The following is a 57,671-nucleotide window of genomic DNA, read 5'->3' as shown; positions in this document are numbered from 1 at the left end:
CCGTTTGATTCATAATGCACACGCACTAAAAAAGCAAGTCGCGGATTCGATATCCACGACTTGCTTTTTCTTATACGTGTCGCAAAAGAAGAGCCGACACAGCTTCTACTTGAATAGTTCCCGACAACGTCGTTGCATTTAACAGACTTTCATACGTTCCCTCAAGCGAAAGAGATTGTGCCTCTTCACTTACGTTGACCACGAGCAAGTAAATCTGTTCACCCTGACGTCGCTCGACGACAAATGTCTGTTTTGTATCATCGATCCTTTGGAAATGATACGTTCCGGCATTTGCTAAAACCGGATGCTGTTTTCGAAGAGCGATCAACTGTGCAACGTGATCGAACAACTCACGGTTCTGCTTCGTCTCATCCCATTCCATACACGCACGGTTTGCCGGGTCTTGCCCCCCAGTCATTCCAATCTCATCGCCATAGTAGATGACGGGTGAACCCGGAAACGTCAACAGTGTAGTGAAGAGTAACTTCATTCGATCGATATTCCCTTTCGCACGCGTTAGAGCACGCGGCGTATCATGCGAGTCAATCAAATTGAACATGACCTCGTTGACATTTTGAGAATGCCAGTTTAAATTCCGGCTGACTGCATGTGAGAAATCACGAACGCTCGTCTCGCCCGTCGCAAAACAAGTCAAAAAGCTCTCTGTCAAACCGTAATTCATGACGGCATCAAATTGATCGCCGAGGAGCCATGGTTGCGAATCCGTCCAGCATTCGCCGACGATATAACATGTTCCGTTCGCAGCCCGGACTTCCTTTCGAAACTCACGCCAAAACGCATGATCGACTTCACTCGCGACATCCAGACGCCAGCCGTCAATTCCGAATTCCTCGACCCAGTAACGTCCGACGTGAAGCAAATAGTCTTTGACGTCCGGATGGGCAGTATTCAACTTCGGCATGTTTCGTTCAAATGCAAACACTTCATAGTTTGGAATCGATGGATCGACCGGGAAGGAATCAATCGTAAACCAGTTGGCGTATTTTGAGTCTTGTCCCTTTTCTAAGACATCTTGAAATGCTGGGTGCTCTTCACTAATATGATTAAAGACGGCATCGAGTAATACGCGGATACCGTTCTCATGTAGCACATCGATCATCTTGCGGAACGTTTTCTCGTCACCGAACGCAGGATCAAGCTTCAAGTAATCAAGCGTATCGTATTTATGATTGGATGGTGCTTCAAAGACTGGGCAGAAGTAGACACCCGTGACGCCGAGACGTTGTAAATGATCGACGTGATCAATGACCCCTTGAAAATCTCCACCGAAGAAATTCTGAAAAGCCGGTGCTTCACTTCCCCACTCCTTCGTTCCCGCTGGATCATTCGTCGTGTCGCCATTCGCAAATCGTTCCGGGAAAATTTGATACCAGACCGTATCCTTCACCCAATCCGGTGTATCAAAGACATCCGTCGCATGAACATATGGCACAGAAAAATAATAGCCTGGATGATCGAGTGGTGCTTCGTCATACCAGCCGCGCTCGGTTAAAACGGCTATCTTATCGCCATGAACCTCAAACCCATACCGTACCCGCTTCCGTTCTGGACGGATTGCAATGAACCAATAGTCATACGTCGCATCACTTCCATTGTGTTGCATCGGCGTCCGTTTCACTTTCCATGATTTTTCTTTCTCCGGATCAAAATTCCAATCTCGGTCTTCTTCTTTTTCCGCTTCCCATTCATACGGATCACCATATATCAATTCAACTTTTTCAATATCTCCTTTAGCCGTCATAAGTCGGACATGGACGGTTTCTTGATCATAGGCATAAACGAACGGTGATAATGCGCGATGAACTACTCCAGCCTGATTCAAATTCTGCCACTCTCCCTTAAATTGATATTTCTCTATCGGTAAAGTTCCTTTCTTCCGCATCGCTTAAACGTATTTAGTAGAAATTCAACTGTTCCACCGACATTTTAGTTCAGTCTGTCAGGTAGTTTAAGGTATACTGATAACGCATAGGAAATCACGGATTTCTGACATTACGGAAAGAGAGTGGATACGAAATGGGTCGTAAATGGAATAACATCAAGGAAAAAAAAGCATCAAAAGACAAAAATACGAGTCGGATTTACGCAAAGTTCGGTCGTGAGATTTATGTAGCGGCTAAACAAGGTGAACCCGATCCAGAATCAAACCAAGCATTAAAGGTCGTTCTCGAACGAGCGAAGACATACAACGTGCCACGTGCCATCGTCGATCGGGCGATTGAAAAAGCAAAAGGTGGAGCGGAAGAAAACTACGATGTCTTGCGTTATGAAGGGTTCGGTCCAAGCGGTTCAATGGTCATCGTCGAAACGTTGACGAACAACGTTAACCGGACGGCTTCTGACGTTCGTGCTGCGTTCGGAAAAAATGGCGGAAACATGGGCGTGAGCGGATCCGTCGCTTATATGTTCGATGCGACGGCAATCTTTGCCTTTGAAGGTAAAACTGCAGATGACGTTCTCGAATTGATGATGGAAGCGGATATTGATGTGCGCGATATCCTCGAAGAAGACGAATCTGTCATCATCTACGCTGAGCCGGAACAATTCCATGCTGTACAAGAAGCGTTGAAAGCTGCAGGCATTACTGAGTTCTCACTTGCCGAACTCGTCATGCTCGCCCAAAACGAAGTCGCGTTGTCTGAAGACGACGTCGCCCAATTCGAAAAAATGATCGATGCACTGGAAGATCTTGAGGATGTGCAACAGGTCTACCACAACGTAGAACTATAATCAAAAAGACAAGGGGATGGTCACGACCATCCCCTTGTCTTTTTGATTATAGTTTCTGTATCGGTTAACGCCCAGAATCGGTCACGCACCGTCTGTATTCATCATAAAGTATGAAACGCGTTTCATAACAAGAACTAAAAAAGATTCATTTATGATGTTTATTTCTTGAATTTAATGGGAATAGTAATATTCGGAGTCGATTATAACTTATTTTGCTTTGAAGAAATAAAAGGAGGAACGAACGATGACATATTCTTTAATTGAAACATTCAAACACATCGTAAGCGAGGCAACTAGCTTTAAGCGCGTTGATTTCGGAGGATACGATATTTATATGCAGACAACAGATGGACGAACGATTACGGCACACATCCGCTATGATGGTGGTGGAACAGACTTCAATGAAGCTTATTTAATGCTAGAATCGAGTACCGGTCAACGTCGCACAGCGACCTTAACGCTTTATCAATTCGAACATCTTTCTTCTTATACTGCACACAGTGAACGGACACGTGCCCTAGTCACAACAAGTGCTTAATGACTATAAAACACGCCTCTCATTCGAGAGACGTGTTTTTTTAATTTTCTTCTCGCTCGAGGCGTTCGAGTTCTGCGTGCGTTTGTGGGAATCCATTCGCTTGCCAATCTGCCCGATGAATGGAATCAAGTTGTGTCAGTCCGACTTCAGCCGGATCGCGTTTCGCGTCGACACTTGGACGATGGTCAATATCGTCTGAAGTCGTTTTTCGTTGTTGGTATTGTTGATAGGCGATTGTCGCAATCGCCGCTAAACCACCTAAAATGACACCTGTCTTGAATGTTGCTCGCATGAAAGTTCCCCCTCTAAGGTCATTAGTTGTGCTCTAGGTAGATGTACCCGAGTTACTTGAATTTGAATCATTCTTCTCATGGATCAACGTGTTATTTGAAAAAAATCAAAAAAAATTTCAGCCTATTTCTGCCGTGTTCCTACATATTTAATAATCAAGAGAGAAAATGGCTCTATCCCTTATGCTTCAACGCTTCACGTCATGCAAGAAGGAAAAAAGTACGCTATACTTGATTCAGAAACATCTTCGACGAACAAAATGAATCGTGTCTTCTACTGGACAGTTCCGAGCTTCAACAGCTTGCGTTCGCGTCCCTTTTTCATTTTTGGTCGTCGATGTCACAAAGGAGGGAATTTCGTGTCCGTGATGCACGGGGCTATTTTACTGCCCATATTGATCAGTCTTTTCATTCCGCTTCTAGCGAAACGCCTTCCGAACATTCATACCGGTTGGTTTGTACTTGTCGTACCTGTACTGCTCGTTTCGTATTTCAGCCGCTTTCTCGCTGGTACGATGTCAGGTGAGACCTTTACGGCACGCATGCCGTGGATACCATCGCTCGGTATCGATTTCGTCACGTATCTCGACGGACTCGGCTTATTGTTCGCACTATTGATCACAGGAATCGGCTCACTCGTCGTTCTTTATTCGATTTTTTATTTAGATGCGAAAAAAGAATCACTCGGAACATTTTATGTTTATCTGTTGATGTTCATGACCGCCATGCTTGGCGTCGTGCTGTCAGATAACATGATCGTCCTCTATCTGTTCTGGGAATTAACGTCGATTTCGTCGTTCTTATTGATCGCCTATTGGTACGAGCGGGAACGTTCTCGTTACGGCGCTCAAAAATCGATGCTGATCACCGTCTTCGGTGGACTAGCGATGCTTGGGGGAATCGCGATTCTCTCAACACTCAGTGGATCGTTAAGTATTCGTGAGACCTATGCGTCGCTTGAATCGATTCAAGGTGAACCCTTCTTTTCGGTCGCCCTCGTTTTATTCTTGCTAGCTGCCTTCACGAAATCGGCTCAATTTCCGTTCCACATCTGGTTACCGGATGCGATGGAAGCACCGACCCCTGTCAGCGCCTACTTGCACTCGGCAACGATGGTCAAGGCAGGGTTGTATCTTGTCGCTCGTTTCAGTCCGATTTTTGCGGATGAGTCGCTCTGGTTCTATCTCGTCTCATCTGTCGGAATATTCACCTTATTCTGGGGTTCACTCAATGCGGTGAAACAACATGATTTGAAAGGAATCCTTGCTTACTCGACGATTTCTCAGCTTGGATTGATCATGTCCTTGCTCGGACTCGGAGCAGCCGCCTTGCACGTCGACGCGTTAGATGACGGATTATATACGATTGCGACAGTCGCTGCGATCTTCCACCTGATCAACCACGCGACGTTTAAAGGCAGTCTCTTCATGATGGCGGGAATCGTCGATCACGAGACTGGTACTCGCGACATTCGGAAGCTCGGTGGTCTTGCGCAACTCATGCCGATTTCGATGACGATTGCGATGATCGGGACCCTTTCGATGGCGGGGATTCCACCATTCAATGGTTTCTTAAGTAAAGAGATGTTCTTGACAGGTGTACTTGAAGTTTCAGGATCTGACTTGTTCCACTTACCGTCTTACGGTTGGATTATTCCTGTACTCGCCGTCGTCGGAAGTATCTTTACATTCGTCTATAGCATCTTGATCGTCCGCAGAACGTTCTTCGGTAAGCGTCAAGACGACAAGTTACCGAAAACACCACACGAGGCACCGATTGGCATGTTGATTCCACCTCTCGTCCTCGTCTCGCTCGTCGTCATCATCGGACTCTTCCCGAATATATTATCGGATACGTTGATTCGACCGGCAGTCGAAGCGATCTTACCGCAAGTCGTTGATGCGGGTGGCAAGATTGATGTGCATATTTCAATGTGGCATGGATTCAATACTGAATTATTCCTGACACTCGTGATCATCAGTGCTGGCGTAATCTTGTATAAAACACTCCCACGTTGGCAATCGCTTTACAACCGGATGCCACGTGCCGTCTCCTTGAATCATCAATATGACGCCTTGTTACGTCGTGGTGAACAGACATCGACAAAGATCCATGATACGGTCATGACCGGATACATGCGGTCGTATCTCGTCTACATCTTCGGATTCATCGTCATCTTGATCTTGACGGCATTATACGGGTTTAATGCCTTCCGCTTCGCGGTTGATCCAATCAGCTCGATTGACGCGTATGAGATCATCCTTGCACTCGTTCTCGTTTCGAGTGCCCTCTCGATCACCTTTGCGCGTTCACGACTGACATCGATCATCTTGCTCGGTGTGACAGGTTATACGGTCGCTCTGTTCTTCGTCTTGTTCCGAGCGCCAGACCTTGCCTTGACGCAACTCGTCATCGAGACAGTATCGGTCGCTCTGTTCCTGCTCGTTTTCTATCGTTTACCGGAAATCAGCCGGAAAGAAGAGCGCATTCCGTTCAAGCTCGGCAACGCCTTGATTTCGGCACTCGTCGGACTGACGGTGACACTCGTCGCACTTGCTTCTCTCAGCCAACGATCGTTTACTTCAATCGCCAAATATTACATCGATAATGTCGCTGATCTTGCCGCTGGCGGTAATATGGTCAACGTCATTCTCGTCGACTTCCGTGGCTTCGATACGTTGTTTGAGATTGCCGTTCTCGCACTTGCCGGAATCGGAATTTACACGATGATTAAATTCAGACGAACAGGAGGGATGGATAAATGAAAAAGCAGACAAAAAAGCATACGAATGACGTCATCTTAGAGTCCGCGACTTCCTTTATCACGTTCATCATCTTCCTGTTTGCTGTCTACTTGTTCTTTGCTGGACACTATACGCCAGGTGGCGGTTTCATTGGTGGTCTTGTGACGGCGTCTGCTCTTGTCTTGATCTTACTTGCTTACGACATCAAGACGTTACGCCGGATTTTGCCATTCGACTACAAATGGATCACGGCTCTTGGCATGTTGATTGCCGTACTGACGGCTTCAGGAGCGCTTGTCTTTAACGTCCCGTTCTTCACACATGCACATGACTATTTCAACCTACCGTTATTCGGTAAGACATCACTTCATACGGCGATGTTGTTTGATCTTGGTGTTTATCTTGTTGTAGTCGGTGTGACGATGACGATTATTCAAACGATTGGGGAGAGTGATTAATATGGAAATCATCATGGCGATCGCCGCAGGCATCCTGACGATGTGTGCCATTTATCTCATTCTTTCGAAAAGTATTCTTCGCATTATCATCGGAACAGGGTTGCTCAGCCACGCTGCCCATCTACTCGTCATGACGATGGGTGGATTAAAACGAGGCGCGGCTCCGGTCTTAAAGGACGGCGTGACTTCCTATACGGATCCACTACCGCAAGCACTCGTCTTGACCGCCATCGTCATCAGCTTTGGTGTCACTGCCTTTTTCTTGGTACTCGCTTATCGTGCCTATCAAGAACTCGGAACCGATAATATCGAAGAGATGAAAGGAACCGATTCGAATGATTAACTTACCGCTACTACCAATCATCATCCCTTTGTTGACGGGTGTCCTCTTGATGTTTTTCCCGAGACACCTCAAAGGACAACGAATCGTTTCCCTCTTTTCGACGATTTTGACTGTCTGTGTCTCCATCTATCTTGTGCTGACTGTCCGGTCGAACGGCATCTTAACAGTCACACTCGGTAGCTGGCCAGCACCTTTTGGTATCACACTCGTCTCTGACATGCTATCCGCTTTACTCGTCACGACGACGAGCATTCTTGTTCTTTGTATCATCTGGTATGCCATTGTCTACTTGAGCGTTTCCTATCAACGATACTACTATTTCATCGCCGTTCAATTCCTGCTCGTTGGTGTCAATGGTGCCTTTACGACAGGTGATATCTTTAACATGTTCGTCTTCTTCGAAGTCTTCCTGATTTCGTCTTATGTCTTGATCGTTCTCGGCGGGAAACCGGCACAATTACGAGAATCGCTGAAGTATCTTTTGATCAACGTCATCTCGTCCGCATTATTCGTCATGACGGTGGCCTTCTTGTACGGAATCATCGGATCACTCAGCATGGCGGATATCAGTCAAAAGATTTCAGAGGTCGGACAGCCGGCAATCCTAAACGTCATCGCCTTGTTATTCCTGATCGTCTTCGGATTAAAAGGTGCGATCTTCCCGCTCTACTTCTGGTTACCTGGTTCTTATCAAGTACCGCCGACGCCTGTTCTTGCTCTGTTCGGTGCCTTGCTGACGAAGGTCGGGGTCTACGGGATTTTACGGACGTATAGTTTGTTCTTCTCAAATGAGATTGGAACGATTCATCAAATCTTAAGTATCCTTGCTCTCAGTACGATCATCATCGGGGTGATCGGTGCGCTTGCGACACGGGATGCGAAGCAAATCATCATCTACAACATCATCGTCGCAGTCGGGGTCATCTTGTACGGGGTTTCGCTCATGACACCGCAAGCACTAGAAGGTGCGATTTTCTATCTTCTTCATGATATGTTGATTAAAGCTGCTTTATTCCTACTCGTTGGAATCATGGTCGGAATTGCTGGTTCGAGTAAACTGAAAGATATGGGCGGGATGATCAAAGCCTATCCTGTATTAGGTTGGACGTTCTTCATCGCGGCGTTATCACTTGCCGGGATTCCACCGCTCAGCGGGTTCATTGGGAAATTCCTGATTGTTCGTGGTGGTATTGAAGCTGGTGAGTTGATTGGACCGATCATCGTCTTACTATCAAGTCTGCTCGTCTTGTATTCCGTCGTTCAATTGTTCATGCGTGCCTTTTGGGGCACACCGAAGACCTACTCAGGTGATAAACAAGCGCTTGTTCCAAAGCTGCTTGTTCCTACGATTGCCTTAGTTGCGCTCAGCGTTCTCTATGGAGTAGGTGCTGAGGCGATGCGTCCACTGATTCAACAAGCCGTCGAACCGTTGACGAATCCAACACTCTATATCGATGCCGTACTAAAAGGAGGTCGTTAATTCATGCCATTTCAAGTCTTGCTCAACTTATTTCTTGCATTCTTGTGGATGTTTCTCTCAAACAATTTCTCGGCCTCCGGTTTCGTCATCGGTTACGCGCTAGGGTTGATTGCGATGTTCGCTTTCCGTCGCGGCTTCAAAGGTCGCTTTTACCTCGGACCTGTCGTTGCACTCGTCCTATTGTTCTTCCGCTTTCTCTACGAGCTAGTCGTCGCAAACATCGATGTCTTGAAAATCATCTTAAAGCCGAGGTTAGATATTCAGCCTGGTATCTTCGCTTATGAGACCGAACTCGATCAACCGTGGCAAATCACGTTGCTGTCGATGCTGATCACATTGACACCTGGAACGCTTGTCGTTGATATCTCGGATGATAATAAGACACTCTACATTCATGCACTCCATATGCCAGAGGTCGATGAAGCAGTCGCTTCGATTCGTGATAGTTTTGAGAAAGCCATTCTGGAGGTGAGTCGGTGATGTTCGATATTTTAATCTATATCGCACTCGGAGGTGTTTTTCTCTCGATGCTTGGTCTATTTTACCGGGTCATCAAAGGACCAAGTGTGGCGGATCGTGTCATCGCGCTTGATTCAATTGGTATCAGCTTGATTTCAATCGTTGGTCTGGTCTCGATCATCTTACGGACGAGCGACTACCTTGAAGTCATCCTGTTGATTGGTATACTCGCCTTCATCGGTACAGTTGCCTTTTCAAAATATATCGAGAAAGGAGAGATCATCGAACGTGATCGCAACCAATGAATTGATCGTCGCGGTCTTCGCCTTGCTCGGTATGGGATTTAGTCTCGTCACCGCGCTTGGTCTGATCCGCTTACCGGATGTCTATACGCGTGCTCACGCTGCATCTAAAAGCGCGACATTAGGTGTCATGTCGATTTTAATCGGCGTCATCATCTATTTCGTCACTGAAGATGGATTCTTCTCCTCTCGTGTCGTTCTCGGCATCCTGTTCGTGCTCATCACAGCACCGATTGGAGGACATCTGATCGCTCGTGCTGCATATTACAGCAATGTTCCGTTGTGGAAATCGTCTGTTCGTGACGACTTGTCCCAGAATAAAGAACATGTGGAACCAAAGAAACGCCAAGATGACGTATAAGTATCGCTATGACAAAACCCTCGCTTCCATTCTCGGAAGCGAGGGTTTTTTGATTAAGAACGCTGTAAAGGTGAGGTAGCAAACAACAGTGCCAACTCATCACGATTATCTAGCAATTCTTCTAATGTATGCTGTTCCAGTTCCCGGATAAAAGCTCGAAGCGCTCGTCCGAGCACACCTTTTAGACGGCATCCTGGTTCGATGACACAATGACCGTTGCTTCCAAAACACTCGACGATATCCATCGGTTCCATCTCCCGAACGACTTTCCCGATGTTGATGTCTTTTGGCTCACGAATCAAACGGAGTCCGCCTGACCGACCTCTTGTTGATTCGACATAGCCAAGTTTCGCTAATTGTTGTGTCACCTTCATTAAATGGTTGGATGAGATGCCATAATGCTTGGCAATCTGCGGCATTGGTGTGATAACATCCCGGTGCACCCCGAGATACATCAACACACGTAGTCCATAATCCGTATACTGTGTAATTCTCACGATCCTCACTCCATTCCTTCCCAAAACTGCACTGTTATCGTACCATGAAAAACGAAACTGACTACATTGTTTTGTCTCATGATTCGAAATTCTGATAAACCTCTATAGGGTTTACGTATGGAATGAAATATTGGATTTAGAATACGAGTTTTAAAAACAAAAAACCATTTCTCCTTTCCTGTTCGATGAACTGAGCCCTACAGTTTGGACAGTTTAATAAAAGCACCCTTAACGTTTTAAGCTGCTATGAGATGGCTTCGGTATTGTACCGGAGTCATCTTTTGTAGTTTCCATTGTCTTCGTTCGCTATTGTAATAATCAATGTAAGCATCGACCATGGCACAGACCTCATCGAGGTCAGATGCTAATTTATAATCGACATAATCTTTCAAGTGCCCAAAGAACGATTCCATCGGGGCATTATCCAGACAGTTTCCTCTACGAGACATGGATTGAAGCATTCCCATCTCACGGATGCGTGTTTGATAAGCAGGATGCGTATAATGGAATCCTTGATCGGAATGTATCATGGCTTCCGGGTGTACATTCCCTTGAAGTCGTTCTGCGAGTTTATTCGCTGTATGAAGGACGAGTTCCATATGGAGGCTTTTAGATACATGATGTGCCATAATTTCACGTGTAGCGATATCCTTCACACAAGAAAGATAAACAGTTTGGCCAGATCCAATACGGAGATAAGTGATATCTGTGACGAATACTTTACCAGGCTCCTGCTGATCGAACCGACGGTTCAAGTGATTTGGTACAGTCTTATGTTCATATGTCGCTTTAGCGATTTTACGGTAGGCGTTCTGCCTACGGATTTTCGTCACGATTCCAAACTTCCTCATGATACGCAAAATACGTTTATGATTCATCGGCCCCCCGATAAGATCAAGCATCTCCATGTAAAGACCACGATAGCCGATTTTTCCCTTATGACGATCATGAACATATTTCAGAAGGAGGTAGTCCGCATAGTCGCGTTCTTCCCGAAGGGAAACACTATCCGTACGTGCGAGCCAGGCGTAATAACCGCTGCGGCTCACTTCAGCGAGCATACATAGATCCGTCACGAACCGACTCGACGATTGTTTTCGTAAGACAATATTGATTGCCTGATAGCGTTCAGATGCCGTTAGTTTCGGTACTTCGCCTCTCTTTCGAGTGCTTCTAGCTTTTTTAGTAATTCATTCTCCGCTGTGAGGTACTTGATTCGTGCTTCAGCTCTCGCAAGTCGTCGTTCGACGGAATCATCTTTTTTCGGTCGACCTCCAAGATTAGATTTTCCACGTCTCTCATTCAAGAGTCCTTCTTCTCCATAAATGCGATATGTCTTCCGCCACCGTTTCAGCGCTTCGTTCGGCGTTTGCTTACCGATCATGTCCAGGTCAAAGCCGCTTTCCTCAAAGATTTGTATCAGTCGCTTACCAGCTAAATTCTCACGTACAGCGTGAATCTTAAATTCTCCTTTGTATTGAATCGTACGATCTGATACAGAGGCTACGTGAAGATTCGCTTCAAGTTGTCTGATTTGATCTGGATTGAAGGTGCGTCTGTTCATGAATAGTTCTCCCGTCTAAATTGAATAGGTACAGTATATCGATATCTTTAAACACAAAAAACCCCGAATGGGGTCTTTTATCAAGTGTCCACCATTCAGGGTTCAGTTCACGAAAGAAGAAATAGTACTGTTTCGTTTTTACTTTATTTTTTGTACAGCCCTTTCACGACATCATTGAAACGGTCGGCATAGTTCGTAAAGACACCTGTAACACCATAATCAAGCATACGTACCATATCCGCTTTTTCATTGACAGTATACGGGTGAAGTAATAAATCATGCGCGCGAATCGCTGAGACGTTCTCACGTGTCAACGCTTTGAAGGAAGGACCGACACCGACTGCATACTGACGGATTGCAGTCAATCGATCATCCGTCAATGCCTTGACTTCGTTCGCTTCCATCAACTGAATAAGCGGTACATTCGGATCCATGGCTTTGACTTTTTGAAGGCTTGCTTCACTGAACGATTGAATTAAGACTTGACCCGGTTTTACACGATCACTCGATAAACCATAAGCTTTTAAGGTATTCAATAACTTCTCTTCCATACCTGGATAAACCTCTGGCGATTTTGTTTCAATATAATAGTTCGCATGCTTTCCATATGTCGAGAAAATTTCTTCAAGTGTCGGCACTTTTAATCCAGCGTACTCTTTTCGAGCAAGTGAAGGGTTTACTTCATTGAACCAGCTTCCTGCATCAAGCTTCTTGATTTCTTCAAGTGTCTTGTCTTTGACAGCACCCGTCCTATCTGTCGTCCGATCAACCGTTTCATCGTGCATCGCAATCAATTGACCATCTTTTGTCATCTGTAAGTCAATCTCGATGTAATCTGCTTTAAATTTCTTATGTCCCATTTCATAAGCTGGCATCGTATGCTCTGGTGCATACCCTGAAGCTCCGCGGTGAGCGACGTTGATGATTCGATTTGGATCGAGCAATGATTTTCCTTTTGATTGTGCACCGACATCTTCTGTCGGAAAACCTGTACTTAATATCGCGCCTGCAGCCATCGTTAACCCAAATTGTTTCAACATAATTGATTCCCCCTTGAAATATTCTTACAATACCTATCCTAAGTCGTATGTATGAAGCTGATATAGAGAAAATGTAAATGTCATTTCGTGATTTGATGACAAAGTGTTATTACGACATAGAAAAAGACCCGTTCGATCAAACGGGTCTTCTTGAAACTTACGCTTCGAAAATCAATGACTCTGGATCTTCAAGCAAATCTTTGATGTGCTTCAGGAACGTAACGGCTTCTTTTCCATCAACGATTCGGTGGTCGTAGGAGAGTGCGACATACATCATCGGACGGTTTTCCATCCGTTCAGCATCAATCGCGACAGGACGCAAGTTGATTGCATGCATCCCTAGAATCGCGACTTGTGGACCGTTTAAGATCGGTGTCGACATGAGTGAACCGAACGTACCACCATTCGTGATCGTGAACGTACCACCCGTCAAGTCAGATAGACCGAGTTTGTTGTCACGCGCTTTGACAGCGAGTTGAATGATATCTTTTTCAATCTCAGCGAAGTTCTTCTTGTCCGCATCACGTACGACAGGAACGACGAGACCGTCCGGTGCTGAGACCGCAATCCCGATATCGTAGAATTTCTTCAGGACGATTTCATCCCCTTGAATCTCAGCATTCAAGTATGGCATCTTCTTCAGTGCTGCGACTGCTGCTTTTGTAAAGAATGACATGAATCCGAGCTTGACTTCGTTTTCCTTCACAAATTTCTCTTGGCGACGTTTACGTAGTGCCATGACCGCTGACATATCGATCTCATTGAATGTCGTCAACATCGCTGCCGTTTGTTGAACTTCAACGAGTCGGTTCGCAATCGTCTTACGACGGCGTGACATCTTGATTCGCTCTTCCGGTTTCCCAGGAGCGGCTGAAGGTGCTGGTGCCGGTGTAGCGGGTTTCGTAGGAGCCGGTTTTGCTTGCTCACGTGGTGCTACTTCAAACGTCGCGACGTCTTGGACGCGGATGCGACCAAGTGGATCTTGCGTCGCCACTTGTGCTAAATCGATTCCTTTTTCACGAGCCAGTTTACGGGCAGCAGGTGAAGCAATCGGACGATCCGCAACAGATGTACTTTCAGTCGCTGCTGCAGCCACCGGTTGTTCCGCTTTTTCTTCTGCTTTTGGTGTCTCTTTTGGCGTTTCTTGTACTGGTTCTGCCGCAGCCGGTTTTGGAGCCTCGCCACCAGCAGAGATGACAGCAATCGTTTCCCCGACGCGAACTGTATCTCCTTCAGCAGCCATCACTTCCGTCAACGTACCTGCTTCATCTGACGGTACTTCGATGTTGACTTTATCTGTCTCGAGCTCAACGATGGCTTCCCCTTTTTCCACGTGATCACCTGGTTGTTTTAACCAAGACGCCACCGTTCCTTCAGTAATTGATTCGGCAAGTTCTGGTACTTTGATTTCCATCGTATTCTCCCCCTATGACTCGATTCTATCTTAAGTTATGATGTGTGATTTGATACGTGTGATGGTGCTGTTGGAGTAGAAACAGTCGCTGTGAGTGCATCATTGATGATACGTGCCTGCTCTACTTTATGACCTGACGGGTCACCTTCTGCTGTACTAGAACGACGACGACGACCGATGTAACGGACGGTTTGGATGCCGTTCGGTGCGACTGTCTCAAGTCGAGGTTCCATGAAGGACCAAGCCCCCATGTTTTTCGGTTCTTCTTGTACCCAGACCATCTCTTCGACGGCTTCATAGCGCGCGATGACTTCTTGTAAGGCTTTCGCCGGGAACGGATACAACTCCTCGACCCGGACGATTTGTAGCCAATCGAGATTCTCATCTGATTTTGAAACGGCTTCTGCTAGATCGATTGCCATCTTACCAGAACAGAACACAAGACGTTTAACACGATCTGGTGCTTCGCCAAGTCCAGCTTGTTCGATGACACGTTGGAAACTACCTTCCGTCAACTCAGAGACATCGGATGTCGCAAGCGGATGACGCAAGAGACTCTTCGGCGTCATGACGACGAGCGGTCGGACTTCCTCTTTCCCGAGAATCGCTGCTTGTCGGCGCAACAGGTGGAAGTACTGGGCAGCACTTGACACGTTCGCGACCGTCCAGTTTTTCTCACCCGATAACGTCAAGAAACGTTCTAAACGACCACTCGAGTGTTCTGGTCCTTGCCCCTCATAACCATGCGGAAGCAACATGACGAGACCTGACGTTTGTCCCCATTTTGCTCGGCTAGCTGAGATGAACTGGTCGAAGATGACTTGACCTGAGTTCGCAAAGTCCCCATATTGCGCTTCCCATAATACAAGTGTTTCCGGAGCGAAGACGTTATAACCGTATTCAAAACCAAGTACACCTGCTTCAGACAACGGACTGTTGTAGACCGAGAATGATGCAGTTGCCGTTGACAAGGCATGGAGTGGCGAGAAGCCTTCTCCTGTTTTCACATCATGAAGATTAATGTTCCGTTGTGCGAACGTTCCCCGTTCAGAATCTTGACCGCTCAAGCGGATGGGTGTTCCATCTGAGAGAATCGAAGCGAACGCCAATGTTTCGGCATGTCCCCAGTCAATTCCGTTCTTCGTTGAGAACGCATCCGTCCGGCGCTTCAGGACCTTCTCAAGTTTATGGAACACTTGGAAGCCGTCCGGCCACTGTAATAATTCTTCATTGTACGCCGTCAATGTTTCAATCGAGACCCCTGTCTCGATGGTCGGAACGCCTTTAAAGACGACGTCCGGCATGACCCCACCATACTCTTTCTCGACGTTTGGTACTTTTTCACGAGCTGCTTTCATCTGGTCATTGATCGATGTTTCAATCGATTGAATTTCGTCAGCTGTCGCATCCCCGTTCGCGACAAGTGTTTTCCCGTACAAGACACGAATTGGATCATGTTTATGAATCAAATCGTATAAGACCGGGTTCGTATTCATCGGTTCATCCATTTCGTTATGACCAAAACGACGATATCCGATCAAATCAATCATGACATCCTTCTTAAACGTTGCCCGATACTCGCTCGCGAGCAACGCGACAGCGAGACAGCTTTCCGGCTCATCCGCATTGACGTGGAAGACTGGGATCTCATATCCTTTGGCAAGATCACTCGAGTAACGCGTCGAACGGGAGTCCGTCGGCTCCGTCGTGAAGCCGATCGTGTTGTTCGCGATGATATGAATCGTTCCGCCGGTGTTATATCCTTTGAGATTCGCTAAGTTCAATGTTTCAGCCACGATTCCTTGACCTGGGAACGCTGCATCACCGTGGATCAGGATCGCAGCAGCAGCCGCTTGCTCTTGGCGTGGTGCTCCTTTTTGTGAGCGATCATCTTGTGCCGCACGTGTGAAGCCTTCGACGACTGGGTCGACGAACTCAAGGTGCGACGGATTGTTCGCAAGCGTCATCCGCACGTTACGTGTCTCTTGCTCAAGTTTTCGGTTTAAACCGAGGTGATACTTCACGTCGCCCGTCCAACCGTACGTGATCCCAATCGAGCCTTCAGATGGTACGAGGTCGTGGTTTGGTGCATGCTGGAACTCAGCAAAGATCATTTCATACGGCTTCCCGAGTACGTGCGCCAAAACGTTCAACCGTCCACGGTGTGCCATTCCGATATTGATCGTCTCCGACCCGTTCGAGATGAGGTGTCCGACGATTGTGTCGAGCAATGGCACCATCGCGTCAAGTCCTTCAATCGAGAAGCGTTTTTGACCGACGTATGTTTTGTGCAAGTATTTTTCGAAGAGGTCCGTTTCAGCTAAGCGTTTGAACAACTGTTTCTTTTGTTCAGCATCTAGCGTCGCTGTCAAAGCACCTTGCTCGATTTTCTGACGGAGCCATTTCTTTTCATCGAGATCGTCGACATGCTGGAACTCAACTGCGGCTGCTCCCGTGTACTGCGCTTTTAAATGTTCGATGCCTTCAAATGCGTCCTGTACACCAGTTGGTGGTTCAGGACAGACGAGTGAGACTGGCATTTTTCGAAGATCTGCTTCTGTCAATCCGTACTGACTCAATTCGAATAATCCTGTTTCTCGCGGATGGTCCTTCAGCGGATAGATATCCGCCGCAAGATGTCCTTTTGCACGAATTTGTTCCGCTAAACGATTCGCCGCAAGATATTTTTCGAAATCTCCTGTCTCGACTTGCATCGGTACAACTGGTTCCGTCACGGGTGCACCATGCTCTTCGAAATAAGCACGTGTCTCCTCATCAACGGATGTTTTGTCTTCTAAAAAACGCTCGTACAATTCAATGATGTAGCCAAGGTTTGGTCCATAGAATGCTTGTTGATCTTGCTCGTAGCCTGCCATGTACGGTTCCCCCCGTTTCTATATTTCTCCCCACACATCCAGTGGATACTCGATGTGTTTCCAGCCCTCTACCTGTTAGCGCTTTCAAAAGGAATTGCATGAATAAAACGCTGAACGTCATGAGAAGGAATGATCGTGTCATTCTTCCATGAAAGTGCCTTCGTTACTATATTACTACTCTTTTCCTGTGTGTGCATTTCGAATTCCCAAATTCTTGCGCTTAAATGTATAAGTTTTTCTTATGAGCGCTTAGCCAGTTATTTATGATTCGTCAAAAAACCGGCGTATCCGCATTTAGATACGCCGGTTCCATCATAAGACTTTACTAAGGAACGATTGCGTCCGTTCGTGTTGTGGAGAATCAAACAATGCTTGTGGCACGTTCTCTTCGACGATATAGCCACCATCCATGAATAAGACGCGATCTCCAACCTCTCGAGCAAATCCCATCTCATGGGTCACGACGACCATCGTCATGCCTTCAAGGGCAAGCTGTTTCATGACGGCAAGCACGTCACCGACCATTTCCGGGTCAAGCGCTGACGTTGGCTCATCAAACAACATGATTTTCGGATTCATCGCAAGCGCGCGGGCAATAGCGACCCGCTGTTTTTGACCTCCAGATAATTCACCTGGATAATTATCCGCTTTTTCACGTAATCCGACTTTATCGAGTAGTTCAAGTGCCCGCTGTTTCGCCTGTTCTTTATCCGATTTACGCACTTTAATCGGTGCGAGCGTGACGTTTTCTAGCACGGTCTTATGTGGGAAGAGATTAAAATGTTGAAAGACCATCCCGACTTCTTCCCGGACCTTGTTGATATCGACCTTTGGACTCGTAATGTCGAAATCATCGACGATGACCGTGCCACCCGTGATCTCTTCCAATCGATTCAAACAGCGTAAAAACGTACTTTTCCCAGATCCCGACGGACCGATGACACAAACGACTTCTTTTTCTGCAATCGAGACGTTGATGTCTTTTAAGACTTCATTCGAACCGAAGGATTTTTTTAAGTTCTTCACTTCAATGATACTCATCGTAATGTAAACCTCCGTTCCAAGAACTTCGCCACTAAGGACAAGAGATAAATGATGACGAAGTACATCAATCCGACGACAGACCAGACGATAAATGGTTCGAACGTCGTCGATTGCTGAACCTGACCTTGTTGCGTCAAGTCAGCGATTCCGATGATCGACAGCAACGATGTATCTTTTAAGCTGATGATCGATTGGTTCGTAATCGTTGGTAACATCCGTCGGAATGCTTGCGGTAAGATGATCTGTACCATCGTTTGACGCCCTGTCATCCCGAGTGAACGCGCAGCTTCTGTTTGTCCTTTATCAATCGACTGGATACCAGCTCGAATGATCTCCGCAAAATAAGCACCGGCATTGATTGCGACCGTCAGTATCCCTGCATACATCCGGTCCATCGATAACCATTCGAGCGAATTGAGTCCAAAATAGATGAAGAATAACTGAACGATGAATGGCGTTCCGCGAATGACATCAATATAGACAATTGCGATCCCGTTTAAGATTTTTGATGGTGATAACCGCATCAATGCGACGACTAAGCCAATCAGAAAGCCGACGATGACCGCGATGATGAAAATATACAATGTGACTTGAAGCCCTTCCAAGAAAAATGGAAATGCGGTTTTGACCACTTCCATTGGCTATCCCACTCCCTTATCGCCTTGCGACTTATTTCAGATACGTGTCAACGATTTTATCGTATTCACCGTTTTCTTTCAGATTCGCAAGCCCTTTGTTGATTTTCTTCATCAGATCCTCGTTCTCACCTTTTAAGACAGCGATTCCGTAGTTGTCCCCGTTGAGACGGTCTCCGACAAGTTTTAATCCAAGGTTTTGTTGTTTGTTTGCATATGAGATGACAGGATAATCTTCAATCAAAGCAGCAGCGTTACCATTCTTCACTTCTTGGAACATCGCTGGACTGTCATTGAACTGTGTGACTGTAAAGCCCAGTTTATCTGCGTTATCCGTTGCATATTTCGCACCCGTCGTTCCCTTTTTGACGGCTACTTTTTTCCCTTTTAAATCGTTGACAGATTTAATACCATTCTCATCTTCTTTGACGACTAGAATAAGACCAGCTTTGAAGTATGGATCCGAGAATGTGACGACTTTCTTCCGTTCTGGCGTAATACTCATACCGGCAATGGCAACGTCCAATTGATTTGCTTGAAGTGCCGGAATGATGCCGCTAAAGTCCATCGCCTCAAATTGAATCTTGAAGTTCTGATCCTTCGCGATTGCTTTCATGAGATCGATGTCGATTCCTTTGTACGTATCCCCGTCTTTATATTCGAATGGTGGATACGTGACGTCAATGCCGACCTTATAAGTCTTTCCTTCAGACGACTCTTCTTCTTTCGAACCGATGCTACATGCACCAAGTACGAGAACACAGCTCATCAAGAGCGCTAGCAAGATACTCCCTTTTTTCATGTTTGTTTCCCCTCTCCTATGTGTTAAAGATTGTCTACTTCACTTAGTACTTTCCCTGAAGAGTACCCTCTTTAAAACGTATTTTACCAGAAAAATTCTAAAAAGATAAATATTTCTGAATTTTTATTCGTTGTAATCGTTTTCTATTCAGCAATAAAAAAAAGGGCAACCCCCTGCTGGGATTGCCTCCTTCAATCATTTATGCCGCCGAGAGGACTTGAACCTCCACGGTGTTGCCACCACTAGATTCTGAGTCTAGCGCGTCTACCAGTTCCGCCACGACGACGTTGATTTATGATATTAATATAGCGGGTAAAGAACGGAGTTGTCAATCATTTCGCAAGATGTTGCGAACGAACTTCTCGACGACATCATCATACAATGCTGGATCCTCAAAATAGGCCATCGCATGAGCGGCATTTGGAATGACGACGAGCTCTTTTTCCGTTGGACAAGCTTCATACAGCTCATACACCATGTCTGTCGGTACGAATGTATCCGCCCCACCATGGATGAACAAAATCGGTACTTGTGCCTTTTTGACCTGTTTCAGCGCAGATGCTTCACGGAACGTATAACCAGCCTTTAGCTTCGTCAATACGCTCGTCATGCCTAAGAACGGAAAGTGTGGTAGACGGTACATCCGCTTCATCTGATACGCAAGGACTGCATTAACGGACGTATAGGCACAATCAGAAATGATTCCTTTGATTTGTGGTGGGAGTTGTTCGCCACTCGTCATCAATACGGTCGCCCCTCCCATCGATACGCCATGCAGGAATAGTTTCGCCTCCTGTCCGATCCGTTCAATCAGATAGTTCGACCAACTGAGACAATCTTCCCGATCATGCCATCCGAATCCGATGTAGTGACCGTCACTCATTCCGTGTCCACGATTATCGGGCATCATGACATGGAAACCGGCCTGATGGTACAGATAGGCGAATCCGGCTAAATCCGTTCCGACGCCTCCGTACCCGTGCACGAGAATGACGATCCGATTTGACGGAACAGGTGACGGAAGAAAATGCCCGCGTAACGTTAAACCGTCTTTCGCTTCAATCTCGATCCGCTCAAGCGGTTGCTCCTTGATCCATGTCTGACCAGGTTGCATCAATCGGACCATCTCGTCACTTAGATCTCGATTATTCGATAAGAATGGCTTTGGATTCGTAGCGATTGCCATCTCGTAAAAATAATAACTCGCTGCTACTAATCCGGATCCGATGACTCCGATTCCAATTTTTGTTCTGCGACGCATCTGCCCCACTCCTTCTTTCCGTTATAACTCGATCTTCAGTTGAGCAGCATGGTCATCCTCTTCATCCTGCAAGACTTGTTGACGTAATCGCTGTTCTTGTTGCTGACGCCGGTAGGCAAATTCTTGGACGAGCTCTGTACCCGTGAATCCATCTTCTACGAGTTCGCTCAATAAATCTGTTTCTGTCTCGACGACCTCCCCCGGACGTCGCATGACGAGAACATCTCCGACTTGTGCAATCAGCAATTCATCTTCTAGACGAAGTGCATCGTAAAATGGTTCCGGTAACGTCATCCGACGTGTCTCCGGATTGATATGGACGCGTTTATAAACGCCTAATGCTTGAAACTTACGACGTGCCATTGCGTGCTCTCCTTTTTAGTTGAACGTCAGATCGATTCGTGAATCTTTTCCTTGAATACGAACCGTACCCGTCGCTCCATTGATTAACGTCACCTGCGGCGGCTGATGACCGATGTCAAGATCGTATAAGACTGGTAAGCCTGTCTCATCCGCTAGATATTGATACACGTTTAGCCATGTCAGGTCTTCTGTAATCCTTGCAGACGTGCGCCCGAATAAAAAGCCAGCCGCATGGTTGAACCAGCCAGCATACGCCATTTGTCGCAGCGTCCGGTGCACCTCTGCCGAATTCGCTTCAGACACCTCAAAGTACCAGAGTATCGGTTCTCCGTTGATCTCTTCACGCTGGAAACGCTGCACATCTCCATACGGTGTCCCAATCAGATGGCGAATCGTCTCTAGGCACCCACCAAGTATACGTCCGGTCACTTCTGTTCGCTCATCAAGTGCTTTCCATTCCGTCGCTTCCGTTAGCTGAAATAACGAACCTGCTGGACGTTCTTCATCAGTCCATTTGGATTGATAACGATCGGAAGCCCACTGTGTAACGGTTCCTCCAGTTGGCGTCGCAAGTACTCGTCGCCAGGCACTTGTCGTCTCGTCCCATTCTTCACTTCGAAGCTCAACGAAATTCGGACCATGTGCTGTTGCAATTCCCGTCTGAAGCGTCAGACTGAGCAATAGCGTACTGATATCGGAATAGCCAAGCAACCATTTTGTTTGGTAAGTAGCTAGCGTCAACTCAGGTAAAAGATCAATGGCGCGTTCCCCGCCAAATGGCGGGATGACGGCATCAATCGTCTCATCCGTCATCATGCGGTTCAATTCTTCGGCCCGTTGTTTAGCCGGTGCACTCTCAGCATGTTGATGCGACCAAATCGTTTCGCCTAAACGGACGTTCATTTGTCGTGCTTGTACCTGTTCAACTGCTCGTTCGACCCATTCCTGTTGCTGTTCACTTAATCCGGAGGAGGGCGCCGTCACTCCGATCGTTTGACCTGTCCAACCTAAAAATGGATATTTCATGGTGACCCCCTATAATGTCATAGTGTGAAACTATCTTCTCGTCAAAATATGAGTTCATTATACCGTTCTTATGCCGCATTACCAACTTTTATCCTGTTCGAACGTCGTGATACGAACAAAAAACACGATTCCGTACGAGCGACCTGAATGAACAAGTCACCTCGACGAAACCGTGTTTGATTCCTTAGCTTGATGCTGATAGTTCAGCGTATTCCTCTTGCGTGAACGCACGGGAGCGTGTCAAAAAACGTTTCCCTTCGACACCTTCAAGAGAGAACATTCCGCCTCGACCATCCACGACATCAATGATGAGTTGCGTATGTTTCCAGTACTCATATTGATCTTCATGAATATAAAACGGACAACCACCGATCTCTCCCAGTTTTTTATCCTGATCTCCCAGGAATAGATCACCCTGCGCAAAACACATCGGGGAACTGCCATCGCAACAACCACCAGATTGATGAAACATCAACGGACCGTGTTTTTCTCTCAACTGGTCGATTAACTCTAGACAAGCTGCTGTCGCCTGAACACGTTCCACCATTTGCATCCACGTCCTTTCCGACTTAGAAGAAACCGAGTTTATTCGGGTTGTAGCTAACGAGTAGGTTTTTCGTCCGTTGGTAATGGTTGAGCATCATCTTATGGTTTTCACGTCCGATCCCTGACATTTTGTAACCACCAAACGCCGCGTGAGCTGGATATTGGTGATAACAGTTCGTCCAGACACGTCCTGCTTCGATTGCACGACCAAACCGGTAAGCACGGTTCATATCGCGTGTCCAGACGCCGGCACCAAGACCATATAACGTATCATTCGCAATTTCGAGTGCTTCTTCTTCCGTCTTGAATGTCGTGACCGATAGAACCGGTCCGAAAATTTCTTCTTGGAAGATTCGCATCTTGTTATGCCCTTTGAAGATCGTTGGTTGGATGTAATATCCTTCGGCAAGATCCCCTTCAAGCATGTTACGCTCTCCACCGATGAGACACTCTGCGCCTTCCGACTTACCGATTTCAAGATATGAAAGGATTTTCTCCATCTGTTCGTTCGAAGCTTGAGCCCCCATCATGACGTCCGAATCAAGAGGATTTCCGATCTTGATGGCTTTGACACGCTCAAGAACACGTTCCATGAACGGCTCGTAAATTGATTCTTGAATCAAGGCACGCGACGGACACGTACAGACTTCTCCTTGGTTCAACGCAAACATCAGTAATCCTTCGATTGCTTTATCGAAGAAAGCATCATCTGCCTGCATGATATCTTCGAAGAAGATGTTCGGTGATTTCCCACCGAGCTCGAGGGTGACCGGAATCAAGTTTTGCGATGCGTACTGCATGATCAAACGTCCTGTCGTTGTCTCACCCGTAAAGGCGATTTTGGCAATCCGTTTGCTCGACGCGAGCGGTTTCCCTGCTTCAAGACCAAAACCGTTGACGATGTTAAGAACACCCGGTGGGAGTAAATCCTCAATGAGCTCAACGAGTACCATGATGCTCGCTGGTGTTTGTTCTGCTGGTTTTAAGACGACACAGTTTCCTGCTGCGAGAGCCGGTGCCAGCTTCCAGACAGCCATCAGGAGAGGGAAGTTCCACGGAATGATTTGACCAACGACGCCAAGTGGCTCATGGAAGTGATACGCTACCGTGTCTTGATCGAGTTCGCCGACCGAACCTTCTTGGGCACGGATGACGCCGGCGAAATAACGGAAGTGATCGATTGCGAGCGGTAGATCGGCGTTGAGTGTCTCACGGACCGCTTTCCCGTTCTCAAGTGTCTCTGCATAAGCGAGCATCTCAAGGTTTTCTTCCATCCGATTCGCGATTTTATTTAAAATGTTTGAGCGTTCCGTTACAGACGTTTTTCCCCATGCTTCTTTTGCCGCGTGTGCTGCATCAAGAGCCAGTTCGATGTCTTCCTTACCGGAACGAGCGACTTGGCACAATACTTTACCAGTGACAGGTGTGACATTATCAAAATATTCTCCCCCGACAGGTGCCGTCCACTTTCCATTGATGTAATTTTCATACCGTTCCTTGTACTGTACTTTTGACCCTTGCTTGTTCGGAATGTCATAAATCATGCGTTATTTCCTCCCTCAACTTAAATGGTCAAGCAGTGAGACGGATGCTTGTATGCGCTTACATTTTAATATAGGCTAAAACAGCCCCCTCGATACCATCGTACCAAAATTATATGAAAAGTCAAAAAATTCCGGTAAATATCTGTGATTTTTTTCTAGAAAAAACATCTCCATTTTCGGGAGATGTTTTGCCGGTCAAGACCGTGTCGGGTCAATTCCGTCTTCTTGGTCAGACGGTGTATCGGAACTACCGAAATCACTTACTTTCGAGAATCCATCCGTATCACCGTCGATGTCTTTCCCGCGGGCTGTAACAGATGGATCCAGTACATCTTCTTCACTTGGTCGCGAATTCGGATCGTTCTCGTTTTGTTCTGCTTCTTCTTTTGCATGCTCGATACATAATAGCGTTTCCGGAATGATATCAAGACGCTCAATCTCAATCTCTTTTCCACAGACCTTACAAATGCCATACGTTCCGTCCTCGATCGCTTTTAGGGCACGATCCACATCAGAGAGCATATCCTCTTGCATGTCCGTGATCGCTTGATCGCGTTCCCGTAAGAATAATTCATCGCCGGAATCGGCAGGATGATTATCGTAACTCGACAATTCACCTTCATCGTAATCGGTATCGCGTTGTTCGATGTTTGATGTCGTCTTTTCTTTTTCCTTTAATAATCGTTGCTTGAATTCTTCCGTCTGTTGTTTAGATAACATGATTGTTCGACTCCCCTTCGTTAGAACCTCTGTTAAGAATGTAGCCTATTCGAAGAAGAGTTAAACCATCACGAACACTTATAAGAACGAATTGATCCATGAAGATCACAGATAACCGTCATGCATTCATTCCCATCGTTAAAACAAATCTGATGTGATCGTCCGTTCTTGGATGTCGTGATGTCATCGATCCACAGTTGCGAAGCATCTGCCGAAGACAGCATCGCGATTTTGTCACGAATCATGAATAAATCAAACGGTAACAGATTCAAGGATTGAATCGTTAACCCATGTTTACGGAAAAGTGGATCAAGCTGGTATTGCGAGAGACTATATAAAGACTTTTCCGTCCCACCAATCAGTAGTTGAATCGAATGTGACGGTTCATGACTGTCGATTCGTTCCTTATGCAGGATGATTCGTCCTCGAACACCAGACTCATTGAATATTCGTTGCGTATCCTCTTGTGACAGTCGTGGTCCACCTTCCTTGACCTTTAAGACGATGTGGGCGAATTCCGCAAAATCCGGTTTTCCGATTTCAAGCGCTGGGATATGACGGACTTCTTCTCGTTCAATGATTTCAATCAAGTCACGCTCTACTTTGACACTGACCGTATCTGTTGAAAAGACACGAACGTCGATCACAAATTGATCAAGTACTGCATTTACTTCGATCGTGTACGTCAAATCAAGGTTTTTTTCTTGTTCAACCAATAGTCGATTCAAGATGAGTTGATGCAATAAATGGACTGGTGTACGTGAAGAAAATTGACTCGAATAAATCAAATGTTTTGGTCCGGTTCCTTTTGTTGCTTTTGGTCGTGCTCCGTTTAATCTATATACGTTCACTTTATAATTCAACATATTATCACCTTCTCTTACCTGAAAAATCGGAATAGAGATGTTCCGTTCATATAGCGTACAATGTATTTTAATCGCTAAATATTCGTTTTCGAATATTCCAAATTGAATATACAAATTGTAATCAAATTGTGATAGAAGATTTGCAAAAACTGATTATTTCGATGACGATGCGCTACGTGTTATTAGATATACAAAACCACCCTTCACGTAACGTGAAAGGTGGTGCGCACACTTATTCTCAAGCAATCGAATTGACTTGTTGTTGCATCGCTTCATAATGTTCGATGATTCGAGATCCAAGTGGATCCGTTGCTGACAGTTTTAGATATGCGTTTAACGCATCTTCAATTCCATGTTTCGTGATATATGCATTTAATTCAGAAGATTCTGAATCATTTGGATCGAAATAGGTCAGTGCTGCTGCGATTCCGCGCGCTAATCCATCTGCTTCAATCCCGCGCTCCATCAATTCCTTCGCTGGTTTGACGAGTCGGTCAGTTGGACTCAGTTTACGAATCGGTGAACGAGCGACACGAATGATTTCATCATGAATTCGCGGGTTTTCAAAGCGTTTCATATTCTTTTGGATATACGCACTATGGTCGACGGGGTTAAAGCCGTACTTTTCAAGTAACAACCACCCTGTTTCGTAAAGTGCTGTCTGGACACCACGACGGATGCGTGGATCCGTTAGACTTTCAGCGATTGTCTCTTTATGAAAGAGTGCTCCGAGGTACGAAGCGATCGCATGTCCCGTATTAACGGTGAACAGTTTCCGCTCGATGAACGGTTCGATGTTTTCGACATAGGTAACACCTTTAATCCGTGGATAGGCTTCCGGTAGTCCAGTCGTCTCAATCACCCATTCGAAGAATTCTTCCACTTCGACGTACAACGGGTCTTCATGATGCTGAAGCGGCACGATCCGGTCAACCGCTGCATTCGGGAAATACCAGTTCTCCGCTACCGTCTGATGTTTCGCTACCTCCGCTTGCAAGTGTTTTGACCCACCGATCATATTCTCACACGCAATGACGTAGACAGGTGTCTGTTGATCACGTTGACGTAACCCTTCCGCGATCAAAGGAGCTACTTTCGACAACAAGCTCGGACCGACAGCTGTCGTAATCACATCTGCATCGCGAATCGCTGCAATGACCTGATCCGGTTCAGACAAACTGTTGAGCGCCGTCACGCCGTCGACCCGTTCACGTCCTCCTTGTTCAGAGGCATAACCGACCTCATAGGTATGTCGTGCTTTTAATGCATCGACGACCGTCGTATTGACATCTACGAAACAGACTTCGTAACCCGTCTTGACGAGTTGTAAGCCGATGAAACCACGTCCAATGTTACCGGCACCAAAATGAATGGCTTTCATGCTTACACCTCCGCTGTCAATAAGGCAATGATTTCTTCTTTTGATTTCGCTGCCACGATACGCTCGACGTTCTCCTCATCGGAGCAAATGACTGCGATATTCGATAACAACTCGAGGTGTTCGTCCCCAACACCAGCGATACCGATGACGAGTCGTGCTTGTTCCGTTCCGAACGCTACGCCTTGCGGTACTTGTAGAATCGATAGCCCCGTTTTCTTGACTTGTGATTTAGCCGACTCTGTTCCGTGGGGAATTGCGACATGGTTGCCGATATAAACCGTTGATAAAGCGTGACGCTCCTGCATTGAATCGATATAACCCGCTTCGACATATCCATGGTCGACGAGGAGTTGACCGGCAGCCGTAATGGCTGCCGTCTCGTCTGCGAATTGTTGATCCAGTAATACGAGTTCCGGTGAAAGGTTCATTGTCGTTGTCATGTTTATTCCTCCTTGAATATCTCTCTCTTTATTTTTAAGAAATCTTATTTCGTGCTGTTTCAATCTCATGAACGAGTTGGTCATAATAACCGGCATTCAAGAAATTATCGACTGATCGGTGTTCTGCCGTTGGAACCTGTTCCTTCGCTCGCTCCGTCAAATCACGATGCGTGATGATCAGTTCGGCGTTTTGCGGCAATTGACTGATTGACGTATTCGTTACCTTGATCGGTAAGCCCGCTTTGTTGATTTTATTGCGAAGGACGGATGCTCCCATCGCACTTGATCCCATACCAGCGTCACAAGCGAAAATGATATGTTCGACTTCCGCAAGTGGTTTAGCATCAGCTGAAACGAGTGTCGAGGCAATCGATTGTTTGCCTTTCATCGCACTGACGTTCGCGCTTGCTTCTTCAAGCGATGTCTCTTTTGCTTTGCTTGTTTTCAATAAGACAGTCGAGACAACGAATGTCACAGACGCTGAAACAAGGACACCGGCGATCAATCCGATGTAAGAGCCGCGGGATGCCATCGCAAGAACCGCAATGATACTACCTGGCGAAGCAGGTGCGACTAAACCGACATCAAATAGGACGAATGTGAGAATTCCACTCATACCACCTGCGATCATCGCAAGCAATAAGACCGGCTTCATCAAGACATACGGGAAGTAAATTTCGTGAATCCCACCGATGAACTGAATGAACGCGGCACCCGGTGCTGTTTTCTTTGCTGCACCAGAACCGAAGAACGAGTACGCGAGTAACAATCCGAGACCCGGACCCGGGTTAGCTTCGAGTAGGAACAGTACCGATTTTCCTGCTTCATTCACTTGATCGAGACCAAGTGGGCTTAAGATACCGTGGTTGATGGCGTTATTTAAGAACAAAATTTTCGCTGGTTCGATGAATAAACTAGCAAGCGGTAATAAGTGCGCACTGACGATTGCACCAACTGCTGCAGCCATGATGTCGTCAAGACCTGTCATGAGTGGTCCGAATAACTTGAACCCACCGAGCATCAACAAACCACCAATGATTCCGACCGAGAAATTGTTGACGAGCATCTCGAGACCCGGTTTGACTTTTCCTTCGATCAACTGATCGAACTTTTTGATGACGTATCCACCAAGTGGTCCCATGATCATGGCACCGAGGAACATCGGAATCTCTGTGCCGACGATGACCCCCATCGTCGCGAGCGTCCCGACGACACCCCCTCTGACGTCATGCATTAATTTCCCGCCTGTGTATCCGATCAGCAACGGTAAGAGATAGGTGATCGTCGGACCGACGAGTTCACCGAGTTCCTTATTTGGTGCCCATCCAGTTGGGATGAACAGTGCCGTGATGATCCCCCAGGCGATGAATGCACCGATGTTCGGCATGACCATACCGCTTAAAAAGCTTCCGAACCGTTGAACTTGTACACGGATGCCCCGTGCTCCATTTTGAGCTGTCGCCATTGTGTTAGCCTCCATTTCGTGTATGAGTTGATAAGATGATTGCTTTGCTATGACCTTATTGTAAGAGTACTGCAAGCGCTTACTCAATCTTTCCTAGTTCAGTCTTTGTCCAAGAAGTTGGACAGACTGGAAAGAAGCCTGCTTGACATAAAAAAATCCCTGTCACTTCAGGAATGGAGTGACAGGGATTTTTTCAAGTGTGACCGAGGAACTGATCAATGACCGTTCGAAACGTTCGATTCAATAGCAGACGAATCGTCTGTTCCTCCCCGAACTCGAATTGATCCATTTGTTCGGGACTCTCGATGATCGCAGCACTGATCGAACTGAGTAATTCAAGCAGTTCGTTCGAGGTCTCTTCCGGTGCGACCAAGACGAGGAGCCGTTCGACGGATTGTAACTGTTGATCCATTCCGAGCAAGTCGATCGGTTCAGGCAATTCAAAGATGAGGAATCCCCCTCGTTGAATCGTCGCATCGCGTCCGTGAAACAGCGCAAGCCGCGTTCCCGGAATACCAAGACCTGACATCTCATGACGACGTAGCAATTGTCCAGAGAGCGAAACAGCTGACTTCGCCAATCCTTGCTCGACCATGCGTGTACTGATCTCAAACAAGAGCGATTCAATCCCATCGCCCACCCGCTCTAACCGTTCCATTCGGAATCCGTCCGATACTTGAATGGACGACGCAACGAGCCGATGCAATTGCTCAAGTTCGAGCCATTCCGTTTTCGTCTTTCGCGGTGCCGGTTGAAAGGATTTAGGCAAGGCGAGAATTAATTTCCGAATCCGTTCGACCTCATCCTGAGGAAGCAATGGGTTGACGAGAAGATGTGGTGGACGAATGTCAGGCAATGGCACAGTCGACAATACAAAGTCGTACGAGTCGATTGGTAACCGTTCGATGCCAAACAGGGACGAGTTATCGATGTGCTCGAGTTCAGCGAATTCTTGCCGTAGCCGATTCATCAACAACTTCGAGGAACCGAGTCCAGCAGAGCAGACGACTAGAACACGATATGGGAGTTTTGGTGTCGGTTTGCTGAGAACGGCACCGAAATGCATGACCCAAAATGCTAAATCTACGTCTTCAAATGTCGCATCGGTGAAGATCGACAGTGCTGTTTGTTTGACCGCATCAAACAAGCGCGGATATTCCCGTTCGATTTGTTTGATGACATAGGACGGATTGACGCTATTTTGACGTGTGTACGATTGAATATGCGAGACGAGTCCGCGTTCTAGCGCGTGATCCTTCGTAAAGTTCGTTCCATATAATAAGGAGACATGCTCAATCAATCGTTTTACACGAAGGCGCGTGACGAGTTCCTCCGTATCTCCTGCGTCCGATTGAAAGAAAGCACGCAATTCTTCTGATAACCATTGGCGTTCAGCAATCGACAACGTGTCAGGTAAACGCTCTTCGACGCGTTCCACCCATTTGAGGATTTCGACCGGATACGCTTTTAACTCGTAACGCATCGGAAACTGATCTTTGCGTAACGCTTGTAACGCTAAGCTGAGTGTCGCACGCATGATTTGTCGGTCATTGAGACGCCCTTCTTTCGTCAATGGCGCTATGACCGCGTACGCTTGATTGATCATCTCAAGCCAGGATGTTCGATTCATGCGTAACAGATGAGGTAATTGCCCGGCGTCGCCTTGTAACAACCGATAGAAAGCGAGAACATCCCATTGCGTAAAGATCAATGAAATCAGTAAACGGCGTTTGTTGATTTCTTCGCCGATGACTTCGGCACCAATACCTTTTTTGCGCTTGATTTCAAGGTCATATTGTAGAAACCATTCATCAATCCGTTCTAAATCCTGGCTAACGGTGCTCGGAGCCACATACATCGCATGGGCGATTGCCTGTAATTTGACCATCCCTTCTTCTTGTAGTAGCCGATACGCTAACTCGACTTGGCGATCTTCAGCGTTCGGTAATTGTTTATGTGACAATAAGAGTTGGTCCCGTAATGCATGTTTGGCTTCGTCCGTTCCCTCAATTAAGAGACCTCTGCCGCGAACATAGGTCAAACGCAAATTATGATCTTCTAAAGACTGGGCAAGACGATCGCGTTCACGTTGAATCGTTCGTTCCGATGTCTCGAGCGTTTCCGCAATCTCTTGTATTTGAACAGGTTCCTCGCGTGATAAGAGGAAAAATAAGATATCATGTTCCCGTGGTGTAAATTCAGTCATGCAGCCTCACTCTTTTCTGCCAAGATTCGAGGATGACGTCATATGCAGTCGGATCAAGAATCCGATCGACTGGATGAACCGAACAATGTGTTTTCCATACGTGTCGATGGACGAGTTGCGTTTCTCCGACGATAAAAGCTGCTTGATCAGGTAGTTCTGCGATCCGACATGTCTTGACGTCTGTCGTAATACCACATTCAAGTAAGCGCTTTCTTAAAATCGTAGCCCCCATGATACTACTCGCCATTCCACTCTCGCATACGAAATAGATGATTTCTGAATTCATCTGTCATACCTCCTCTTCATTTTATAAGAATAGCAGAAATATTTTCGGTGTTTCACCTTGAAACAAAATCAATAGTTATTTTTGAACTGGCAGATTTCTTTGCCAAACACAAAAAAGCCTGGATTTCCGATGATGCCAGAAAATCCAGACGATGTGATTTAGCCTGTTTGTTGCATTGCTTTTAAATATTGTCCAACGGCTTCTGCTACTTCACGACCTTCGCGAATCGCCCAGACGATCAATGATTGACCACGTCTTGCGTCACCTGCGGCAAATACGCCTGGACGGTTCGTCGCGTAACGTGTCGTCTTGATTTTCCCACGTTCCGAGGCGACTGCTAAATGTTCGAGTACGTTCTCTTCGACACCACTGAATCCAATGGCAATCCAGACTTGATCGACTGGGAAGTAACGATCGCTCCCTTCGATCTCCTCAAAGATCACTGTACCCGATTCAGTTTTTGTTTTCGTCGTTTGAATCGTCCAGACACCGGTGACTTGACCCGATTCACTTGTTGTGAATCGCTTGATTGCGATCAAGTATTCACGAGGATCCCGACCGAATTGTTGCAACGCTTCTGCGTACCCATAATCGATGGAGTAGAGTGACGGTGTATCCGGCCACATGTTTCCTGTTGCACGCGTCGTACCCGGTTGTTCATGTTTACCGAATTGGACGACGGAGCGACAGCGTTGACGGAGTGCTGTTGCCACACAGTCCGCTCCGGTATCGCCTCCACCGATGACGAGAATATCTTTATCTTTCGCATCGTGATCAGCAGACAACGGTTCTTGCGAGAGCACGTGACGTGTCACCCCTGTCAAATAATCCATCGCATAACCAACCCCACGCGTTGGCGCATCCGTTAATTTGCGTGGTTCCGTCGCGCCGACACATAAGATAACGGCGTCATACTCCGCTTCAAGTGTCTCGAGAGTGATATCTGCACCGATCGTGACGTTCGTCCGGAAGTGGATCCCTTCTGCTTCAAGCAAATCAACACGGCGCTGTACGACCTCTTTATCAAGTTTCATGGCTGGTATACCGTACGTGAGTAATCCGCCAATCCGATCTTCCCGCTCGTAGACCGTCACTTGGTGACCGGCTTGATTCAGCTGATCGGCAGCCGCAAGACCGGCAGGACCAGATCCAACGATGGCAATCGAACGTGTCGATCGTATTGCTGGAATTCGGGGCACGACCCATCCTTTTTCGAAGCCAATGTCGATGATTGTCCGTTCGATATCTTTGATCGCGACCGCAGGTTCATGAATCGACAACGTACACGATCCTTCACATGGCGCTGGGCAGACACGACCCGTGAATTCCGGGAAATTGTTCGTCTCAAGAAGGCGATCGAGTGCCTCTTGAAAACGTCCTTCTTCTACGAGCAAGTTCCATTCTGGAATCAAGTTATAGACTGGACAACCAATCTTCACTTGATCAAATACTTCCCCTACATGGCAAAACGGGGTGCCACAATCCATACATCGACTTGCTTGTTGACTCGCTTCCGCTTCCGTCAAAGCCGTCTTATATTCCTTAAAATCACCCACCCGTTCGCTTGGATGTCGTTCCGTTCCACCCGAACGAGCAACTGTCATGAATTGATCGCGTCGTTTCATCGTACCCCTCCTGTTCTGCGCCCTAGATGTGTCTCAAATGCGAGCAACATCGCTTCTTCGGTGTTGTGTCCTTGTTTTGCGAAATCAGCCATCAACGTCGTCACTTTCTCATACGTCGAAGGAATGACGCGGATGAACGAATGAATGACATGATCCCAGTTCGCTAGAATCGCATCGCCCTGCTCACTACCGGTCCGTGCGACGTGACGTTCGATGAACGTCTTCAGTCGCGCAATCTCTTCGACATGCGTGACAGGTCCCGTCGAAACGAGTTCGCGGTTGACACGTTGTAAAAATTGTTCAGGATGACGCGGCAAGACATAAGCGACACCACCTGACATACCGGCAGCAAAGTTTTTTCCGACATCGCCAAGGACGACAACGGATCCACCGGTCATATACTCGAGTCCATGGTTACCGATTCCTTCGACGACAGCGACGGCTCCACTGTTTCGAACCGCAAATCGCTCACCTGCCTGACCGTTGACATAGAGTTCTCCACTCGTCGCCCCGTAAAGTGCGACGTTACCAATGATCGACTGATCGGACGAGACGAACGAAATCGAACGTGGAGGATGAACGGCGATGATACCTCCGGACAATCCTTTCCCGACGTAATCATTCGCTTCTCCCGTGACATCAAGCGTTACTCCGCGTGGTAAATACGCACCTAAACTTTGTCCGGCAGATCCATTCAGTTCGAGTTTCAATCGATCCGTTGGCAGACCAAGGGCCCCAAACCGTCTTGTTAGCATGGCACCGGTCTGCGTTCCGATCGCACGGTCTGTATTTTGAATCGTTAAACGTAGTGTCTGAGGCTGACTGAAATCTGCCGCCTCCAAATACGGCGAGATTTCACGCGCGTCAAAGGAACGCTCGACATGATGCTGTTGTTGTTCAGCCGGACCGTGTGTCACGTGAACGAGGAGACGCGAAAAATCAAGACTCTTCGCCTTCCAATGCGTCCGTTGTCGCTCCGATGGTTCGAGTAGGTCCGTCCGCCCTACGAGATCTTGTAGTCGGCTAACTCCGAGCTTCGCTAAATGTTCTCGTACTTCCTCTGCGATGAACGTCATGAAATGGACGACGTCATCGGCAGATCCCGTGAATTTCTTACGGAGCTCTGGATCTTGCGTCGCGACACCAACAGGACACGTATCGAGATGACAAGCACGCATCATGATACATCCGACGGCGATGAGCGGAGCTGTCGCAAACCCATACTCATTCGCTCCGAGCATCGCGGCGAGGATGACGTCGCGACCAGTCAATAGCTTTCCGTCGGTTTCAAGGACGACACGCTCGCGCAACCCGTTTAATGTCAACGTTTGGTGCGTCTCAGCAAGACCAAGCTCCCATGGCAGTCCGGCATGTTGAATACTCGTCTTCGGCGAGGCACCCGTGCCGCCGTCATGACCACTGATGACAATGACGTCCGCAAGCCCCTTCGCAACTCCAGCCGCGATCGTCCCAACGCCACCTTTTGCGACAAGTTTGACGCTAATCCGGGCTTGATCATTGGCACGTTTTAAGTCATGAATTAACTGGGCCAAATCTTCAATCGAATAGATATCATGGTGTGGTGGTGGGGAAATCAATCCAACACCCGGTGTCGATGCACGCACCCGTGCGATCCACGGATAGACTTTTTCACCAGGCAATTGACCACCTTCTCCGGGCTTCGCACCTTGTGCCACCTTGATTTGTAATTCGTCCGCGTGAACGAGGTAATGACTTGTCACCCCAAAACGACCAGAGGCGATCTGCTTGATTCGGCTCATCCGGAAGTCACCATTTTCATCCCGTTCGTATCGTTCCTCCTCTTCACCGCCTTCACCACTATTACTCTTTCCGCCTAAGCGGTTCATCGCGATCGCAAGCGTCTCGTGCGCTTCTTTTGATAACGAGCCGTATGACATCGCACCCGTCTTGAAGTATTTGACGATTTCGCTGACAGGCTCAACTTCTTCAATTGGGATCGCCTTCGTCTCCTTGAACGTCAACAGATGTCGTAGCACCGTTGCCGGCTCCTCCTGAATGCGTTGAGCGTACTTTTGATAAAGCCGGTAATCATTCGTACGGCATGCGTGTTGCAACAAATGAATCGTTGCTGGGTTAAAGGCATGATGTTCTCCTGCTTGACGGTACCGGAAGACACTACCGGACTCTAAATAAATCCGTTCATCTGCAACCTGTTGTGCTCGTCGGACTTCTTCTTCCATCAGTTCAAGCGTCATCCCGCTCAATTGAGAGACCGTACCAGTGAAATGCTGGTCGATGACGGAGCGATCGATTCCGACTGCTTCAAAGATTTGCGCACCACGGTAGCTGAAGACCGTCGAAATGCCCATCTTCGACATGACTTTGACGACGCCTTCCGTGACTGCTTTTTGGTAACGTTTGTCTACATCCGTAAAACGATCCCCTACCGCTTCTTCAAGCGTCGCATATGTCAGGTACGGATAAATCGCATCCGCACCATATCCGAGCAACGTCGCGACATGGTGGACTTCACGAATCTCTCCCCCTTCAACGATCAAGCTGAGATTTGTACGTAATCCCTTGCGGATCAGCGCATGATGAATCGCACTCGTCACTAAGAGGATTGGCATCGGCAATGTGCCGGGGCGTACGAGACGATCCGATAATGTCAATAATTCATACCCGTTTCGTGCAGCGGTCACAGCCTCATCAACGATCATGTCGAGCGCTTCTGCAAGCGAGTCGGTGAACGTCGTCGAAATCGTTTTTTGCTTAAGTCCACTTTGTTTAAGCGCATGGGCTTCGTCTGGTCGCAGAATCGGGGTCTCTAAGCGAACACGACGACAGTTCGCGCGGTTCGGCGTCAGCAGTTCCCCTTGTCGACCAAGCCATGTCAGCGTCGAGGTGACGATCTCTTCGCGTAACGCGTCAATTGGTGGATTCGTGACTTGTGCGAACAGTTGCTTGAAATATCGGAACAAGGATTGAGGGCGTTCACTTAAGACCGCTAGCGGTATATCCGTCCCCATCGCACCTAACGGATCCTTTTGTTCTTCGACGAGCGGGATCAAGTATTGATCGATATCTTCACGCGTATATCCGAAGTGTCGTTGTTTCGTTCCAAGTTCAACGAGTGTTTCCTTGAAGTCGTTACTTGAAAGGGAAACGACTTCTTGCGCGAGCCACTCCGCGTAGGGATGACGTGTCGCTAGCTCCCGTTTAATCTCTTCGTCTGCGATCAACTGACCGGACGCAAAGTCGAGTAAAAGCAGTTCACCCGGTGCTAATCGTTTTTTGTACAGGATGTCTTGTTCACGAAGAGGGAGTACTCCTGCTTCTGACGACAACATGAAGTGACCATCGCGTAACAATACATATCGCGCTGGACGTAAACCGTTTCGGTCAAGCGTCGCACCAATCTGTTTTCCGTTCGTAAAGACAATCGCAGACGGACCATCCCATGGCTCCATCATGCTACTGTGGTACTCATAATATGCGCGCTTAGCCGGTCTGATCTCAGCATGTTCGAATGGTTCCGGTACGAGCATCAGTGCTGTCTCAGCGAGCGAGAGTCCGGACAGATGAAGAAACTCAAACGCATTATCAAGCATCGACGAGTCACTACCTGTCTCATCTAGAATCGGTAACACTTCCTCTGCCCGATTACCATACGTCGTCTCGGCCAGTCGACGTTCTCGACCGCGCATCGCCCGAATATTTCCTTGCAACGTGTTGATTTCACCGTTGTGAATCAAATAACGGTTCGGGTGAGCACGTTTCCAACTTGGGAACGTATTCGTACTAAAACGCGAATGCACGATACCAAATCCTGATTGATAGCGCTCATCTCGTAAGTCATCGAAGTACGCGCGCAATTGATCCGTCGTCACGAGTCCTTTGTAAACGATCGTTTCACTCGAGCTACTCAAGACGTATTGTTCAAGACCGAGTTGTTCTGATTCACGTTCAAATGCGCGACGAATCAAAAAGAGTGTTCGTTCAAATGTCAATCCTTCCATCGCCTTTGCACCAATGAAACATTGACGAATGACTGGCTCCGTGCGGCGGGCACCCGACCCAAGCACTTCTGACTGAACAGGTACAGTACGCCATCCTAAGACGTCTTGTCCTTCTGTCAAGATGATGGATTCTAATGTTCGTTCGAGTCGCATCCGTTCCCGTTCCTCACGTGGTAAGAACATCATGAAAACGCCATAATCCCCTTTTTTAGGGAAGGAAATGTGGCGAACCGTTTCACGAAACAAACGATCTGGTAATTGCGTTAAAATACCCGCCCCGTCTCCCGTCTTCGCATCGCTTCCTTGTCCACCACGATGTTCCATTTGACAAAGCATGGCCAATGCATGTTCAACAATTTCATGACTCGCTCGTCCTGTTTGATGTGCGTAAACCCCGATCCCACACGCATCATGTTCCATACGAGGGTCGTATAATCCCTGCTGTTCAGGGTACTGATGAAATGTCATGGTAGCACTCTCCTTGCCTTCTTAATTTTCTGTATATTCAGTTAAATTATACTTTACACTCTTTTATGTTTATTCGCTACTATGCATAATCACCATTTTATTTAACCTTTGAAGATAGAAATACCATATATCAACATTGATAACGCTTACATAAATATGGATATTCATTCAATATTTTTTTTAGTTGAATTCTACACTTTGTGCGCGTATTACTTTGCCCGAACATAAGATTCCGTGGTATTTTTAACTATGAAAAGAGTTATTGATCATGGAAGTAGAGAGAGGAATAATACGATGAAAAAAACAATGCAATTTACGGGTCTCTTGATCGCAGGAAGCTCGATCTTATTAAGCGCATGTGGTCAGCAAGAGGAGAAGGCAACCGCATATGACAAGATTCAAAAAGATGGCACAATTGTTGTCGCGACGGCTGGTACACTTTTCCCGACATCTTACCATGAAGAGAAAAACAATAAGTTGACTGGATTTGATGTCGAAGTCGTCAAAGAAGTAGCAAAGCGTCTTGATTTGAAAGTGAAATTCAAAGAGATGTCATTCGACGGTATGTTGACAAGCGTCAATACAGGTCAAGTCGATCTTGCTGCTAACGACATTACGATTACCGATGATCGTAAAGAAAAATTCGCGTTCTCAAAACCATATAAATATACGTATGGTACGGCAATCGTCCGTAAAAGTGATTTATCAGGCATCAAGTCTCTTGAAGACTTGAAAGGGAAAAAAGCTGCCGGAGAAGCTACAACGACATATATGCAGATTGCTAAAAAATACGGTGCAAAAGAAGTCACGTACGATAACGCGACGAACGATCAGTATCTACGAGATGTCTCAAATGGTCGAACAGACGTCATCTTGAATGATTACTACTTGCAAACACTCGCTGTCGATTTCTTCAAGGACTTCGATATTACGATTCACCCTGATATCGCTTATAATCCAAGTCAGGTTGGTTTAATCATGGATTTAGATAACAAGGAACTTCAATCCAACATTAACGAACAACTCGATAAAATGAAGGAAGATGGCACATTAAAGGAAATTTCGAAGCAATTCTATGCTGGAAAAGATGTCTCTCAAATGCCTGACGTCAAAACGACGATCGTCGATGTGAATTAACGATGTCTTCGATTGATTGGCGGTCCGTCTTCAATCCGGAATTGGCGGTTGAATCGTTTCCTTATATTTTGAGTGGACTGGGACAGACGCTATGGATTTCCTTGCTCAGCATGGCCATTGGTCTTGGAATTGGTTTGCTCCTTGCCCTTTGTCGTCTGTCTAGGCTTCGACTTTTACGTATCGGAGCGAGCGCCTACATCTCGTTCATGCGAGGTGTTCCGATTCTCGTGTTGCTGTTCATGTTGTATTTCGGACTGCCGGTCATCAATATTCAACTGGACGCGTTAACAGCAGCAATTACCGGTTTTAGTTTGAATAGTGCTGCGTACATGGCAGAGATCATTCGTTCTTCCTTACTATCGATTGATCGTGGTCAGGAAGAAGCGGCAGCTTCGCTTGGTTTATCGCGATATCGAACGTTCGTTGGTATTATTTTGCCACAAGCGATCCGAATCGCCATCCCACCGCTTTCAAACGTCTTGCTTGATCTCGTCAAAGCCTCGTCGCTTGCTGCCATGATTACTGTCCCTGAAATATTTCAAAAGGCAAAAATCGTTGGTGGGCGTGAATTTGATTATATGACCGTTTACTTTGTCGTTGCGTTCATTTACTGGGGAATTTGTTCCTGTATCGCAGTCATCCAAGAGATTCTCGAGCGTCGTTTTGCACGGTATCTCTGATTCATTATTTCGCAAACTGTTATACAAACAGGCGATGGACCATGTCCATCGCCTGTTTGCTTTTTAAATTTTTACTGATTGGTTACCCTTCCCGATACATCGCTAAAAAATGTTCGAGTTGCCGCGGTTGTAGCGGTCGATGGAAGAGGTACCCTTGCAACGTATGACATCCTAACCGCTCGAGCAACGCTGCCTCTTCTTCTAGTTCGATTCCTTCTGCGACGATCGTCATATCTAATCGTTTCCCTAATTGAATGATTGTCTCGATCATCGCTCGTTTTTTTTCAGAATGAATCGCTTCTTGAACGATTTCTTTCGGAATCTTCAATTGATCGAATGGAAGTTCAACGAGAGGCTGCATAGAGGAAAAACCGGTTCCGAAATCATCGAGTGCAATTCGAATTCCGTATAAATGGAGCGCATTCAATGTCTCAATGATTTGTTCCGTTCCCTCGATGAAGATGTGTTCTGTCATCTCGATTTCAAGGAGTGATGGTGGAAAACCTGTTTGTTTTAAGGTCGTCAGTACTCGATCTGTAAAATCAGGTTGTCGCAATTCCCAAGGCGAAACATTCACTGAAATCGTTATAGGTTCCTTCCCTTCTTCCAACCATACTTTTCCTTGTAAGCAAGCTTGTCGCATGACCCAGCTTCCAAGCGTTTCAATGAAACGTGTCCGTTCCGCAAGTGGAATGAACTCATTTGGCGGAACGAGACCATACTCCGGGTGATTCCAACGAATTAATGCTTCCACTCCTGTGATTTGACGCGTTCGTGCATTGACTTGAGGTTGAAATAAAACGAAGAAATCACGATCCAACTCTGCATCGTACAAATCGCGTGTTAATTGAAGCGCTCGCTTTCGTTCATTTTGAGTCGCTAAATCTGTAATCGCATACGTATTTTTTCGATTTGCCTTTGCTGTAAATAATGCAATCTCTGCATCGTTAATGACATGGTCTGTTGTTTCATCGTTCATGTATGAAACACCGATACTTGCAGTTACATTAATCTGCTTAAAATCGATTTGTACACGTTCTGCTACACTCGACAAAATATCATCACAGAGCACGCGTGCATCGTAATGGTGTGGTGCATGCAATAAAAAAGCACTTCCACTTGCTTTCGCAATTGTACAGTCCGGAAAGTGATTCATCAATCGCCGGCCAATGATGTGTAACGAGCGGTCTCCAGTTCGGTATCCGAATGCATCGTTGACTGTTTTGAAATCGTCCAGATCAACGAGACAAATCATATCACCTTCTCGTTTCTTCTTATCTACTTCAATCACAAATGAAGATCGGTTTGATAAACCTGTCACAGGATCCGTGAATGCTTGTTCTTGTAAACGGGCTAGGTAGTCAATATTACGTTCAAGACGGGTGACGTATTGATTATGAATCAATAAACTAATGATCGTCGCAATCAAGATAAGTCCAATGCGCGCGATGTGATCGGATGCAAACATCGTGGCATTTTCAAAAGATGGAGTATGATACCAAATATAGAGAAGAGAAATCGTCGTAATGCTCGTTGCATACAGCAACATTGTCCGATTAATGACGACTAATGACGCTAAAATGAAAAGAAGTGCACATGCCCAAACCGTTTGGACACCACGATCGATGAACGGATAATAAATGTATGGAATCAACAAAAAAACACTCGACATTATATGTGGCTTTAGCCGATCTGACAGTGTACTTTTACCAATGAAGTATTGTGCTATTCCAGCACTCGCAATGACGAGAGCGCGAATCCAATCCTCCCCATTTAAACCAGAACGACTAAACAGGTTAGCAACGATATATAAAATGGCACCACAACTCGTCAATACAAAAATGATCATCCCGAACAACTGATAATTTGCCCGGATTTCTCGATGATATTGCAAACTATTGGAAGAACGTCGCTGTGTGTTCACCGCCATCCCCTCTTTCTAGTTCCTGTCGGTTATTTTCCTTATCAGAACCAAAACAAAACCTGAATTTTCTAAAAATAATAAAATAATGGGAAGTCATGATTTTGATTAGAATGGGAATAGATAGGTATAGAAAGGAGCGATTAACTATGTCTCATCTACTGTTTATTGAAGCCAACGATAGCACACATCAAAAAAAAGGCATTAGTTCTGAATTGAACGATGCTTTCCTAAATGCGTATCGTGAGCATCATCCTGGCGATACAATCACGGTTTTGAATTTATTCGAGGAACGTCTCCCCTTCTTTGATTTAAAGCTTGCGAATGCGGCAGGTCGACTATTTAAAGGAGAGGAATTAACGGGAGATGATGCGATCCACGCACAACGGCTTCAAGAATATTTAAACGGATTCTTAGATGCCGATAAGGTCGTCTTTTCATTTCCGATGTGGAACTTAACAGTTCCTGCACCGCTTCACAACTATATGGATTATCTCGCACAGGCTGGTCAAACGTTTCGTTACACAGCTGAAGGTTCGATCGGACTGGTTGAAAACAAACAAGTGTTGTTGATTCATTCACGCGGTGGCGATTACTCGACAAAAGAGAAAGCACCAAGTGAACACGCTGTTCGCTACATGTTAGACTTATTAGCATTTTTCGGAATTGATGATGTATCGACAGTCATTTTAGAAGGGCATCAACAATACCCCGATCGTGCATCTGAATTGATTGAACAGGCACTTCTTGCATGTAAAAAGACAGGTGAACGATTCTAAATACGAAATAAAACAAATGAACTATTTTTTTCAAGTAAGATTTTTTCATGAACAGGTAGATTAAAGGTACGGAATAATGAGTACGCCATTGTAAAGTCTTTTTGGATGTCAGAGGGGTTACGATTCAAAATTTTTTTGAAGTAACCTCTTTGATAATATAGTTGACCTAAAAGTTGACCATCTTCAATTTGCAAGCTCTCTTGAATGCCTTGTTCAGTAATCTCTAATCCAAGTTGATTTCGATTTTGTTCAGATAGTTGTTTTGCATAGTTATAAAGAATCTTAATACGAACTTTTTTCAGTTCAGTTGTGTCATAGTTAAACCGAAGCAATTCTTGAAAGCTATTTTCTGCTGAATCAAAATCCTCATGCTCAATAAAAGAAATCGCGATTGCCATATGAATTCTTAAATAAAGCGTTGGAGATTTGAATTGTAATGACGTATGCATCAATAATTGTTTAAATTCACCAATGGTTTCAAGATAAGTTCTAAAATTTCGTTTTTCATGAATGATAATTTCATAATACATTGCTAAAAATTTTATCTCATCGTAGTCTATTTTGTTTTTTATATCATCAATAATCATGCGGGCTTCTTCAAATTGATGACTTTGTAACAACCTCAATAATTGTTGATCATAAGATGTAAACATATCACTCCGAAGATGATCTTCAAACAACATGGAGAGCGGTACCTTAAGACGTTTTGCAACTTGTTGTAACCAATCAATTGTTGGTGAATTTTTACCATTTTCTACTTTACTAATTTCGGCTTGACTACATATTCCCTTACATAATTCAGCTTGAGTCATATTTTTCTCTTTTCGAATCCGTTTAATTTCATATCCTATTGATGAAGATAAATGACTCATACGATCTCCTCCTTCATCTATTTTAAAGTTCAAAGTATAAAAAATCACGTTTACCATTTAATACTAGTTCAGCGTGATTTCTATTGTCTAACGCGTGAAATATGGTATACGCGTGAGTAAATGCTTCTTGAATGTCCTTACGTGGATAATCTAACTTTTCATAAAAACAACCTCGTTGATAAAAAAAATGACCTAACAATGACGTATCTTTTCTTTCTAAAGATGATTGAATGCCTTTTTCCGTTATCTTCAGTCCCATTTCAAAATCTGATTGAAAGTACAGTTGCTGCGCATAGTTATACATAATTTTAGATTTTAGTTTTATCAAATCATATGTCATATAATCATACTCTAATAATTCTTCATATATTTTTCGCGCATATTGATATTGGTGATTTAAATAATAATAGTTTGCGACAGACATTTTAATTCTTAAGAAAATAGATGGGTATTCGATTTCCATTTGTTCTTGATCTGATAAGTAAAGTAATTGAGAAATACAAGTACGGTAGTCAATATCTTTTTTACCCTCACGAGCTACCCACTCAAAATAACGAATTAATAATTGAACAGAAGAAGGTAAATCATTTGGTGTTTGTTTAATGAAATCAAGCATGTCATCATAACGATGTCGTCTAGAAAAGTCAGACAATTGTCTATCAAATTGATGAAATAGACTGGTCTCATTCGCATCAATGAAGAGATGAGCCGTTGAAGTATGGAGCTTTTGGGATAACCGTTGAACAATATCTATCGTCGGCATGATTTTTCCATTTTCGATTTTACTCAATTCCGCTTGGCTACATACATCTCTTGCTAATTCTGTTTGCGTTAAATTTCTTTCGACACGTAGTTGTTTAATATGTTGACCAAATGCTTCGATTTCCAAAATTTCTGCTCCTTTCTTGTAGTTTCATTTTCACTTAACAGCGTGTTTATTATTTGATTAAGTATACGGAGAAATCAGTTTATGATTCCGAAAAGTTTTTCTTAACAGATAAAGAAGATAGCGAATTTTATGCACTCTAAAAAACAAGATATAGTATAAGATTTCGCATTGGGACAAGCGCCTATATAGGATTACTTTTAAGTCTACTCAAAAGTAAATAATAAGTGTTCCTCTTTTAGATCAACAACTTTTTGTTTAGTCGATTTAAGCTCTAATGCATGCAACAATGTATACGCAACTGTATATGTTTTTTGAAATGAATCTATTCCTACCGCTTCTTGATAGTTACCTAATTGAAAATACAAATGCCCTAAAAGAAAAGTTTGCTGATGAAGTAAACATAATTCAATTCCTTTTTGAATATATATTTTTGATTCTTCAAACAGATCTTGATACAAAAGGATTTGGGCATGATTAAAATAAATTTTGATTAAAGAGGTGACATATAATGAGCTATTAAGACTCTCTAACAAAATTTCGATATCCAAATAAGAATTCGTCGTTAAATGGAATAGCTTATGTTCAGCATATAAATTGGCAATCGCGGTTTTGATTCGAATGAACAAAGTGATTGATTCGTTTTGAACATCCCGTTCAATTAGAAGGTTATTTAATAGGAAAGTCGCGGTCCTAAAATCATACTGATCCTGTTTCAAGTCGACGATGATTCGAAAATATGCATTTAATATGACTAACTCAATATTTTCATTATTATTGTGCTTAGAAATGTATCTCTTGATTTGCTCATACTTTTCATCTCGAAGTAGCGCTGAAACAGTCTGATCAAAGCGTTCCATTTCTTCGTTTTCTTGAAGTTCTTCGAATAAAAGTGCAATTGGAACTTTTAATCGAGTGGCAATTTGCTTCATTAAATCTACAGTGGGTGAATTCAAACCATTTTCAATTTTACTAATCTCAGCTTGGCTACAAATACCATTACACAGTTCGTTTTGTGTCATCTGCTTTTCAATACGCAACTGTTTTATTTTTGTACCAATCGATGAAGTTAGTGAATTCATCTTCATCATTTTTCACTCACTTTCATCTATTGGGAATAGCAATAGTTCTGCTAAATGCACTTCAAGAATTTTTTGGTAAGCATGATTATTTGTTGCAATAAAAAAGGAATAGGCAATGGTATATGCCTCTCTAATATCATTATTTGCAGCATGTAATGATTCTAAAAAGAAACCTTTTTGATAATAAAAGTGACCAAGATATGTTAAATCTTGTAGTCTTTTTGTCTCTTCAATTACTTGTTCAACTTCTTGCAATCCTTCTTCAAATCGCTTTAGTCTATACAAATTTCTTAAATAATTGTACATGATTTTCATTTTAATTTTTTTATATTCACAGGTCTGATATGGCATTTTTAATAAATCTTCATAAATTTGGTGAGAATGCGCATATTCCTTATTATTCGTATAGAGAACAGCAATTGCCATTTGAATTCGAATATAAAGAAGAGACGACTGTTCCATGATTTTCTTTTGCGCAACTAATTGAAGTAAGGATGTAATGCATGAACGAAAATCAATATTTCCTCTTTCATATTCAAGCAGGACTTGATAATAATGAATAAAAATTCTAATTTCAAATATGGTTGTAGAGTTAGAATATTGAACTAACTCTGCTGACATTTCCCCATACGTTTTTTCTCTAAAATGCCGTAACATTTTTTGGTCAATTTCGTTCAACTTTTGCGAGACCTGTTCATCCGCAAAAAATAAAGAAATGGGTATTCGTAGTTTTCTAGAAACTTGTTGTAATAAATCAATTGTTGGAATGTTTCTTCCATTCTCGATTTTACTAATCTCAGCTTGACTACAAATATCCTCACACAGTTCCTTTTGAGTCATCCGTTTTTCTAATCGTAACATCTTAATTTTTTTACCAATCGATGAAGTTGGTAAATCTATCATTTTTTGTTCACTCACTTTCATTAATCGGAAATAAGAGGTGATCAGAAAAATAGGTTTCAAGGATTTTTAGATAAGAGTGATTCTGAGTAGCAATGAAAAAAGAATAAGCGGTCGTATACGCTTCTTTTGTTTCTGATTCAGATGCTTTTAACGCCTCTAATAAGATTCCTTTTTGAAAATAAAACTGTCCGAGATACGTTAAATCCTGCAATTGTTTTGTCTCTTCGATGACCTTCTCAACTTCCTGCAACCCTTCTTCGAATCGTTCAAACTCTACTAAATTACGTATGAAATTATACATGATCTTCATTCGAATTTTTTTATATTCTCTTGTTTGATAAGGTAAGTCTAATAGTTCTTTATAGATTTGATGGGCACGACTATATTCTTCGTGGTTCGTATACAGAACAGCAATTACCATCTGAATTCGTGTATAAAGAAGAAATGATTTGTCTTTGATCTGTTCCTGTCTGACAACTTGTAATAAAGAGGCGATACATGTCCGAAAATCAATATTTCCTCTTTCATAGTCTAGTAATTCTTGATGGTAGCGAATTAAAATTTGAGTTTCAACCGCATTATTGACGTTCTCATATTTTGCTAAGTCTTTTGCCATATCTGAGTACGTTTTTTCACGCAAATGCCGAATCATTCGTTGGTCTATTTCATTTAATTTTTGTGAGACGATTTCATCTTCAAAAAACAATGAAATCGGGATGCGTAGTCTTCGACAAATCTGCTGTAACAAATCAATCGTTGGGGAATTTCGACCATTTTCGATTTTACTGATTTCAGCCTGACTACAAATTCCTTCACAAAGTGCTTTTTGTGTCATTCCTTGTTTTTTTCGTTCTTGTTTGATTTTATCACCAACAGAATGAATGACTGGATGCATAGAGGTCACTCCTCAAATCAAAAATATCGAACTCATGAAAAAAGTCTTCCGTTTCAAGTATATATCACTTGAGACGGAAGACGTGTCTATGCTTCCGGCGAGAATCGAACTCGCACTGCAGCATTACCATTGCTGAGGTCTGCCATTAACCTACGGAAGCTTGTAAAACCTAATTCTAGTATAACTTATAGAAAAAGACAAAACAAGAAGTCGATGCTTTTCAGCTCAACTTCTTGTCACTCATTTACAGTGTAGTTTTCGTTAGCGAGTTATCATAGACGACTAAAACTGAATAATGTTCATCCGCTTTAGACGCAACGAATGTTGAAAATTTTAATGTAATGATGGCGTTTGATCCGACCCCATTATTTTCAAAAAATTCATTAAGTCTTTCCTCTAATTCCTCAGGCGATCGCCCGACGACTACTTTAGAATGCAACATGATCATCACTCCGTTTCATTATGGTAGGTTCGAGTTTAGTAATTGCCTGATCGTATAAATGTTAAACCTTTATTTTTTCGACTTGCCCCACTCTCTCTCTATCCGCTATGGTGAAATGGAGTCATTCAACTATTGAAGAACAGGAGTGAAGTCTGATGGAACAAATCAATTTTGATGAAACGATCGAGAAACGAAATACAGGATCCGTCAAGTGGGACGGGCTCCCTTCGCTATATGGATCAGATGAGCTGATTCCAATGTGGGTCGCCGACATGGACGTCCGTCCACCCCACAATTTGACAGAACGATTGACTAGACGTGCTGCTACAGGTCATTTCGGTTACTCGATGTTTGAAGACGAAGCCAAACGAGCAATTCAACAATGGTTTCAAAAGCGATATGACGTCACAATCACTACTGATTCCATTCTCTACTCAAGTGGTGTTGTTCCAGGACTTGCACATACTGTCCTCGCACTGACGGAACCGAGTGATGAAATCATCATCCAGACACCGGTCTATCCTCCATTTCATCAAATCATTCAGTCTAATCAACGACAACTCATTGAAAATCCGCTTCTTTTAGACGGTGAGACGTACCAGACTGACTTTTCACTTCTCGAACGGCAAATGCGAACAGCACGTATGATGATTCTTTGTAGCCCGCATAATCCAAGCGGTAAAGTCTATCCGAGAGAAGAATTACAACAAATCGTCGAACTCGCGAAGCAACATGATGTTTATCTTGTATCCGATGAGATTCATGCGGACCTCGTCTATACAGGTTCCGTGCACACGCCCATTCTCGGTTTGGATTATGAAAAACTCATTTTAGTGAGTGCCCCATCCAAAACGTTCAATATTCCGGGTCTCTATGCGTCTTATCTAATCGTACCTGACATCTCGATTCGTCAACAAATCGAACGTGTCCAACAACGTCATTTCGTTCACCCGAATGCATTGGCTTCGACTGCGATTTCAGCAGCGTATGGTGATGCTATGAGTGAACAATGGCTGTCACAATTACTTGTGTATTTAGAAGGAAATCGTGACCATGCCATCCGTCGGATTCGCCAAGAGATGCCAAAATTAGACGTTGTCATTCCAGAAGCAACTTTCTTGTTGTGGATCGACTTCAAAGCACTCAAACTGGATAGTAAAACACGAGCAGATTGGCTCGTCAAGGAGGCAAAAATCGCTCTAACACATGGTTCTTCGTTCGGATCTGGCGGAGAAACATTTGAACGGTTAAATATCGGGTGTCCTCGTGCACAATTAGATCAGGCATTAGACCGTTTAAGCTCCGCATACCAACAGTTTTGGACCCATTAACATGACACGAATGATCCTAATTTATTAGGGTCATTTATTTTTCATTTAATTATTCTGAACATTCGAACTAGTAGAACTTCAACAGGGACTAAAACCGTCCCAATCCCTTAAGGCACTAGGCGTAGCGGTACTTTTCATGAATTTGACGTGACTTGCAAAGTCGTTTTATCCCCTGTAAGGTGGGGAACATATCATTTGGCGAATGAGTCAATACATGCTTGATCGCTGAAAAAAACTATTGCATTTGGAGGATTTAACTTTATGACGCAAGAATGGATTTCAATCATCCTGTATCTTGTTCTCATGTTGGCAATCGGTTATTTTGCCTACAAGCGAACGACGAATACAGAAGATTACATGTTAGGCGGACGCGATCTCGGTCCAGGTGTCACAGCACTCTCTGCTGGTGCATCGGATATGAGTGGATGGATGCTCATGGGACTTCCCGGCGCCATGTACGCGACAGGTGTTTCAGCACTCTGGCTCGCACTCGGATTATTGATTGGATGTTACGTAAACTATTTAGTACTCGCACCACGTTTTCGACTTTATACGGAAATGGCGAACGACTCGATTACGATCCCTGATTTCTTAGAGAATCGTTTTGAAGACAAATCACGTGTGCTTCGTACTGTATCAGCACTCGTCATCATCATCTTCTTCACGTTCTACACATCAGCTGGAATCGTCTCAGGTGGAAAATTATTTGTCAGCTCATTCGGATTTGATTACCACTATGGTATGCTCTTGACGATTGCGGTCGTAATCGCCTACACGTTATTTGGCGGTTTTCTCGCAGTTAGTTGGACCGACTTCGTCCAGGGCTGTATCATGTTCATCGCACTCGTGCTTGTTCCTGTCGTCGCATTGACAGACGTCGGCGGAGTCGATGGTGCATACAACTACGCTGAAAAATTAGACCCTTCGTTGTTTGATCCACTTAAAGGAACAACAGTTCTTGGAATCATCGGATTCCTTGCCTGGGGACTTGGTTACTTCGGTCAACCACACATCATCGTCCGTTTCATGGCGATTCGCTCAGTCAAGGATTTAAAAAGCGCCCGTCGTATCGGGATCGGATGGATGTTCATCTCGATTCTTGGTGCGATGATGACAGGACTCGTCGGAATCGCCTATTTCGAAGGTCAAGGGAACGGACTTGGCGACCCGGAAACGGTCTTTATCCGCTTCTCTGACGTACTGTTCCACCCTTATATCACTGGGTTCTTGATGGCTGCGATTCTTGCAGCAATCATGTCGACGATTTCATCACAGTTGCTCGTTACTTCGAGTGCGTTGACAGAAGATTTTTATAAAACGTTCTTGAAAAAGGATGCAACGGATAAACAACTCGTCTTTACTGGTCGAATCTCTGTGCTTCTCGTAGCAATCGTTGCAAGTGTACTCGCTTGGAATCCGTCAGCGACGATTCTTGCACTTGTCGGTTATGCATGGGCTGGATTCGGTTCTGCCTTTGGTCCGATCATCTTGCTTTCTCTCTACTGGAAACGGATGACGAAACAAGGTGCACTGGCTGGTATCATCTCAGGTGCCTTGACTGTCATCATCTGGGTTCAACTCGGACTTAGTACGACGCTTTACGAAATGGTACCTGGATTCTTCACAAGCTTGATCTTTACGGTCGTTGTCAGCTTGATGACGAAACAACCAGTCAATGCCGTTCAGGAAACGTTTGAAGAGATGGAAGACGAATTAAAAGACGCTGTTCAATAATCAGCGAATAACGAGTAAGACCTCTGCCGTATGATTGGCAGAGGTCTTTTTTTGATCTACAGTTCAATCACGCCATAATGCAACTTCGACGTTTTACGCTTTGTTCGTTCGAACCCAAACCGTTCAAACAAGGGGCTCTCATAATGTGCTTTTAAAACGATACGCTGACGTGCCACACGCTTCGCCTCCACCATCGCTTCCACAGATAAAGCTTCATAGTTCGCAAGCGTTCGTAAAGCGTCGAGATGCGTCGATTCTTCGACGGTCTGTTCGAACATAGGATCAAAGTAGATGACATCAAAGGAGTTATCCGGACATTCTTTCAAAAAGGCTAAATGGTGTTTGACTTTCACTTCGATTCGTCGCATCGCTTGATTGATCGGTTCGTAAGATTCTTCCCACCGTTTTAATCCATTCTTGACGACAAATGCTGTCTCAACCCGGCTTTCTAACCCGATGATCCGCCCCCGCTCTCCGATGGAATGACTCATGACAATGGCATCTGCTCCAAGACCAAGTGTGCAGTCAAGCACACGCATCCCTTCCGATAAGCGTCCGATTGTAACGAGAGGATCGCCTCCTCCTGCATCAATTTGTTTGATGCGAAACACCGCACTTGAAGGATGGAAAAAGAACGATGTGGTCTCACCTAGTGGATATAAATCAAGCCGTTGTTTATCGACGACAAGCACCGGTAATCCTGTCTCCTGTTGCAAGTGTTCTATGCTTTTTTTCTGACGCACGACATAGATAAAATGTATCGTCTCATCCGCTAACAACTGCTTCACACGATGATGCACGTCGTCAGTCGGACGAAGACATGTCGTCAGTCCAATGGTTGGTTTCATAATGCGTTCCTCCATAAAAAAATAAGCTAGCCGGAGCTAGCTTATTTCTTTTTCTTCAATAATCCTTCGATATCTTCAATCAATGCTTTTTTCGAAATTAGGTCTTCTTGCTTTTCCTGTTCGACTTTTGCATCGACCGTCGTCCGCTTCATGAGTGCCTGAAGCGTTTCATCGATGCTTGACTTCAAATGATCGCGGTCTTCTTTATTAAGGGAAAGATCATGTTGAACTTCATCCCCTTGTTCATCTAATTGGCGTAAGCGTTCCGTCAATTGTTTCGCTTCACGATTCAAGTCCGAATACAATCGTTCGATTTGCTCTAGACGCAATTTGATTCCGTCACGTTCTGTGAACACGTTTTCCAGCCCCTTCCAGTATGCAGTTGTCTACATCATTACTTTACCATATTCCACGGGAATTAAAACAATCACAAGATGATTACAGAATGACTTTTTTTATATTTGTCACTACGCATCGGCTTTAGTTAATTTTTGCAATTGCACGGAGGGTATCGCTATAATGTAAACGAAGCATCAATTGGGATGAGGGAGGATTTTGTGATGGAATTGAGACGTCGAACATTACGTCATGTCGATCAAGCTGAGTACGATCATTTCTTGAAGTATGGCGAGCAAGCATATGGACTGACTCCGCAAGAAATCAAAGGGTATGACCATGAGCTTGGAGAAGAGCGGGCTTTTGATTCCGTCGAGCACAGCTATCCTGAAGATTATTACTTTGATATCGTTGAAGCGGATACGATCATGGGGCGGGTTCTGCTCTTAAAAATGGGTCACTACTTCCAACTCGACTTCATGGTGTTTGATCCCTATACGCGTCGGGGTCTAGCTACTCAAGCAGTTGCTGAAGCATTGACGTATTCTGGGGTACTAGATCGTCACGAAGTACGCGCGCGTGTCCTTGAACAATCACCACACGCTTCGTTTGCAAAACGCATTTTGGAAGCGAATGATTTTACGTCGACAGAGAACTATTACGTCAAAGGAAGACGTCGTCGGTACTCTCTGCAACGAATGGGCTAAAGACCATCCGAAAGACCATGAAACTCATGGTCTTTTTTTAATGCCCCTCATCGCTTCGTCACCTTTGACAGTTGATGAATTTCAGCGTACAATTTTCATCTGTATGAACAGAAAGGAGTACATCTCATGAACGAATGGTTATGGATCCCTTCCATTTTTTTAACGATGGGATTATTGATTTTCAGTTATTATTTATTTGGTAAGACAGGATTGTTGATGTGGATTGCCATCGCAACAATCATTGCAAACATCCAAGTCACACAAACCGTCGATATTTTTGGTTTCGTCTTCACGTTAGGGAACGTCGTGTATGGCAGTTGTTATCTAGCGACAGATATCCTCAATGAAAAATACGGAAAACAGATCGCTCGTAAAGGCGTCTATATGGGGTTCTTCTCCCTGATCACGACGACCGTCCTCATGCAGTTCAGTCTCTTGTATACACCACTTGCTGATAAGGCTGCACTCGAAACATCCGATTCCTTGCATTTATTGTTTGGACTCTTACCATGGATTGCTGTTGGTAGTCTTGCCGCTTATCTCGTCTCGCAACTATTCGATGTCTTTATCTATTCAAAGATCCGTCAGAAGACAGGCGAACGTAAGCTTTGGTTACGGACGACAGGGTCAACCGTATTAAGTCAATTGCTTGATACGTTGACGTTTTGTGCGATTGCCTTTCACGATATGCCCTTCTCCATCTGGTGGCAAATCTTCATTACGACGTATCTTGCGAAATTCGTCGTCGCTTGGTTCGCGACACCATTCATGTATTTAGCAAAACGTATCCACCCAACGAAACAATCGACAGACGCTGCTGCATGACCTAAAAAAAACTAGAAGACTTGACGAAATTGTCGGATAATGGGAGTGGAGGTGCCTACATGAAAATTAAACGGAATGAACCCTTTCGATATACGCTGAAAAAACCAATAACAGGTGAATTTCATTTATTGAAAAATGACCAGCGTACTCCTAAAGGGCTGATGAAAATTCATAATATCTCACCGAACGGACTAGCAATCAGCACAGAACTAAAACTTCCACTCCTCAAATCAATGAAAATCGTGGTTGAGTTCTCATTGATCGAGGGTCAAGAACCTTTGTGCATCGAAGGTCAGTTATTGCACGAGAAGCCAGTGGGTCCCGAAAGACTGTATGGCATCCGCCTCAATCCATCAACGACTGATCGTGATACAATCATCGCTCAGGTTAAACAAGTCGCTCAATTGGAGCGATAATTTATAAAGAAAGGGTGGCAGAATGATGATCTGCCACCCTTTTCTCGTAAAAAATGACGCGTCACACGCAACTTCTATAGGAAACAGCGCATTTATGCGCTTCAGAGACAAACAAGACCCGCTTTCCTGCTTGAATGAAGTAGGAAAGCGGGCTTAGTGTCTCGCCTGAGAAAGGGGCGTGAAAAGACGCGTCATTCTTTTTTTGAGTCAGCCCTCTGTTTTATGGCTAGATGAATCAACCTTCAAACGTACGGAAGACGACTGCCTCATAAGGTCGAAGTGTGAGTTCGTCGGTAATGACGGACTCTTCATAGTTTCCGATGACCCGATCTGACGTATCATGCGTAGACGGAATATTCACATCATGATCCGCAAACGAACAGTAGACATACCATGTCTCCCCTTCAAGCGTTCGTGAGTAGGCGTAAACTTCTGGATGATCTTCGAGTAAGAGTTGATAGCGACCATAGACGACGAGCTCATGGTCATGTCGTAGACGAATCAACTGTTGATAGTAATAAAAGATGGATTGCTCATCTGCAAGCGCCTGTTCGACGTTGATTTCCGGATAGTTCGGATTGACCTTCAACCATGGTGTTCCCGTTGAGAAACCAGCGTTCTCCGACGCATCCCACTGCATCGGTGTCCGCGCATTGTCACGTCCTTTGACATGGATGGAACGTAGTAGTTCAGCCGGTGATGCTCCTTGTTCCGTACGTTCTTTCCACATGTTCCGAATTTCGATATCTTCATAGTCTGCAATGTCTTCAAAAGCGACGTTCGTCATACCGATTTCCTCGCCTTGATAGATATATGGCGTCCCTTTTAACAAATGCAATAATGTAGCAAGCATTTTAGCTGACTCGACGCGGTACGTCGTGTCATTTCCGAATCGACTAACGACACGGGGTTGATCGTGGTTGTTCCAATAGAGCGAGTTCCAGCCCGTCTCATGTAAGGCCGTCTGCCATTTGGTGAAGTTTTGCTTGAGTTTAAGTAAATCAAACGGAATGACGTCCCATTTCCCATTCGGACCTGAATCGAGATCCATATGTTCGAACGTAAAGACCATGTTGACCTCTTTACGTGCCGGATCCGTGTAAAGAATGGCATCATCCGTCGTCGCTCCTGGCATCTCACCGACTGTCAGGACATCGTATTTACCGAAGGAGGCTTCGTTCATCTCGTGTAAAAACTCATGGACACGCGGTCCGTTGATATAATGTTCTCCACCATCTCCATACAGTGCTCCTGGATGGACCGTCGCATCTGGTAAGCCAGGTGTCTTCGAAATCAAGTTGATGACATCCATTCGGAAACCATCAATCCCTCGATCCAACCACCGACGAATCATCCCGTACACATCATGACGCATCTGCTCATTTTCCCAGTTCAAGTCAGGCTGCTTCTTCGAGAATAAGTGTAAGTAATACTCATTCGTTGTTTCATCATATTCCCAGGCAGGTCCAGAGAAAATCGATCCCCAGTTGTTTGGTAGCGAACCGTCTGAATTTGCCGGGCGCCACATATAATAATCCCGATATGGATTGTCCTTGCTTTGACGCGACTCCGCGAACCACTGATGTTCATCTGACGAATGATTGATGACGAGGTCCATGACGATTTTGATATCTCGTGCATGTGCCTCATCTAGAAGACGATCAAAATCATCCATCGTCCCGAATTCCTTCATGATGGCTTCATAATCACGGATATCATAGCCATTATCGTCATTCGGTGAATCATAGACAGGACTTAGCCAAATGACGTCGATACCAAGTGTCTTCAAATAATCCAACTTTTCGATGATTCCGTTCAAGTCACCGATTCCATCCCCATTCGAATCATTATAACTACGTGGGTAAATTTGATAAACGACACTATCATGCCACCATTTACGTTCCATCCTCAACACTCTCCTCTTTTATGTACGTAACGTGCTACATATTGAGCAAACGATTGCATCAATTTGTAAAAGCGCTTTCAATTATCACAACGTCATCTTAACATGTCCATGAGAGGTGCTCAAGCAAGAACCTTAACATATTTGATATCATGAAATATGAAATACAAGTGTTTACTACATCCAAGATGATGGGAAAGAAAGGTATGAGAAAGGAGTGTGGACAAATGTATCGTCGATATTTGCTCTTCCTTGTCTGGGCGATTGCTATTGTCTTCATCTTATTATTTGGAAATAATCGTGTCTTTCCAGAAGGTTTCTTGATGTCGTTTTTACGTTTCGACCAAAGTCAATTTGATACATCCGCGTTAAGTTTATTTGCCTTACTCGGCATTTATCCGTTCGCTTTCTTTTTACTATTTCTAGATGAGAAACGATTCATGCGCCCCGGACCGCTCGTCGCAAGTATTGGATCGTTCTTCTTAGGTGCCTTCGTGTTGATGCCTTATGTCGCCCTCGCTATTCCAAGGAAAACGTTTCTTCCTTTTCGTCGTCGCGGGTGGATTCCTACCGTCGTCGCCTTACTTAGCGTCGTGACGACATTATTGCTTTGGATTGCTCTTGCTCGGTCTGATTGGAGTATATTCCGCATCTACTTTGAGACCAATCAATTCGTTCGAACGATGACCGTCGATTTGTTATTATTCTACATTCTGCAAGTCTATCTGCTCCGGCGCATTCGTGTTCGGAATGCACAATCACTAGAGTGGCAAGACGTGATTCCGCTCTTTGGCTTATTCCGTTATCTATTCGCAAGACATTTACCGACATCCTCAAAATCTTAATTTATGGTACAATGAAATTTGGATTTTTCGAAAAGGAGATGTCATCCGATGGAACAATATCATGCACTTTGCGAACACATTTTGGAACACGGAACAAAAAAGGAAGACCGGACGGGAACGGGAACACTCAGCGTGTTTGGTCACCAAATGCGCTTCTCCCTTCAAGATGGTTTTCCTCTCATTACGACGAAAAAGTTACATATGAAGTCGATCATCCATGAGTTGATTTGGTTCATCTCGGGTGATACGAATATTCGTTATCTACAGGAAAATGGTGTGCGGATTTGGAACGAATGGGCCGATGAGAACGGAGATCTAGGTCCTGTTTACGGGGCACAATGGCGCTCTTTTCCACGTCCAGATGGCACGACGGTCGATCAGCTAGCACAAGTCATTGAACAGATTAAGACGAATCCGGATTCTCGTCGTTTGATCGTCAGTGCTTGGAATCCTGGACAAGTCGATGAGATGGCTTTACCACCTTGTCATCTCTTGTTCCAATTTTATGTCGCTGACGGAAAACTATCATGCCAATTGTATCAACGTTCAGCTGATGTTTTCCTAGGCGTACCATTTAATATTGCATCTTATGCGTTACTGACACATATGATTGCTCATGTGTGTGGACTTGAGGTTGGTGACTTCGTTCATACGCTCGGTGACGCTCATATCTATTCAAATCATATTGAACAAGTTAATCTTCAGTTGACGCGTACCCCGAAAAAATTACCGACGCTGCGCTTCGCTCGAACAGTCGATCGTATTGAAGACTTCCGCTTCGAAGACATCATCATTGAAGGCTATGATCCTGATCCGCACATTAAAGGTGTGGTAGCCGTATGATCACACATATCGTAGCGTTTACAAAAAATCATGTCATCGGTCGTGACAATGCGATGCCTTGGCACCTTCCAGCTGATTTAGCTCACTTCAAGCGTACGACGATTGGCAAACCTATCATCATGGGACGAAAGACGTTCGAATCCATCGGACGACCGTTGCCCGGTCGAGAGAACATCGTCATTACGCGCGATCAGACGTTTGCAGCCGAAGGTGTAACGGTATGGCATGATCTATCTGCTTTGCAACCATACGTCGATTCAGAAGAAGAAGTCTTTTTGATTGGTGGTGGAGAGTTGTTTGCTCAAACGCTTCCTCTTGCTCGCCGCCTGTATGTCACTGAAATTGATACGGTTCTTTCTGGAGATGTACATTATCCCGAAATCCCATCTTCATTTCAGATTACTTCCGAAACACATTATGATGCGGTCGAGGGAAACGATTATCCGTTCATCATTCGTCGATATGATCAGTAACTAAAAAACAGCCACAT

54 protein-coding genes and 2 tRNA genes (1 of these 56 cut by a window edge) are annotated in these 57,671 nt (G+C 44.9%); 21 read left to right on the top strand and 35 right to left on the bottom strand.

The window, feature by feature from the left end; all coding sequences use genetic code 11:
- On the top strand, positions 1-15 hold the 3' end of the coding sequence (locus NOM72_RS05530) for a DUF1015 domain-containing protein (RefSeq protein WP_255998062.1). Its footprint begins 1,188 nt before the window's first position; the window shows 15 of its 1,203 coding nt (coding positions 1,189-1,203); its start codon lies beyond the left edge, outside the window; it ends in the stop codon at positions 13-15.
- Positions 16-70: 55 nt separating this feature from the next.
- Here the strand turns inward: NOM72_RS05530 and NOM72_RS05525 are convergent, their stop codons facing one another.
- On the bottom strand, positions 71-1,843 hold the full coding sequence (locus NOM72_RS05525) for a glycoside hydrolase family 13 protein (RefSeq protein ID WP_023468534.1): 1,773 nt from the start codon (positions 1,841-1,843) through the stop codon (positions 71-73).
- A gap of 194 nt (positions 1,844-2,037) precedes the next feature.
- Between NOM72_RS05525 and NOM72_RS05520 the strand changes: the two genes are divergently transcribed.
- Positions 2,038-2,751 (top strand): YebC/PmpR family DNA-binding transcriptional regulator, encoded by a 714-nt coding sequence (locus NOM72_RS05520; protein WP_023468535.1) that lies wholly within the window; start codon positions 2,038-2,040, stop codon positions 2,749-2,751.
- A gap of 244 nt (positions 2,752-2,995) precedes the next feature.
- Positions 2,996-3,289, top strand: a complete 294-nt coding sequence (locus tag NOM72_RS05515) for a hypothetical protein (RefSeq protein ID WP_023468536.1) — start codon at positions 2,996-2,998, stop codon at positions 3,287-3,289.
- A gap of 40 nt (positions 3,290-3,329) precedes the next feature.
- Here NOM72_RS05515 and NOM72_RS05510 read toward each other — a convergent pair whose 3' ends face one another.
- Complete coding sequence (locus tag NOM72_RS05510) at positions 3,330-3,581, bottom strand: hypothetical protein (protein WP_023468537.1); 252 nt, start codon at positions 3,579-3,581, stop codon at positions 3,330-3,332.
- A gap of 357 nt (positions 3,582-3,938) precedes the next feature.
- Here NOM72_RS05510 and NOM72_RS05505 point away from each other — a divergent pair, with 357 nt between their 5' ends.
- The 7 genes from NOM72_RS05505 to mnhG are packed head-to-tail and all read left to right on the top strand — an operon-like array spanning position 3,939 to position 9,726.
- A complete protein-coding gene (locus NOM72_RS05505) occupies positions 3,939-6,344 on the top strand; it encodes a Na+/H+ antiporter subunit A (RefSeq protein ID WP_023468538.1) in 2,406 nt (801 codons plus the stop codon).
- Positions 6,341-6,781 (top strand): Na(+)/H(+) antiporter subunit B, encoded by a 441-nt coding sequence (locus NOM72_RS05500; protein ID WP_023468539.1) that lies wholly within the window; start codon positions 6,341-6,343, stop codon positions 6,779-6,781. Before NOM72_RS05505 ends, NOM72_RS05500 begins: the two co-directional genes overlap by 4 nt.
- A 1-nt stretch (position 6,782) precedes the next feature.
- A complete protein-coding gene (locus NOM72_RS05495) occupies positions 6,783-7,124 on the top strand; it encodes a Na(+)/H(+) antiporter subunit C (protein ID WP_023468540.1) in 342 nt (113 codons plus the stop codon).
- Positions 7,117-8,604 carry a Na+/H+ antiporter subunit D gene (locus NOM72_RS05490; protein ID WP_255998046.1) on the top strand — a complete coding sequence of 496 codons (1,488 nt, stop codon included), beginning with the start codon at positions 7,117-7,119 and terminating at the stop codon, positions 8,602-8,604. Before NOM72_RS05495 ends, NOM72_RS05490 begins: the two co-directional genes overlap by 8 nt.
- Positions 8,605-8,607: 3 nt before the next feature.
- Positions 8,608-9,084 (top strand): Na+/H+ antiporter subunit E, encoded by a 477-nt coding sequence (locus NOM72_RS05485; RefSeq protein ID WP_255998044.1) that lies wholly within the window; start codon positions 8,608-8,610, stop codon positions 9,082-9,084.
- 47 nt (positions 9,085-9,131) lie between these two features.
- Entirely contained in the window at positions 9,132-9,368 is a 237-nt protein-coding gene (locus NOM72_RS05480; protein WP_369792030.1) for a Na(+)/H(+) antiporter subunit F1, read from the top strand.
- Complete coding sequence (mnhG, locus tag NOM72_RS05475) at positions 9,352-9,726, top strand: monovalent cation/H(+) antiporter subunit G (RefSeq protein ID WP_023468544.1); 375 nt, start codon at positions 9,352-9,354, stop codon at positions 9,724-9,726. The genes NOM72_RS05480 and mnhG overlap by 17 nt, the downstream gene beginning before the upstream one ends.
- Before the next feature lie 53 nt (positions 9,727-9,779).
- Here mnhG and NOM72_RS05470 read toward each other — a convergent pair whose 3' ends face one another.
- The 23 genes from NOM72_RS05470 to gltB form a co-directional block, all read right to left on the bottom strand.
- Positions 9,780-10,223, bottom strand: a complete 444-nt coding sequence (locus NOM72_RS05470) for an Rrf2 family transcriptional regulator (protein ID WP_255998041.1) — start codon at positions 10,221-10,223, stop codon at positions 9,780-9,782.
- A 236-nt stretch (positions 10,224-10,459) separates the two neighbouring features.
- Positions 10,460-11,787, bottom strand: a protein-coding gene (locus tag NOM72_RS05465; protein ID WP_370688661.1) for an IS3 family transposase whose coding sequence is annotated in 2 segments (ribosomal slippage) — positions 10,460-11,409 and positions 11,409-11,787 — 1,329 coding nt in all. Because the reading frame shifts where the segments join, the coding sequence is not laid out codon by codon here.
- 143 nt (positions 11,788-11,930) lie between these two features.
- Positions 11,931-12,827, bottom strand: a complete 897-nt coding sequence (locus NOM72_RS05460) for a glycerophosphodiester phosphodiesterase (RefSeq protein ID WP_370688660.1) — start codon at positions 12,825-12,827, stop codon at positions 11,931-11,933.
- Positions 12,828-12,984: 157 nt separating this feature from the next.
- Positions 12,985-14,241, bottom strand: a complete 1,257-nt coding sequence (gene odhB / locus NOM72_RS05455; protein WP_035396989.1) for a 2-oxoglutarate dehydrogenase complex dihydrolipoyllysine-residue succinyltransferase — start codon at positions 14,239-14,241, stop codon at positions 12,985-12,987.
- A 35-nt stretch (positions 14,242-14,276) separates the two neighbouring features.
- Positions 14,277-17,117: a 2-oxoglutarate dehydrogenase E1 component gene (locus tag NOM72_RS05450; RefSeq protein ID WP_255998039.1), complete on the bottom strand. Its 2,841-nt coding sequence runs from the start codon at positions 17,115-17,117 to the stop codon at positions 14,277-14,279.
- 312 nt (positions 17,118-17,429) lie between these two features.
- Positions 17,430-18,158 carry an amino acid ABC transporter ATP-binding protein gene (locus tag NOM72_RS05445; protein ID WP_023468549.1) on the bottom strand — a complete coding sequence of 243 codons (729 nt, stop codon included), beginning with the start codon at positions 18,156-18,158 and terminating at the stop codon, positions 17,430-17,432.
- Positions 18,155-18,799, bottom strand: a complete 645-nt coding sequence (locus NOM72_RS05440) for an amino acid ABC transporter permease (protein ID WP_023468550.1) — start codon at positions 18,797-18,799, stop codon at positions 18,155-18,157. Before NOM72_RS05440 ends, NOM72_RS05445 begins: the two co-directional genes overlap by 4 nt.
- Before the next feature lie 31 nt (positions 18,800-18,830).
- Positions 18,831-19,598: a transporter substrate-binding domain-containing protein gene (locus NOM72_RS05435; protein WP_023468551.1), complete on the bottom strand. Its 768-nt coding sequence runs from the start codon at positions 19,596-19,598 to the stop codon at positions 18,831-18,833.
- Positions 19,599-19,800: 202 nt separating this feature from the next.
- A tRNA-Leu gene (locus tag NOM72_RS05430) sits at positions 19,801-19,884 on the bottom strand.
- Positions 19,885-19,926: 42 nt separating this feature from the next.
- Positions 19,927-20,859, bottom strand: a complete 933-nt coding sequence (locus NOM72_RS05425; protein WP_023468552.1) for an alpha/beta hydrolase — start codon at positions 20,857-20,859, stop codon at positions 19,927-19,929.
- A gap of 21 nt (positions 20,860-20,880) precedes the next feature.
- Entirely contained in the window at positions 20,881-21,222 is a 342-nt protein-coding gene (locus tag NOM72_RS05420; RefSeq protein WP_023468553.1) for a hypothetical protein, read from the bottom strand.
- A gap of 15 nt (positions 21,223-21,237) precedes the next feature.
- Positions 21,238-22,248: a S66 family peptidase gene (locus NOM72_RS05415; protein ID WP_023468554.1), complete on the bottom strand. Its 1,011-nt coding sequence runs from the start codon at positions 22,246-22,248 to the stop codon at positions 21,238-21,240.
- 184 nt (positions 22,249-22,432) lie between these two features.
- Positions 22,433-22,795 (bottom strand): DUF779 domain-containing protein, encoded by a 363-nt coding sequence (locus NOM72_RS05410; RefSeq protein WP_023468555.1) that lies wholly within the window; start codon positions 22,793-22,795, stop codon positions 22,433-22,435.
- Between the two features lie 22 nt (positions 22,796-22,817).
- A complete protein-coding gene (adh, locus tag NOM72_RS05405) occupies positions 22,818-24,338 on the bottom strand; it encodes an aldehyde dehydrogenase (protein ID WP_023468556.1) in 1,521 nt (506 codons plus the stop codon).
- Between the two features lie 195 nt (positions 24,339-24,533).
- Positions 24,534-25,058: a TraR/DksA C4-type zinc finger protein gene (locus NOM72_RS05400; protein WP_023468557.1), complete on the bottom strand. Its 525-nt coding sequence runs from the start codon at positions 25,056-25,058 to the stop codon at positions 24,534-24,536.
- A gap of 68 nt (positions 25,059-25,126) precedes the next feature.
- Positions 25,127-25,924: a hypothetical protein gene (locus NOM72_RS05395; RefSeq protein WP_023468558.1), complete on the bottom strand. Its 798-nt coding sequence runs from the start codon at positions 25,922-25,924 to the stop codon at positions 25,127-25,129.
- 238 nt (positions 25,925-26,162) lie between these two features.
- Positions 26,163-27,305, bottom strand: coding sequence for a mannitol-1-phosphate 5-dehydrogenase (locus NOM72_RS05390; RefSeq protein ID WP_058713969.1), 1,143 nt, complete (start codon positions 27,303-27,305; stop codon positions 26,163-26,165).
- Between the two features lie 2 nt (positions 27,306-27,307).
- Positions 27,308-27,745, bottom strand: a complete 438-nt coding sequence (locus NOM72_RS05385; RefSeq protein ID WP_023468560.1) for a PTS mannitol transporter subunit IIA — start codon at positions 27,743-27,745, stop codon at positions 27,308-27,310.
- 34 nt (positions 27,746-27,779) lie between these two features.
- Entirely contained in the window at positions 27,780-29,210 is a 1,431-nt protein-coding gene (locus NOM72_RS05380; protein WP_023468561.1) for a PTS mannitol transporter subunit IIBC, read from the bottom strand.
- 193 nt (positions 29,211-29,403) lie between these two features.
- The gene (locus NOM72_RS05375) at positions 29,404-31,416 is read right to left on the bottom strand and encodes a BglG family transcription antiterminator (protein WP_023468562.1); all 2,013 of its coding nucleotides are present in this window, start codon (positions 31,414-31,416) and stop codon (positions 29,404-29,406) included.
- Positions 31,409-31,702 (bottom strand): PTS sugar transporter subunit IIB, encoded by a 294-nt coding sequence (locus tag NOM72_RS05370; RefSeq protein ID WP_023468563.1) that lies wholly within the window; start codon positions 31,700-31,702, stop codon positions 31,409-31,411. Before NOM72_RS05370 ends, NOM72_RS05375 begins: the two co-directional genes overlap by 8 nt.
- Positions 31,703-31,860: 158 nt before the next feature.
- Entirely contained in the window at positions 31,861-33,327 is a 1,467-nt protein-coding gene (locus tag NOM72_RS05365) for a glutamate synthase subunit beta (RefSeq protein ID WP_023468564.1), read from the bottom strand.
- Positions 33,324-37,796 carry a glutamate synthase large subunit gene (gene gltB / locus NOM72_RS05360; protein ID WP_255998031.1) on the bottom strand — a complete coding sequence of 1,491 codons (4,473 nt, stop codon included), beginning with the start codon at positions 37,794-37,796 and terminating at the stop codon, positions 33,324-33,326. The genes NOM72_RS05365 and gltB overlap by 4 nt, the downstream gene beginning before the upstream one ends.
- Before the next feature lie 294 nt (positions 37,797-38,090).
- On the opposite strand from gltB, the gene NOM72_RS05355 reads away from it, so the two are divergent.
- On the top strand, positions 38,091-38,933 hold the full coding sequence (locus NOM72_RS05355; RefSeq protein ID WP_023468566.1) for a transporter substrate-binding domain-containing protein: 843 nt from the start codon (positions 38,091-38,093) through the stop codon (positions 38,931-38,933).
- Positions 38,934-38,935: 2 nt separating this feature from the next.
- Positions 38,936-39,613, top strand: coding sequence for an amino acid ABC transporter permease (locus tag NOM72_RS05350; RefSeq protein ID WP_023468567.1), 678 nt, complete (start codon positions 38,936-38,938; stop codon positions 39,611-39,613).
- Between the two features lie 82 nt (positions 39,614-39,695).
- On the opposite strand, the gene NOM72_RS05345 is transcribed toward NOM72_RS05350, so the two are convergent.
- Entirely contained in the window at positions 39,696-41,537 is a 1,842-nt protein-coding gene (locus tag NOM72_RS05345) for a putative bifunctional diguanylate cyclase/phosphodiesterase (protein ID WP_370688659.1), read from the bottom strand.
- Positions 41,538-41,683: 146 nt separating this feature from the next.
- On the opposite strand from NOM72_RS05345, the gene NOM72_RS05340 reads away from it, so the two are divergent.
- The gene (locus NOM72_RS05340; protein WP_023468569.1) at positions 41,684-42,313 is read left to right on the top strand and encodes an FMN-dependent NADH-azoreductase; all 630 of its coding nucleotides are present in this window, start codon (positions 41,684-41,686) and stop codon (positions 42,311-42,313) included.
- Here the strand turns inward: NOM72_RS05340 and NOM72_RS05335 are convergent.
- The 6 genes from NOM72_RS05335 to NOM72_RS05310 form a co-directional block, all read right to left on the bottom strand.
- Positions 42,310-43,185 carry a helix-turn-helix domain-containing protein gene (locus tag NOM72_RS05335; RefSeq protein WP_023468570.1) on the bottom strand — a complete coding sequence of 292 codons (876 nt, stop codon included), beginning with the start codon at positions 43,183-43,185 and terminating at the stop codon, positions 42,310-42,312. The genes NOM72_RS05340 and NOM72_RS05335 overlap by 4 nt on opposite strands.
- 22 nt (positions 43,186-43,207) lie before the next feature.
- Positions 43,208-44,074 (bottom strand): helix-turn-helix domain-containing protein, encoded by an 867-nt coding sequence (locus tag NOM72_RS05330; protein ID WP_023468571.1) that lies wholly within the window; start codon positions 44,072-44,074, stop codon positions 43,208-43,210.
- 203 nt (positions 44,075-44,277) lie between these two features.
- Entirely contained in the window at positions 44,278-45,153 is an 876-nt protein-coding gene (locus NOM72_RS05325; RefSeq protein ID WP_158408700.1) for a helix-turn-helix domain-containing protein, read from the bottom strand.
- 12 nt (positions 45,154-45,165) lie between these two features.
- The gene (locus NOM72_RS05320; RefSeq protein WP_255998026.1) at positions 45,166-46,056 is read right to left on the bottom strand and encodes a helix-turn-helix domain-containing protein; all 891 of its coding nucleotides are present in this window, start codon (positions 46,054-46,056) and stop codon (positions 45,166-45,168) included.
- 7 nt (positions 46,057-46,063) lie between these two features.
- The gene (locus NOM72_RS05315) at positions 46,064-46,951 is read right to left on the bottom strand and encodes a helix-turn-helix domain-containing protein (protein WP_023468574.1); all 888 of its coding nucleotides are present in this window, start codon (positions 46,949-46,951) and stop codon (positions 46,064-46,066) included.
- An 89-nt stretch (positions 46,952-47,040) separates the two neighbouring features.
- Positions 47,041-47,111 (bottom strand) — tRNA-Thr (locus NOM72_RS05310).
- 437 nt (positions 47,112-47,548) lie between these two features.
- On the opposite strand from NOM72_RS05310, the gene NOM72_RS05305 reads away from it, so the two are divergent.
- Positions 47,549-48,724: a MalY/PatB family protein gene (locus NOM72_RS05305; protein WP_023468576.1), complete on the top strand. Its 1,176-nt coding sequence runs from the start codon at positions 47,549-47,551 to the stop codon at positions 48,722-48,724.
- A 261-nt stretch (positions 48,725-48,985) separates the two neighbouring features.
- A complete protein-coding gene (gene putP / locus NOM72_RS05300) occupies positions 48,986-50,458 on the top strand; it encodes a sodium/proline symporter PutP (protein WP_023468577.1) in 1,473 nt (490 codons plus the stop codon).
- Positions 50,459-50,514: 56 nt separating this feature from the next.
- Here putP and NOM72_RS05295 read toward each other — a convergent pair whose 3' ends face one another.
- Both NOM72_RS05295 and NOM72_RS05290 read right to left on the bottom strand, forming a co-directional pair.
- Complete coding sequence (locus NOM72_RS05295; protein ID WP_023468578.1) at positions 50,515-51,306, bottom strand: class I SAM-dependent methyltransferase; 792 nt, start codon at positions 51,304-51,306, stop codon at positions 50,515-50,517.
- Positions 51,307-51,347: 41 nt separating this feature from the next.
- Positions 51,348-51,662 (bottom strand): hypothetical protein, encoded by a 315-nt coding sequence (locus tag NOM72_RS05290; RefSeq protein ID WP_023468579.1) that lies wholly within the window; start codon positions 51,660-51,662, stop codon positions 51,348-51,350.
- Between the two features lie 204 nt (positions 51,663-51,866).
- On the opposite strand from NOM72_RS05290, the gene NOM72_RS05285 reads away from it, so the two are divergent.
- The 3 genes from NOM72_RS05285 (at position 51,867) to NOM72_RS05275 (ending at position 53,590) form a co-directional block, all read left to right on the top strand.
- The gene (locus NOM72_RS05285) at positions 51,867-52,349 is read left to right on the top strand and encodes a GNAT family N-acetyltransferase (RefSeq protein WP_023468580.1); all 483 of its coding nucleotides are present in this window, start codon (positions 51,867-51,869) and stop codon (positions 52,347-52,349) included.
- Positions 52,350-52,475: 126 nt separating this feature from the next.
- Positions 52,476-53,174, top strand: coding sequence for a queuosine precursor transporter (locus tag NOM72_RS05280; RefSeq protein WP_255998023.1), 699 nt, complete (start codon positions 52,476-52,478; stop codon positions 53,172-53,174).
- A gap of 59 nt (positions 53,175-53,233) precedes the next feature.
- Positions 53,234-53,590, top strand: a complete 357-nt coding sequence (locus tag NOM72_RS05275) for a PilZ domain-containing protein (RefSeq protein ID WP_023468582.1) — start codon at positions 53,234-53,236, stop codon at positions 53,588-53,590.
- 235 nt (positions 53,591-53,825) lie between these two features.
- Here NOM72_RS05275 and NOM72_RS05270 read toward each other — a convergent pair whose 3' ends face one another.
- Positions 53,826-55,496, bottom strand: coding sequence for a glycoside hydrolase family 13 protein (locus tag NOM72_RS05270; RefSeq protein ID WP_255998021.1), 1,671 nt, complete (start codon positions 55,494-55,496; stop codon positions 53,826-53,828).
- A 224-nt stretch (positions 55,497-55,720) separates the two neighbouring features.
- Between NOM72_RS05270 and NOM72_RS05265 the strand changes: the two genes are divergently transcribed.
- The 3 genes from NOM72_RS05265 to NOM72_RS05255 are packed head-to-tail and all read left to right on the top strand — an operon-like array spanning position 55,721 to position 57,654.
- A complete protein-coding gene (locus NOM72_RS05265; protein ID WP_023468584.1) occupies positions 55,721-56,338 on the top strand; it encodes a hypothetical protein in 618 nt (205 codons plus the stop codon).
- Between the two features lie 48 nt (positions 56,339-56,386).
- Entirely contained in the window at positions 56,387-57,181 is a 795-nt protein-coding gene (locus NOM72_RS05260; RefSeq protein ID WP_055968468.1) for a thymidylate synthase, read from the top strand.
- A complete protein-coding gene (locus NOM72_RS05255) occupies positions 57,178-57,654 on the top strand; it encodes a dihydrofolate reductase (protein WP_035396944.1) in 477 nt (158 codons plus the stop codon). Before NOM72_RS05260 ends, NOM72_RS05255 begins: the two co-directional genes overlap by 4 nt.
- Positions 57,655-57,671: the final 17 nt, after the last annotated feature.

Origin of the sequence: Exiguobacterium sp. LL15 (genome assembly GCF_024436095.1) — a bacterium.
GTDB classification, from domain to species: domain Bacteria; phylum Bacillota; class Bacilli; order Exiguobacteriales; family Exiguobacteriaceae; genus Exiguobacterium_A; species Exiguobacterium_A indicum.
Note: the sequence above shows the minus strand (reverse complement) of the source record. Positions and strands in the feature narration are given on the sequence as shown.

Bases quoted from the DNA above. Each gene is read 5' to 3' on its own strand.
- NOM72_RS05340 (WP_023468569.1), top strand. From the start codon at position 41,684: ATGTCTCATCTACTGTTTATTGAAGCCAACGATAGCACACATCAAAAA.
- NOM72_RS05490 (WP_255998046.1), top strand. From the start codon at position 7,117: ATGATTAACTTACCGCTACTACCAATCATCATCCCTTTGTTGACGGGT.
- NOM72_RS05315 (WP_023468574.1), bottom strand. From the start codon at position 46,951: ATGCATCCAGTCATTCATTCTGTTGGTGATAAAATCAAACAAGAACGA.
- NOM72_RS05460 (WP_370688660.1), bottom strand. From the start codon at position 12,827: ATGTTGAAACAATTTGGGTTAACGATGGCTGCAGGCGCGATATTAAGT.
- odhB (WP_035396989.1), bottom strand. From the start codon at position 14,241: ATGGAAATCAAAGTACCAGAACTTGCCGAATCAATTACTGAAGGAACG.
- NOM72_RS05285 (WP_023468580.1), top strand. From the start codon at position 51,867: ATGGAATTGAGACGTCGAACATTACGTCATGTCGATCAAGCTGAGTAC.
- NOM72_RS05445 (WP_023468549.1), bottom strand. From the start codon at position 18,158: ATGAGTATCATTGAAGTGAAGAACTTAAAAAAATCCTTCGGTTCGAAT.
- NOM72_RS05275 (WP_023468582.1), top strand. From the start codon at position 53,234: ATGAAAATTAAACGGAATGAACCCTTTCGATATACGCTGAAAAAACCA.
- putP (WP_023468577.1), top strand. From the start codon at position 48,986: ATGACGCAAGAATGGATTTCAATCATCCTGTATCTTGTTCTCATGTTG.
- gltB (WP_255998031.1), bottom strand. From the start codon at position 37,796: ATGACATTTCATCAGTACCCTGAACAGCAGGGATTATACGACCCTCGT.
- NOM72_RS05385 (WP_023468560.1), bottom strand. From the start codon at position 27,745: ATGACAACGACAATGAACCTTTCACCGGAACTCGTATTACTGGATCAA.
- NOM72_RS05520 (WP_023468535.1), top strand. From the start codon at position 2,038: ATGGGTCGTAAATGGAATAACATCAAGGAAAAAAAAGCATCAAAAGAC.
- NOM72_RS05370 (WP_023468563.1), bottom strand. From the start codon at position 31,702: ATGAATTCAGAAATCATCTATTTCGTATGCGAGAGTGGAATGGCGAGT.
- NOM72_RS05260 (WP_055968468.1), top strand. From the start codon at position 56,387: ATGGAACAATATCATGCACTTTGCGAACACATTTTGGAACACGGAACA.
- NOM72_RS05375 (WP_023468562.1), bottom strand. From the start codon at position 31,416: ATGACTGAATTTACACCACGGGAACATGATATCTTATTTTTCCTCTTA.
- NOM72_RS05270 (WP_255998021.1), bottom strand. From the start codon at position 55,496: ATGGAACGTAAATGGTGGCATGATAGTGTCGTTTATCAAATTTACCCA.
- NOM72_RS05495 (WP_023468540.1), top strand. From the start codon at position 6,783: ATGGAAATCATCATGGCGATCGCCGCAGGCATCCTGACGATGTGTGCC.
- NOM72_RS05320 (WP_255998026.1), bottom strand. From the start codon at position 46,056: ATGATAGATTTACCAACTTCATCGATTGGTAAAAAAATTAAGATGTTA.
- NOM72_RS05255 (WP_035396944.1), top strand. From the start codon at position 57,178: ATGATCACACATATCGTAGCGTTTACAAAAAATCATGTCATCGGTCGT.
- NOM72_RS05500 (WP_023468539.1), top strand. From the start codon at position 6,341: ATGAAAAAGCAGACAAAAAAGCATACGAATGACGTCATCTTAGAGTCC.
- NOM72_RS05265 (WP_023468584.1), top strand. From the start codon at position 55,721: ATGTATCGTCGATATTTGCTCTTCCTTGTCTGGGCGATTGCTATTGTC.
- NOM72_RS05380 (WP_023468561.1), bottom strand. From the start codon at position 29,210: ATGGCGACAGCTCAAAATGGAGCACGGGGCATCCGTGTACAAGTTCAA.
- NOM72_RS05335 (WP_023468570.1), bottom strand. From the start codon at position 43,185: ATGAGTCATTTATCTTCATCAATAGGATATGAAATTAAACGGATTCGA.
- NOM72_RS05485 (WP_255998044.1), top strand. From the start codon at position 8,608: ATGCCATTTCAAGTCTTGCTCAACTTATTTCTTGCATTCTTGTGGATG.
- NOM72_RS05350 (WP_023468567.1), top strand. From the start codon at position 38,936: ATGTCTTCGATTGATTGGCGGTCCGTCTTCAATCCGGAATTGGCGGTT.
- NOM72_RS05295 (WP_023468578.1), bottom strand. From the start codon at position 51,306: ATGAAACCAACCATTGGACTGACGACATGTCTTCGTCCGACTGACGAC.
- NOM72_RS05365 (WP_023468564.1), bottom strand. From the start codon at position 33,327: ATGAAACGACGCGATCAATTCATGACAGTTGCTCGTTCGGGTGGAACG.
- adh (WP_023468556.1), bottom strand. From the start codon at position 24,338: ATGATTTATGACATTCCGAACAAGCAAGGGTCAAAAGTACAGTACAAG.
- NOM72_RS05480 (WP_369792030.1), top strand. From the start codon at position 9,132: ATGCTTGGTCTATTTTACCGGGTCATCAAAGGACCAAGTGTGGCGGAT.
- NOM72_RS05280 (WP_255998023.1), top strand. From the start codon at position 52,476: ATGAACGAATGGTTATGGATCCCTTCCATTTTTTTAACGATGGGATTA.
- NOM72_RS05355 (WP_023468566.1), top strand. From the start codon at position 38,091: ATGAAAAAAACAATGCAATTTACGGGTCTCTTGATCGCAGGAAGCTCG.
- NOM72_RS05425 (WP_023468552.1), bottom strand. From the start codon at position 20,859: ATGCGTCGCAGAACAAAAATTGGAATCGGAGTCATCGGATCCGGATTA.
- NOM72_RS05400 (WP_023468557.1), bottom strand. From the start codon at position 25,058: ATGTTATCTAAACAACAGACGGAAGAATTCAAGCAACGATTATTAAAG.
- NOM72_RS05440 (WP_023468550.1), bottom strand. From the start codon at position 18,799: ATGGAAGTGGTCAAAACCGCATTTCCATTTTTCTTGGAAGGGCTTCAA.
- NOM72_RS05420 (WP_023468553.1), bottom strand. From the start codon at position 21,222: ATGGCACGTCGTAAGTTTCAAGCATTAGGCGTTTATAAACGCGTCCAT.
- NOM72_RS05395 (WP_023468558.1), bottom strand. From the start codon at position 25,924: ATGTTGAATTATAAAGTGAACGTATATAGATTAAACGGAGCACGACCA.
- NOM72_RS05450 (WP_255998039.1), bottom strand. From the start codon at position 17,117: ATGGCAGGCTACGAGCAAGATCAACAAGCATTCTATGGACCAAACCTT.
- NOM72_RS05305 (WP_023468576.1), top strand. From the start codon at position 47,549: ATGGAACAAATCAATTTTGATGAAACGATCGAGAAACGAAATACAGGA.
- NOM72_RS05435 (WP_023468551.1), bottom strand. From the start codon at position 19,598: ATGAAAAAAGGGAGTATCTTGCTAGCGCTCTTGATGAGCTGTGTTCTC.
- NOM72_RS05510 (WP_023468537.1), bottom strand. From the start codon at position 3,581: ATGCGAGCAACATTCAAGACAGGTGTCATTTTAGGTGGTTTAGCGGCG.
- NOM72_RS05410 (WP_023468555.1), bottom strand. From the start codon at position 22,795: ATGGTGGAACGTGTTCAGGCGACAGCAGCTTGTCTAGAGTTAATCGAC.
- NOM72_RS05415 (WP_023468554.1), bottom strand. From the start codon at position 22,248: ATGAAATATCCATTTTTAGGTTGGACAGGTCAAACGATCGGAGTGACG.
- NOM72_RS05390 (WP_058713969.1), bottom strand. From the start codon at position 27,305: ATGAAAGCCATTCATTTTGGTGCCGGTAACATTGGACGTGGTTTCATC.
- NOM72_RS05325 (WP_158408700.1), bottom strand. From the start codon at position 45,153: ATGAATTCACTAACTTCATCGATTGGTACAAAAATAAAACAGTTGCGT.
- NOM72_RS05515 (WP_023468536.1), top strand. From the start codon at position 2,996: ATGACATATTCTTTAATTGAAACATTCAAACACATCGTAAGCGAGGCA.